This window comes from Campylobacter concisus (assembly GCF_902460705.1).
In the GTDB taxonomy this organism is placed as follows: domain Bacteria; phylum Campylobacterota; class Campylobacteria; order Campylobacterales; family Campylobacteraceae; genus Campylobacter_A; species Campylobacter_A concisus_Z.
Map to the genome: position 1 here is coordinate 127,173 of NZ_CABPUP010000003.1, position 57,671 is coordinate 184,843.

Annotated in this window: 50 protein-coding genes, 2 tRNA genes and 3 rRNA genes (1 of these 55 only partly in view); 25 read left to right on the plus strand and 30 right to left on the minus strand. The window is 39.2% G+C overall.

What is annotated here, in order from left to right; translation table 11 throughout:
* Positions 1–362 precede the first annotated feature (362 nt).
* From F3G75_RS05620 to F3G75_RS09625, 6 genes are all read left to right on the plus strand, one after another.
* Positions 363–1,873: ribosomal RNA gene (locus tag F3G75_RS05620) — 16S ribosomal RNA — on the plus strand.
* A gap of 94 nt (positions 1,874–1,967) precedes the next feature.
* Positions 1,968–2,044: transfer RNA gene (locus F3G75_RS05625), tRNA-Ile, on the plus strand.
* Positions 2,045–2,056: 12 nt separating this feature from the next.
* A tRNA-Ala gene (locus F3G75_RS05630) sits at positions 2,057–2,132 on the plus strand.
* Between the two features lie 327 nt (positions 2,133–2,459).
* Positions 2,460–5,363: ribosomal RNA gene (locus F3G75_RS05635) — 23S ribosomal RNA — on the plus strand.
* Between the two features lie 132 nt (positions 5,364–5,495).
* Positions 5,496–5,614, plus strand: a 5S ribosomal RNA gene (gene rrf / locus F3G75_RS05640).
* Together the 16S, 23S and 5S rRNA genes with 2 tRNA genes alongside form the textbook arrangement of a ribosomal RNA operon.
* Before the next feature lie 216 nt (positions 5,615–5,830).
* Positions 5,831–6,277, plus strand: a complete 447-nt coding sequence (locus tag F3G75_RS09625; protein ID WP_148798958.1) for a ComEA family DNA-binding protein — start codon at positions 5,831–5,833, stop codon at positions 6,275–6,277.
* A 147-nt stretch (positions 6,278–6,424) separates the two neighbouring features.
* On the opposite strand, the gene F3G75_RS09445 is transcribed toward F3G75_RS09625, so the two are convergent.
* Genes F3G75_RS09445 through glmU form a run of 8 tightly spaced genes read right to left on the minus strand, consistent with a single transcriptional unit; the run spans position 6,425 to position 13,081 of the window.
* Complete coding sequence (locus F3G75_RS09445; RefSeq protein WP_316350921.1) at positions 6,425–6,667, minus strand: Rrf2 family transcriptional regulator; 243 nt, start codon at positions 6,665–6,667, stop codon at positions 6,425–6,427.
* A 41-nt stretch (positions 6,668–6,708) separates the two neighbouring features.
* The gene (truA, locus tag F3G75_RS05655) at positions 6,709–7,440 is read right to left on the minus strand and encodes a tRNA pseudouridine(38-40) synthase TruA (protein WP_149716877.1); all 732 of its coding nucleotides are present in this window, start codon (positions 7,438–7,440) and stop codon (positions 6,709–6,711) included.
* Positions 7,440–8,468 (minus strand): LptF/LptG family permease, encoded by a 1,029-nt coding sequence (locus F3G75_RS05660; RefSeq protein WP_149716878.1) that lies wholly within the window; start codon positions 8,466–8,468, stop codon positions 7,440–7,442. The genes truA and F3G75_RS05660 overlap by 1 nt, the downstream gene beginning before the upstream one ends.
* Positions 8,461–9,249, minus strand: coding sequence for a prepilin peptidase (locus tag F3G75_RS05665; protein ID WP_149716953.1), 789 nt, complete (start codon positions 9,247–9,249; stop codon positions 8,461–8,463). Before F3G75_RS05665 ends, F3G75_RS05660 begins: the two co-directional genes overlap by 8 nt.
* A 7-nt stretch (positions 9,250–9,256) precedes the next feature.
* Entirely contained in the window at positions 9,257–9,928 is a 672-nt protein-coding gene (gene uppS / locus F3G75_RS05670; protein ID WP_149716879.1) for a polyprenyl diphosphate synthase, read from the minus strand.
* 3 nt (positions 9,929–9,931) lie between these two features.
* Positions 9,932–10,618 (minus strand): hypothetical protein, encoded by a 687-nt coding sequence (locus tag F3G75_RS05675; RefSeq protein ID WP_149716880.1) that lies wholly within the window; start codon positions 10,616–10,618, stop codon positions 9,932–9,934.
* Positions 10,615–11,787 (minus strand): bifunctional phosphopantothenoylcysteine decarboxylase/phosphopantothenate--cysteine ligase CoaBC, encoded by a 1,173-nt coding sequence (gene coaBC / locus F3G75_RS05680; RefSeq protein WP_149716954.1) that lies wholly within the window; start codon positions 11,785–11,787, stop codon positions 10,615–10,617. The genes F3G75_RS05675 and coaBC overlap by 4 nt, the downstream gene beginning before the upstream one ends.
* Positions 11,774–13,081, minus strand: a complete 1,308-nt coding sequence (gene glmU, locus F3G75_RS05685) for a bifunctional UDP-N-acetylglucosamine diphosphorylase/glucosamine-1-phosphate N-acetyltransferase GlmU (protein ID WP_149716881.1) — start codon at positions 13,079–13,081, stop codon at positions 11,774–11,776. Before glmU ends, coaBC begins: the two co-directional genes overlap by 14 nt.
* A gap of 136 nt (positions 13,082–13,217) precedes the next feature.
* On the opposite strand from glmU, the gene F3G75_RS05690 reads away from it, so the two are divergent.
* Genes F3G75_RS05690 through F3G75_RS05725 form a run of 8 tightly spaced genes read left to right on the plus strand, consistent with a single transcriptional unit; the run spans position 13,218 to position 22,614 of the window.
* Positions 13,218–13,985 carry a motility protein A gene (locus tag F3G75_RS05690; RefSeq protein WP_149716882.1) on the plus strand — a complete coding sequence of 256 codons (768 nt, stop codon included), beginning with the start codon at positions 13,218–13,220 and terminating at the stop codon, positions 13,983–13,985.
* Positions 13,985–14,764 carry an OmpA/MotB family protein gene (locus tag F3G75_RS05695; RefSeq protein WP_035167452.1) on the plus strand — a complete coding sequence of 260 codons (780 nt, stop codon included), beginning with the start codon at positions 13,985–13,987 and terminating at the stop codon, positions 14,762–14,764. The genes F3G75_RS05690 and F3G75_RS05695 overlap by 1 nt, the downstream gene beginning before the upstream one ends.
* 11 nt (positions 14,765–14,775) lie before the next feature.
* Positions 14,776–15,498 carry a flagellar type III secretion system pore protein FliP gene (gene fliP / locus F3G75_RS05700; RefSeq protein ID WP_374048483.1) on the plus strand — a complete coding sequence of 241 codons (723 nt, stop codon included), beginning with the start codon at positions 14,776–14,778 and terminating at the stop codon, positions 15,496–15,498.
* Positions 15,498–16,763 (plus strand): TolC family protein, encoded by a 1,266-nt coding sequence (locus F3G75_RS05705; RefSeq protein WP_149716883.1) that lies wholly within the window; start codon positions 15,498–15,500, stop codon positions 16,761–16,763. The genes fliP and F3G75_RS05705 overlap by 1 nt, the downstream gene beginning before the upstream one ends.
* Positions 16,760–17,503: an efflux RND transporter periplasmic adaptor subunit gene (locus tag F3G75_RS05710; protein ID WP_149716884.1), complete on the plus strand. Its 744-nt coding sequence runs from the start codon at positions 16,760–16,762 to the stop codon at positions 17,501–17,503. Before F3G75_RS05705 ends, F3G75_RS05710 begins: the two co-directional genes overlap by 4 nt.
* Positions 17,500–20,526 (plus strand): efflux RND transporter permease subunit, encoded by a 3,027-nt coding sequence (locus F3G75_RS05715; RefSeq protein ID WP_149716885.1) that lies wholly within the window; start codon positions 17,500–17,502, stop codon positions 20,524–20,526. The genes F3G75_RS05710 and F3G75_RS05715 overlap by 4 nt, the downstream gene beginning before the upstream one ends.
* Positions 20,523–21,758: a TolC family protein gene (locus F3G75_RS05720; protein ID WP_149716886.1), complete on the plus strand. Its 1,236-nt coding sequence runs from the start codon at positions 20,523–20,525 to the stop codon at positions 21,756–21,758. The genes F3G75_RS05715 and F3G75_RS05720 overlap by 4 nt, the downstream gene beginning before the upstream one ends.
* The gene (locus F3G75_RS05725) at positions 21,751–22,614 is read left to right on the plus strand and encodes an EamA family transporter (RefSeq protein ID WP_149716887.1); all 864 of its coding nucleotides are present in this window, start codon (positions 21,751–21,753) and stop codon (positions 22,612–22,614) included. Before F3G75_RS05720 ends, F3G75_RS05725 begins: the two co-directional genes overlap by 8 nt.
* Here the strand turns inward: F3G75_RS05725 and F3G75_RS05730 are convergent.
* The 7 genes from F3G75_RS05730 to F3G75_RS05760 all read right to left on the minus strand — a co-directional run bounded on the left by F3G75_RS05730 (position 22,611) and on the right by F3G75_RS05760 (position 29,356).
* Positions 22,611–23,774, minus strand: a complete 1,164-nt coding sequence (locus tag F3G75_RS05730) for a ComEC/Rec2 family competence protein (protein WP_223154441.1) — start codon at positions 23,772–23,774, stop codon at positions 22,611–22,613. The genes F3G75_RS05725 and F3G75_RS05730 overlap by 4 nt on opposite strands.
* Positions 23,775–23,884: 110 nt before the next feature.
* Positions 23,885–25,297 (minus strand): replicative DNA helicase, encoded by a 1,413-nt coding sequence (locus F3G75_RS05735; protein WP_072594392.1) that lies wholly within the window; start codon positions 25,295–25,297, stop codon positions 23,885–23,887.
* A 10-nt stretch (positions 25,298–25,307) separates the two neighbouring features.
* The gene (ispG, locus tag F3G75_RS05740) at positions 25,308–26,366 is read right to left on the minus strand and encodes a flavodoxin-dependent (E)-4-hydroxy-3-methylbut-2-enyl-diphosphate synthase (protein ID WP_103641210.1); all 1,059 of its coding nucleotides are present in this window, start codon (positions 26,364–26,366) and stop codon (positions 25,308–25,310) included.
* A gap of 240 nt (positions 26,367–26,606) precedes the next feature.
* Entirely contained in the window at positions 26,607–28,460 is a 1,854-nt protein-coding gene (locus tag F3G75_RS05745) for a primosomal protein N' (protein ID WP_149716889.1), read from the minus strand.
* Positions 28,460–28,876, minus strand: a complete 417-nt coding sequence (locus F3G75_RS05750) for a type II secretion system protein (protein ID WP_084042158.1) — start codon at positions 28,874–28,876, stop codon at positions 28,460–28,462. Before F3G75_RS05750 ends, F3G75_RS05745 begins: the two co-directional genes overlap by 1 nt.
* Positions 28,873–29,109 (minus strand): hypothetical protein, encoded by a 237-nt coding sequence (locus F3G75_RS05755; RefSeq protein WP_054196819.1) that lies wholly within the window; start codon positions 29,107–29,109, stop codon positions 28,873–28,875. The genes F3G75_RS05750 and F3G75_RS05755 overlap by 4 nt, the downstream gene beginning before the upstream one ends.
* A gap of 13 nt (positions 29,110–29,122) precedes the next feature.
* A complete protein-coding gene (locus F3G75_RS05760; RefSeq protein ID WP_149716890.1) occupies positions 29,123–29,356 on the minus strand; it encodes a hypothetical protein in 234 nt (77 codons plus the stop codon).
* Positions 29,357–29,481: 125 nt separating this feature from the next.
* Between F3G75_RS05760 and uvrB the strand changes: the two genes are divergently transcribed.
* Positions 29,482–31,458, plus strand: a complete 1,977-nt coding sequence (gene uvrB, locus F3G75_RS05765) for an excinuclease ABC subunit UvrB (protein WP_149716891.1) — start codon at positions 29,482–29,484, stop codon at positions 31,456–31,458.
* A gap of 231 nt (positions 31,459–31,689) precedes the next feature.
* Here uvrB and F3G75_RS05770 read toward each other — a convergent pair whose 3' ends face one another.
* The 4 genes from F3G75_RS05770 to F3G75_RS05780 all read right to left on the minus strand — a co-directional run bounded on the left by F3G75_RS05770 (position 31,690) and on the right by F3G75_RS05780 (position 36,384).
* The gene (locus tag F3G75_RS05770) at positions 31,690–33,057 is read right to left on the minus strand and encodes a hypothetical protein (protein ID WP_149716892.1); all 1,368 of its coding nucleotides are present in this window, start codon (positions 33,055–33,057) and stop codon (positions 31,690–31,692) included.
* Between the two features lie 98 nt (positions 33,058–33,155).
* Positions 33,156–33,311, minus strand: coding sequence for a hypothetical protein (locus F3G75_RS09310; RefSeq protein WP_188115395.1), 156 nt, complete (start codon positions 33,309–33,311; stop codon positions 33,156–33,158).
* Positions 33,298–33,840 (minus strand): MFS transporter, encoded by a 543-nt coding sequence (locus F3G75_RS05775; protein ID WP_188115396.1) that lies wholly within the window; start codon positions 33,838–33,840, stop codon positions 33,298–33,300. Before F3G75_RS05775 ends, F3G75_RS09310 begins: the two co-directional genes overlap by 14 nt.
* Positions 33,841–36,384: a translocation/assembly module TamB domain-containing protein gene (locus F3G75_RS05780; protein ID WP_149716893.1), complete on the minus strand. Its 2,544-nt coding sequence runs from the start codon at positions 36,382–36,384 to the stop codon at positions 33,841–33,843. It lies immediately after the preceding gene.
* 167 nt (positions 36,385–36,551) lie between these two features.
* On the opposite strand from F3G75_RS05780, the gene groES reads away from it, so the two are divergent.
* The 3 genes from groES to F3G75_RS05795 all read left to right on the plus strand — a co-directional run bounded on the left by groES (position 36,552) and on the right by F3G75_RS05795 (position 39,965).
* A complete protein-coding gene (gene groES / locus F3G75_RS05785; protein WP_021091238.1) occupies positions 36,552–36,812 on the plus strand; it encodes a co-chaperone GroES in 261 nt (86 codons plus the stop codon).
* 17 nt (positions 36,813–36,829) lie between these two features.
* Positions 36,830–38,464: a chaperonin GroEL gene (gene groL, locus F3G75_RS05790; protein WP_149716894.1), complete on the plus strand. Its 1,635-nt coding sequence runs from the start codon at positions 36,830–36,832 to the stop codon at positions 38,462–38,464.
* 133 nt (positions 38,465–38,597) lie between these two features.
* Complete coding sequence (locus F3G75_RS05795; protein ID WP_149716895.1) at positions 38,598–39,965, plus strand: phosphomannomutase/phosphoglucomutase; 1,368 nt, start codon at positions 38,598–38,600, stop codon at positions 39,963–39,965.
* Between the two features lie 430 nt (positions 39,966–40,395).
* Here the strand turns inward: F3G75_RS05795 and F3G75_RS05800 are convergent, their stop codons facing one another.
* From F3G75_RS05800 to F3G75_RS05815, 4 genes are all read right to left on the minus strand, one after another.
* The gene (locus F3G75_RS05800; RefSeq protein WP_149716896.1) at positions 40,396–41,256 is read right to left on the minus strand and encodes a cysteine ABC transporter substrate-binding protein; all 861 of its coding nucleotides are present in this window, start codon (positions 41,254–41,256) and stop codon (positions 40,396–40,398) included.
* A 94-nt stretch (positions 41,257–41,350) separates the two neighbouring features.
* Positions 41,351–42,088, minus strand: coding sequence for an amino acid ABC transporter ATP-binding protein (locus F3G75_RS05805; RefSeq protein ID WP_021091230.1), 738 nt, complete (start codon positions 42,086–42,088; stop codon positions 41,351–41,353).
* A gap of 1 nt (position 42,089) precedes the next feature.
* A complete protein-coding gene (locus F3G75_RS05810; RefSeq protein WP_149716897.1) occupies positions 42,090–42,758 on the minus strand; it encodes an amino acid ABC transporter permease in 669 nt (222 codons plus the stop codon).
* A complete protein-coding gene (locus tag F3G75_RS05815; protein WP_149716898.1) occupies positions 42,745–43,398 on the minus strand; it encodes an amino acid ABC transporter permease in 654 nt (217 codons plus the stop codon). Before F3G75_RS05815 ends, F3G75_RS05810 begins: the two co-directional genes overlap by 14 nt.
* A gap of 110 nt (positions 43,399–43,508) precedes the next feature.
* Here F3G75_RS05815 and F3G75_RS05820 point away from each other — a divergent pair, with 110 nt between their 5' ends.
* Genes F3G75_RS05820 through F3G75_RS05835 form a run of 4 tightly spaced genes read left to right on the plus strand, consistent with a single transcriptional unit; the run spans position 43,509 to position 46,522 of the window.
* Positions 43,509–43,754: a CBU_0592 family membrane protein gene (locus tag F3G75_RS05820; RefSeq protein WP_087579327.1), complete on the plus strand. Its 246-nt coding sequence runs from the start codon at positions 43,509–43,511 to the stop codon at positions 43,752–43,754.
* Positions 43,751–44,719, plus strand: a complete 969-nt coding sequence (locus F3G75_RS05825; protein ID WP_149716899.1) for an agmatine deiminase family protein — start codon at positions 43,751–43,753, stop codon at positions 44,717–44,719. Before F3G75_RS05820 ends, F3G75_RS05825 begins: the two co-directional genes overlap by 4 nt.
* A 2-nt stretch (positions 44,720–44,721) precedes the next feature.
* Positions 44,722–45,648, plus strand: a complete 927-nt coding sequence (locus F3G75_RS05830) for a cation diffusion facilitator family transporter (protein ID WP_103559229.1) — start codon at positions 44,722–44,724, stop codon at positions 45,646–45,648.
* Between the two features lies 1 nt (position 45,649).
* On the plus strand, positions 45,650–46,522 hold the full coding sequence (locus tag F3G75_RS05835) for a carbon-nitrogen hydrolase (RefSeq protein ID WP_103613923.1): 873 nt from the start codon (positions 45,650–45,652) through the stop codon (positions 46,520–46,522).
* Between the two features lie 26 nt (positions 46,523–46,548).
* On the opposite strand, the gene F3G75_RS05840 is transcribed toward F3G75_RS05835, so the two are convergent.
* Genes F3G75_RS05840 through F3G75_RS05855 form a run of 4 tightly spaced genes read right to left on the minus strand, consistent with a single transcriptional unit; the run spans position 46,549 to position 49,760 of the window.
* Entirely contained in the window at positions 46,549–47,214 is a 666-nt protein-coding gene (locus tag F3G75_RS05840; protein WP_149716900.1) for a phosphate ABC transporter ATP-binding protein, read from the minus strand.
* Positions 47,183–48,040 carry a PstA family ABC transporter permease gene (locus F3G75_RS05845; protein WP_149716901.1) on the minus strand — a complete coding sequence of 286 codons (858 nt, stop codon included), beginning with the start codon at positions 48,038–48,040 and terminating at the stop codon, positions 47,183–47,185. Before F3G75_RS05845 ends, F3G75_RS05840 begins: the two co-directional genes overlap by 32 nt.
* Positions 48,027–48,884: a phosphate ABC transporter permease subunit PstC gene (gene pstC, locus F3G75_RS05850; RefSeq protein WP_149716902.1), complete on the minus strand. Its 858-nt coding sequence runs from the start codon at positions 48,882–48,884 to the stop codon at positions 48,027–48,029. Before pstC ends, F3G75_RS05845 begins: the two co-directional genes overlap by 14 nt.
* A gap of 3 nt (positions 48,885–48,887) precedes the next feature.
* A complete protein-coding gene (locus F3G75_RS05855; RefSeq protein WP_149716903.1) occupies positions 48,888–49,760 on the minus strand; it encodes a phosphate ABC transporter substrate-binding protein in 873 nt (290 codons plus the stop codon).
* Positions 49,761–50,072: 312 nt separating this feature from the next.
* Here F3G75_RS05855 and F3G75_RS05860 point away from each other — a divergent pair, with 312 nt between their 5' ends.
* Together F3G75_RS05860 and F3G75_RS05865 are read left to right on the plus strand one after the other, a co-directional pair.
* The gene (locus tag F3G75_RS05860) at positions 50,073–51,014 is read left to right on the plus strand and encodes a TAXI family TRAP transporter solute-binding subunit (protein ID WP_107916622.1); all 942 of its coding nucleotides are present in this window, start codon (positions 50,073–50,075) and stop codon (positions 51,012–51,014) included.
* A gap of 86 nt (positions 51,015–51,100) precedes the next feature.
* On the plus strand, positions 51,101–53,167 hold the full coding sequence (locus F3G75_RS05865) for a TRAP transporter permease (protein WP_149716904.1): 2,067 nt from the start codon (positions 51,101–51,103) through the stop codon (positions 53,165–53,167).
* Positions 53,168–53,307: 140 nt separating this feature from the next.
* Here the strand turns inward: F3G75_RS05865 and F3G75_RS05870 are convergent, their stop codons facing one another.
* The 3 genes from F3G75_RS05870 to F3G75_RS05880 form a co-directional block, all read right to left on the minus strand.
* Positions 53,308–53,793 carry a tetratricopeptide repeat protein gene (locus tag F3G75_RS05870; protein WP_087585286.1) on the minus strand — a complete coding sequence of 162 codons (486 nt, stop codon included), beginning with the start codon at positions 53,791–53,793 and terminating at the stop codon, positions 53,308–53,310.
* A 73-nt stretch (positions 53,794–53,866) separates the two neighbouring features.
* On the minus strand, positions 53,867–54,550 hold the full coding sequence (locus tag F3G75_RS05875; RefSeq protein WP_149716955.1) for a M48 family metallopeptidase: 684 nt from the start codon (positions 54,548–54,550) through the stop codon (positions 53,867–53,869).
* A complete protein-coding gene (locus tag F3G75_RS05880; RefSeq protein ID WP_103576362.1) occupies positions 54,505–55,824 on the minus strand; it encodes an MATE family efflux transporter in 1,320 nt (439 codons plus the stop codon). The genes F3G75_RS05875 and F3G75_RS05880 overlap by 46 nt, the downstream gene beginning before the upstream one ends.
* 102 nt (positions 55,825–55,926) lie before the next feature.
* Between F3G75_RS05880 and abc-f the strand changes: the two genes are divergently transcribed.
* A protein-coding gene (abc-f, locus tag F3G75_RS05885) for a ribosomal protection-like ABC-F family protein (protein WP_149716905.1) crosses the window boundary here: on the plus strand, positions 55,927–57,671 show its 5' portion. 187 nt of this gene lie beyond the right edge of the window; only the first 1,745 of its 1,932 coding nucleotides appear in the window; the start codon lies at positions 55,927–55,929; the stop codon falls past the right edge of the window.

Genomic DNA, 57,671 nt, shown 5'->3' on the forward strand with positions numbered 1-57,671 from the left:
TAAACTAAACCCTATAAACCTATAATAGAAATACATGCTTTAAAATTTTAAAGCGCCTAATAAAATTTTCTCAAATTCCCTAAATATTTCAACTATCTTTAAGTATTGCTCGTATATAATTCCAGCTCACGAAACGAGAAACCACCTTTAACTTCATTGGTTAATAAAGCCTTTTCTTTTTATCGTTGTTCTTTTAACTTACAATTGTTAAACTATTAGTCAATCTTTGAAATCTAAACAAGTGATCGATTGAGCCAGTCTATTATGATTAAATAATAGATTAGACAAACTAAATATAAAAACTAAAAGTTTTTTTGATTAAAAACTTCATAATAAAAATCCTATCTATTAGATAGGTAATTAATATGGAGAGTTTGATCCTGGCTCAGAGTGAACGCTGGCGGCGTGCCTAATACATGCAAGTCGAACGGACAAGTAAGAGCTTGCTCTTATGAGTTAGTGGCGCACGGGTGAGTAATGTATAGCTAATCTGCCCTACACTAGAGGACAACAGTTGGAAACGGCTGCTAATACTCTATACTCCTATCTTACATAAGTTAGATAGGGAAAGTTTTTCGGTGTAGGATGAGGCTATATTGTATCAGCTAGTTGGTGAGGTAATGGCTCACCAAGGCTATGACGCATAACTGGTCTGAGAGGATGATCAGTCACACTGGAACTGAGACACGGTCCAGACTCCTACGGGAGGCAGCAGTAGGGAATATTGCTCAATGGGGGAAACCCTGAAGCAGCAACGCCGCGTGGAGGATGACACTTTTCGGAGCGTAAACTCCTTTTGTTAGGGAAGAATAATGACGGTACCTAACGAATAAGCACCGGCTAACTCCGTGCCAGCAGCCGCGGTAATACGGAGGGTGCAAGCGTTACTCGGAATCACTGGGCGTAAAGGACGCGTAGGCGGATTATCAAGTCTCTTGTGAAATCCTATGGCTTAACCATAGAACTGCTTGAGAAACTGGTAATCTAGAGTGAGGGAGAGGCAGATGGAATTGGTGGTGTAGGGGTAAAATCCGTAGAGATCACCAGGAATACCCATTGCGAAGGCGATCTGCTGGAACTCAACTGACGCTAATGCGTGAAAGCGTGGGGAGCAAACAGGATTAGATACCCTGGTAGTCCACGCCCTAAACGATGTATACTAGTTGTTGCTAAGCTAGTCTTGGCAGTAATGCACCTAACGGATTAAGTATACCGCCTGGGGAGTACGGTCGCAAGATTAAAACTCAAAGGAATAGACGGGGACCCGCACAAGCGGTGGAGCATGTGGTTTAATTCGAAGATACGCGAAGAACCTTACCCGGACTTGATATCTAACAAATCATCTAGAGATAGAAGAGTGTCTGCTTGCAGAAATGTTAAGACAGGTGCTGCACGGCTGTCGTCAGCTCGTGTCGTGAGATGTTGGGTTAAGTCCCGCAACGAGCGCAACCCACGTCATTAGTTGCTAACAGTTCGGCTGAGCACTCTAATGAGACTGCCTTCGTAAGGAGGAGGAAGGTGTGGACGACGTCAAGTCATCATGGCCCTTATGTCCGGGGCGACACACGTGCTACAATGGCATATACAATGAGAAGCAATATCGCGAGATGGAGCAAATCTATAAAATATGTCCCAGTTCGGATTGGAGTCTGCAACTCGACTCCATGAAGCCGGAATCGCTAGTAATCGTAGATCAGCCATGCTACGGTGAATACGTTCCCGGGTCTTGTACTCACCGCCCGTCACACCATGGGAGTTGATTTCACTCGAAGCCGGAATACTAAATTAGTTACCGTCCACAGTGGAATCAGCGACTGGGGTGAAGTCGTAACAAGGTAACCGTAGGAGAACCTGCGGTTGGATCACCTCCTTTCTAGAGTACATATAGATATTCTCTCACAAGATATCTATAAGAAAGATATTCTCAATCATCCTTGTTTAGTTTTGAAAGATTGATAGACCTATAGGGGCCTATAGCTCAGCTGGTTAGAGTGCACCCCTGATAAGGGTGAGGTCACAAGTTCAAGTCTTGTTAGGCCCACCAGAGAATTTAATTGGGGAATTAGCTCAGCTGGGAGAGCGCCTGCTTTGCACGCAGGAGGTCAGCGGTTCGATCCCGCTATTCTCCACCATAAAATAGTTTAACTATATTAAGTCTAATTAGAGAGCTTAAAAATTTAAACTTTCTAATTAGACTTTTGTCTAAATGTTCTTTTAATTAATATTGTTAATAGTCACAAGCAAGTTTTAAAAACAATTTTACAGGACTTGTTAAAGATTTAAATTTCTATTCTCTTTGCATTTAATGCAAAAGTTTGATATCACAATCTATTTAGGATTTAAAACTTATCTAAATAGTAGTCAATGCTTTCCGTCTTGAGAGCTAGAATTTAAATATAGTAACATGAAGTTATCTTTAACAAGGAAGTGATGCGAATTAGAATAATCTAATATAGAAAAGGTAAGCTACAAAGAGCAAGTGGTGGATGCCTTGGCTAGTAGAGGCGATGAAAGACGTGCCAGGCTGCGATAAGTCTCGGGGAGCCGTCAAGGGGCTTTGATCCGGGAATTTCTGAATGGGGCAACCCAGTTAAGCGCGAGCTTAACTACCTAATATGGAGCGAACGAGGGGAATTGAAACATCTTAGTACCCTCAGGAAAAGAAATCAAAAGAGATTACGCTAGTAGCGGCGAGCGAACGCGTAAGAGGGCAAACCGTTAGTTTACTAACGGGGTTGTAGGACTGTGATATAGACTAAACTTAGCTAATAGAATAATCTGGAAAGATTAAGCATAGAGGGTGATACTCCCGTATATGAAAGCTTTGTTTTACTTAGCAGTATCCTGAGTAGGGCGGAACACGTGATATTCTGTCTGAAGCTGGGTAGACCACTATCCAACCCTAAATACTACTACTAGACCGATAGTGCACAAGTACCGTGAGGGAAAGGTGAAAAGAACTGAGGTGATCAGAGTGAAATAGAACCTGAAACCATTTGCTTACAATCATTCAGAGCCCTATGATTTATCAGGGTGATGGACTGCCTTTTGCATAATGAGCCTGCGAGTTGTGATGTCTGGCAAGGTTAAGGAAACCCGGAGCCGTAGCGAAAGCGAGTCTTAATAGGGCGTTTAGTCAGACGTTGCAGACCCGAAACGATGTGATCTATCCATGAGCAGGTTGAAACCGGTGTAAGAGCCGGTGGAGGACCGAACCCGCTAGCGTTGAAAAGCTATGGGATGACTTGTGGATAGGGGTGAAAGGCCAATCAAACATCGTGATAGCTGGTTCTCTCCGAAATATATTTAGGTATAGCGTCATGTAGTAACACTAGGGGGTAGAGCACTGAATGGGCTAGGGCATACACCAATGTACCAAACCCTATCAAACTCCGAATACCTAGTGTGTAATCATGGCAGTCAGGCGGCGAGTGATAAAATCCGTCGTCGAGAGGGGAACAACCCAGACTAACAGCTAAGGTCCCTAAATCTCATTTAAGTGGAAAACGATGTGGAGTTACTTAAACAACCAGGAGGTTGGCTTAGAAGCAGCCATCCTTTAAAGAAAGCGTAATAGCTCACTGGTCTAGTGATTCTGCGCGGAAAATATAACGGGGCTAAAATGAGTACCGAAGCTTTAGACTTAGTTTTACTAAGTGGTAGGAGAGCGTTGTATTTGCGTTGAAGGTATACCGGTAAGGAGTGCTGGAGCGAATACAAGTGAGCATGCAGGCATGAGTAGCGATAATTGGGGTGAGAATCCCCAACGCCGTAAACCCAAGGTTTCCTACGCGATGCTCGTCATCGTAGGGTTAGCCGGGTCCTAAGCAAAGTCCGAAAGGGGTATGCGATGGAAAATTGGTTAATATTCCAATGCCAACTATAATGTGCGATGGAAGGACGCTTAGAGTTAAGCAAGCTAGCGGATGGTAGTGCTAGTCGAAAGGTGTAGGTTAAGATCCAGGCAAATCCGGATCTTTTTAAGCCGAGACCCCACAGGCGTTTGAAGTTCTTCGGAATGGATAGCGAATTGCCGATACTGTCGAGCCAAGAAAAGTTTCTAAGTTTAGTTATAGTTGCCCGTACCGTAAACCGACACAGGTGGGTGGGATGAGTATTCTAAGGCGCGTGGAAGAACTCTCTTCAAGGAACTCTGCAAAATAGCACCGTATCTTCGGTATAAGGTGTGCCTAACTTTGTGAAGGATTTACTCCGTAAGCATTGAAGGTTACAACAAAGAGTCCCTCCCGACTGTTTACCAAAAACACAGCACTCTGCTAACTCGTAAGAGGATGTATAGGGTGTGACGCCTGCCCGGTGCTCGAAGGTTAATTGATGACGTTAGCTCTGCGAAGCGTTTGATCGAAGCCCGAGTAAACGGCGGCCGTAACTATAACGGTCCTAAGGTAGCGAAATTCCTTGTCGATTAAATATCGACCTGCATGAATGGCGTAACGAGATGGGAGCTGTCTCGAAGAGGGATCCAGTGAAATTGTAGTGGAGGTGAAAATTCCTCCTACCCGCGGCAAGACGGAAAGACCCCGTGGACCTTTACTACAGCTTGACACTGCTATTGGGATAAAAATGTGCAGGATAGGTGGGAGGCTTTGATCCATAGACGCCAGTTTATGGTGAGCCATTGTTGAGATACCACTCTTTTTTATTCTGATAGCTAACTAGCTTGAGTTATCCTCAAGTAGGACAATGTCTGGTGGGTAGTTTGACTGGGGCGGTCGCCTCCCAAAATGTAACGGAGGCTTACAAAGGTTGGCTCAGAACGGTTGGAAATCGTTCGTAGAGTATAAAGGCATAAGCCAGCTTAACTGCGAGACATACACGTCAAGCAGAGACGAAAGTCGGTCTTAGTGATCCGGTGGTTCTGTGTGGAAGGGCCATCGCTCAAAGGATAAAAGGTACCCCGGGGATAACAGGCTGATCTCCCCCAAGAGCTCACATCGACGGGGAGGTTTGGCACCTCGATGTCGGCTCATCGCATCCTGGGGCTGGAGCAGGTCCCAAGGGTATGGCTGTTCGCCATTTAAAGCGGTACGCGAGCTGGGTTCAGAACGTCGTGAGACAGTTCGGTCCCTATCTGCCGTGGGCGTAAGAAGATTGAGGAGAGTTGACCCTAGTACGAGAGGACCGGGTCGAACCAACCACTGGTGTACGAGTTGTTCTGCCAAGAGCACCGCTCGGTAGCTATGTTGGGATGTGATAACTGCTGAAAGCATCTAAGCAGGAAGCCAACTCCAAGATGAATCTTCTTTTAAGAGCTCATATAGACTATGTGTTTGATAGGCTGGGTGTGTAATGGATGAAAGTCCTTTAGCTGACCAGTACTAATAGCTCGTCTGCTTATCTTTTAATAAGCATCACTTCCTTGTTAAGGATAAAAACTTAATAAGATATGTTTTTATAAAACTTTGTTTATGACTTTTAACTTTACACGTAGTGTTAAATAAGAGATTTATCTAATGTATCTTTTATTTAACACTGCCCGTGACTATACAGACGAGGAAACGCCTTGCTCCATCTCGAACCAAGAAGCTAAGCTCGTCCTGGCTGATGATACTCTCCCTTACTGGGATGTTGGAAAAGTAGGTCGTTGCGGGCTTTGTTAATTTTTAATCTTCTTTATCTAAACAATCAACTTCTAATATTATTTCTTAATTTATAACAAAATATCAAATCTTAAATTTATTTATGTTTTTAAATAATTAGATATCTTTACATTTATAAATATCTTTTAGTCTATGCTTTTATACGAGTGTTGACTAAAAACACCAAATATGATAGACTCCAAACCCAAATTTACCTAAAAAGGACAAAAATGAAAAAGATTATATTCTCACTATTAGTAGCAGCTTCTACATTACTAGCAGCCATAAATTTAAACACCGCCACAAAAGAAGAGTTAATGAGTTTAGATGGCATAGGATCTTCAAAGGCAGATGCAATAATAGAGTATAGAAAAGCAAATAAATTTAACTCAATAGAAGACATAAAAAATGTAAATGGTATAGGTGATAAGACATTTGAAAATTTAAAATCAGATATATCAGTATCAGGTGCTACAAAGATAGATGACACAAAATCAAAAATAAAATCTAAAAAAGATGAGATAAAAGAAAAAGCAAGTAAAAAGAGTGATGAAGTAAAAGAGAAAAAAGATAGTGCTAAAGGTGATAGTATAAAAGAGATAAAAGATAAGAAAGAAAGCCTAAAAGATAAAGCAGAGAAAAAGAGTAAAGCTAAAAAAGAGAAGAGTAAAGAGTAATAAAAGCTAGAAATTTATAAAAATTCTTATATAAAGTACATAAAAATAGTTAGGAGCGCATAGCGTTCCTAATAAATAAAATAGATTGGTTTTTATATATCTGCCTACTTTTTAATTCTATAACCTAGTTTACCTACTTTTTAAATTTTATAAATTAATAAGCTCATCTAATAGATCTTGTAAAGTAATGCTTCTTAGTTCACTTTCTAAAGCTTCTTGTGCTTTTAGGAGGTGACCAGTTAAAAGTCCCTCGATCTTGCTACCAAGTGGGCAGGCCTTAGGTGAGTCAGAGTGGATCTTAAAAAGTTTTTCTTTATCATTTACTGCGTTAAAAATTTGAAGGAGGGTTAGGTGTTGGGGGAGTATTGCTGGCTTGATAAGATTCTTTATTTAATATTTTAAGTAAGCTTACTATTGAATATTCTAAAAACCTAATTAAATTTATAAAAAACTCTATTTAGATAAAGTCCTTCAGCTGGAGCTGGGATACGAGTTAAGGCAAGGTCTCCATTAAGCGAAGCATTGATGAGCTCACTACCATTTTTTATGCTTAAAGCTTTAAGTAGATTTGCAACCATAAGTCGCACTTGAGCGCGTAAAAAACCATTTGCTTTAAAAACGATGATAGTTTGGTTTTTGTGTTCATAACAAAATGCCTTAAAAATTTCTCGCACTGGACTTTTTGTATCACTTCCTGTTTTCATATAGGAGCTAAAATCATGCTCTCCAACAAAATTAGATAAAATTTCATTTGCTTTTTTGATATCAAATTTTGGCAAAAAGACTTTATAATTTGAGCTAAAAACATCAAATTCTCTATGATCTATAATGTATCTGTAAGACCTTGCTACTGCGTCAAATCTTGCTTGAAAATTTTCATCAACTAAATTTATACGTTTTATATGAATATTTGGATGAGCATGGCGGTTGATTAGCTCTTTTAGATGCTCTAAATTTTTAAAATGATCGCCACAAATTACGCTCGAGCTTTGATTTATCGCATGGACGTTTTTGTCTGTACGTGAGCTAGAGACTATTTTTTCAAATATTCCAACGTGAGCTAGAGCACGCGAAAGCTCATCTTCTACGCCATTTTCATGCGGCTGAGTTTGTGAGCCTTGAAATTTGGAGCCATCGTAGCTATAAATTAGTTGGATTTTCATTAGTATCTTCGCATGATTTTGGCTTTAAAAAGCAAAATTCCTGCCAATAAAAAGACAAAAAATATGAGCGGAATTGCAAAAGCTGGCTTTGATGAAAATAGCATTATGAGCGTAAAATACCCAAATAAAACGCCAAATGTACCAACATAAACCATGCCCTTTTCATATCTGTAAGTAACGATGCCAAAGCTTATGGCAAAAAGTGTACTGGCAAGTGGAAATAGCGCAACAAGCACATATGTGCTAAGATCTTTTTTTCTTTTTTCACTACTATTTGCCTCAGCCCAGTACTCTTTTATACTGCCTATACCGCTTATCTCTTCACTTTGTGCAGTCCTTATCTTCATAGATTTGAAGTTGCTTTGATGATAAATTTCATCTTTTATGTCATACATTTTTCCATCTACTAAAGAGAGCTCAATGCTTTGATTTGTATTAGTGATCTTTGCATTTTTAGCGGTTATTAGGCGCTGTGAGTCTTTGACAAAGGGATTAAACATCACGATATCTTTATAAGTAGTGCCGTTGTTATCTTGCATTTCACTACCCACATAGACCATCCAGTCAGAGAATTTTTGTCCAAACTGAGTTGGCTTTAAATTTAGCTTTGCAACAGTCTTTTTATAATCAATAAAATTTGCATTTAGCTGTGCGGCTATTGGTATCATGACGATGGCAACTACCAGCAAAGCGGCACTTAAAAGGGCTGAAAATGCTAAAAAAAATCTTGCTATTTTATTTGGCGATCCACCAAGCGTAAAGATAACGATACTTTCATTCTCTTTTGATAATCTAAAAAGAGTCATCGCAAGTGATACAAAAAATGCGATAGGCACGACAAAAAGTAGCACGCGTGGAAGCATAAATGAGTAGAGTTTAAAGAGCTCGCCAAAGCTGATCTCGATGTAAGAAGTGATGCGCGCGATCTGGATGAAAAATACGATCGACATGATCAAAAAAAGCGTACTAAATAGCGATGCAAAAGTCCCTAGGAAGTTAAACAAAAGATATCTATTCACTCTATTCATAAATAAACCTTAAAATTTCTAAAATTTGCTCTTTAAAAGCGTATGTAATAAGTAAGCCAAGACTTAAAAACGGCACAAAAGCCAGCTCATAGCCCTTTTTGCGAACGAGCGCATAGACTGGAAGCGTAAAAAGCGCTGCAAGATAGATCGCCACTAGAGCCAGTTTGACTGGCAAGATAGCTCCGATGATCGCTGCTATAAAGATATCTGCACTACCCATCGCTTCTTTTTTTATGGCAAAGCTTACGATAAATCTAAGCGCCCAAAAGATAAATGCAAAAAGGAATAAATTTAAAATCTGGGCAAAATTTCCTTTAAATATAAAAAGCATCAAAGCGTAGATAAAAGCGAAAAATAGCGCCGCTAAAAGAAGCGGATCTGGCACAGCTTTATATCTTATGTCTATGGCGCTAAGAGCTAGCAGCATTATAAAGCAAAGCCCTAAAAATAGCGCGTAAAGCAATGTTTCTACACTTAAAATTTCGCTGCATTCTTTAAAAAAACAGATCAAAAAAAGTATCCCAGAAATTAGTTCTATTACTGGATAGATGAGGCTTATTTTTTGCTTACAAAAGGCACATTTGCCACCTAAAAATATCCACGAAAAAATTGGAATATTGTGATAAAAATTTAGCTTATGATCGCAGTTTGGGCAATGAGAAGCTGGAAAATTTATGCTTTCATTTCTTGGTAGGCGGTAGATCAGCACATTTGAAAATGAGCCCACGCAAATACCCAAAACAAAAGCAAAAACGGCAAAAAAGATGACTAAATTATCCATTATCTCGCTAAACTCCGCCAAATCTTCGCTCTATATTTTTAAATTTGCTAACGATGCTTGTAAGCTCATTCTTGCTAAAGTCAGGCCAAAGTGTTGGCGTAAAAAATAGCTCCGCGTAGCTTGCCTGCCAGAGCATGAAATTTGAGAGTCTACTTTCGCCACCAGTTCTAATGAGAAGATCCACCGGCTCACTCTCATCAAGTGCTGCATTTAGGCTTGTTTCGTTTATCTCTGTGCCTTTTAAATTTAGCTTTCTCACAGCTCTAATGATCTCGTCTTTTGAGCCGTAGTTTATCGCTAAATTTAATAATAAATTTTTATTCTCTCTTGTAGCGTTTTTGGTGATCTCTATCTCGTTTTTTAGCTCATCGCTAAATGGCGAAATATCGCCGATTGTGTTAAATTTAATCCCATTTTTTATAAAGTCAGCACGTTTTAAAATGAGAAATTTCTTAAGCAAATTCATTAAAAACTCAACCTCTTTTTGTGGCCTTTTCCAGTTTTCAGTACTAAATGCGTAAAGACTTAAAATTTTCACGCCATTATCGATACAAAATTCGCACATATCGCTTACTACATTTGCTCCGGCTTCGTGCCCATTTGTCCGTAAAAATCCACGTTTTTTAGCCCAGCGTCCATTTCCATCCATGATAATAGCAAGGTGGTTTAATTCATTCAATCTTTAACCTTTTATATCAATAATTTGTTCTTTTTTGCTCCAAAGAGCACTTACATTTTGCACTGTTATGTTGGCGCTAAATTCACTTTTTAACAAGCTAGCTACATTATTAAATGGAGTGGCGATCTCGTATAAAACTTCATCTTTAAATTTAAAAATAAGTGGAGCAAAATTTGAAAATATTAAAAAAATTTTCATATCATTCTCCTCTTTTTTTAGCTGAAAAACGCCGTTTATGTCATTATAAATAAATGGTATATGCACGACATTTTCTTGCAGAGCAAAGAGCATTTTCGCTAGCACTTTCATCTCGTCTTTTGTCTTAGCTTCACTTAAACTTTTAAATAAATGGTCATAAAACCACGATAAATTCTCATTTTCTATCAAATTTTCGATAAGATTTAGCCCATCAGCCAAGACATCTTCGTCTAAAATTCTTGGCTTTTCGTATAAATTTTTTATGACGATATTTTCGCCCTGGCTTTGCACCTCGCCCCAGTATCTCGAGCCTACGTTTAGCTCTTTTGCGCTTTTTGTGTTTAAATTTCTATTTGCAAAATTTAAAATGTATCTGTTAAAACCGATCTTTTGGCTTACTAAGATACTAAGCGGAAGTGACGAATTTATAGCTACTAACGGCGAATTTGCATTTTTTGCTATTTTTTGAATGCGAGAAATTTTCTCTATCATAAATTTGCCGCTAGCTCCACGATATGTCTTGCGATCTCGTCTTTTGCGGCAAGCGGCAGCAAAGTTTCACTATTTTTCGTGATGAAATTTACCTCATTTTGCTCGCTTGCAAAGCCATTTTTCTCACCCAAGATATTTAGACAAACTGCGTCAAGCCCCTTTTGCTCTAGCATTGCTCTAGCGTTTTTGTGTGCGCTCTCGCTTGAGATTTCAAGCTTAAAGCCGATCTTTTTACAGCTAAACTCTTTTAAGCTTTGCAAAATATCGACATTTCTCTTTAGACTTAAGCTTAAAATTTCGCCGACGTCCTCTTTTTTTATCTTGCCATCAATTTTTGTCGGAACAAAATCGCTTACTGCAGCACACATCACAAGTAAATTTGCGCTCTCACACTCGCTCTTGCAAAGCTCTAAAAGTTTGCTACTTGAGCTAAATTTTAAAATCTCAAATGGCTCGTTTGCGGTTTCAAAGCTAGCAAGTAGCGTAACATCAGCACCAGCGTAGTAAAAAGCCCTTGCAATCGCCATCGCCATCTTACCGCTTGAGAAATTTGTAATGGCTCTAACGTCATCTATCTTTTCTGTCGTTGCGCCACCAGTGATCACTACTTTTTTGCCTACAAAAAGAGGCTTGCTAAGCTTTTTTATCGCCGCTTCAACTATCACTTCAGGGCTTGCAAGACCGCCCTTGCCAATATCTCCGCAAGCTAGAGTTTTTAAAACCGGCTCAACTATTAAAGCGTCGTTTTTCTTTAAAATTTCAAGCGAATTTTGCGTCGCGAAGTGCTCTATCATATTGTTATTTGCAGCTAGTGCTACGACCAAAGGTACGTGCGAGGCGGCGATTAGCGTTTGCATAAAGACATTGTCACAGATGCCAGCTGCTAGCTTATTTATCGTATTTACCGAGGCTGGCGCTATTAGGACTAGGTCCATTTTAGAGTAGGAAATATGGTTTACACCATCTTGCCAGTTTTGCGTTTGTGAGCTTAAAATTTTATGCTCGCTTAGCGCCTCAAAGCCGCTTACACTGCAAAAATCAAGCGCTCCGTCACTTAAAGCCACATAAACATCAGCGCCTTTCTTTTTAAGCAGCGATAAAATTTCAAAAGCCTTGTAAAAGGCGATACTACCGCAAACGGCAAGTAAAATTTTCTTATTTTTTAACATCGTCTTTGCCAAAGAATTTCTCAAAAAAGCCGCTTTTGTTCTCTTGACGACCTCTGCTGATAGCTAATGCACCGCTTTCAACGTCTTTTGTGATAGTGCTTCCTGCTGCGATGATAACGTTATCAGCGATATTTACAGGAGCAACCAGCTGTGTATCTGAGCCAACAAAGACGTTTTTGCCGATTTTAGTTTTGTATTTTGCCTTGCCGTCGTAGTTGCATGTGATCGTGCCACAACCGATGTTTGTGCCACTTTCTATCTCGCAGTCGCCAAGATAGCTCAAGTGTCCAGCTTTTACGCCGCTCAAAACACCTTTTTTAACTTCGACAAAATTTCCTATGTGTGTGTCAGAAATTTCAGAATTTGGCCTTATGTGAGCTAGTGGGCCGATGTCTGAGTTTTTGATGATGCTACTTTCTATCACTGATGAGCTTTTGATGATGCTCTCAGAGATAACGCACTCGCCAAGGATACTTACGTTTTCTTCGAGCACGCACTCACCTTCAAATTTAGCCCTACTGTCTATGAAAATGCTCTCAGGCATGCGCATCAAAACGCCAGCTTTCATTAAATTTTGTTTGATCTCATCTTGCATGATTTTTTCTGCAATGCTAAGTTGAAATTTATCGTTTATGCCCATGAAATTTTGCTCATTTACATTAACCGCAACGCACTTTAAACCCTTTTCATTTGCTATTTTTATGGCGTCAGTTAGGTAGTACTCTTTTTGTGCGTTTTGGTTGCTTATGAGCGGTAAAATTTGCTCTAGCGCCTCGCGTTTAAAGCAGTAGCAGCCAGCATTTACGCTTTTTATGGCAAGCTGCGCTTCACTAGCATCTTTTTGCTCGACGATGCCTTCAACTTTGCCGTTTTTTATGATGACTCTACCGTAGCCAAAAGGATTTGCCGCTTCAAATGAGCTCATAACCACGTCCGCTTCAGCGTTTGCTAGACGCATTAGATCGGTTGATTTTACAAGAGGCATATCGCCACAAGTTACAAGCACCTTTTCGCCACTTAAATTTACGCTCTTTATCGCACCAGCAGTGCCTGGGAAATTTGCTAGATCTTGCTCAAAAATTTTAGTTTGAGGGAAAATTTCTTTTATCTTTTTGCTAATTAACTCTTTTTCATAGTGAAGCACGACGCTAACGTCATTTGTTATCGCATAAGCTTGCTTCAAGATGTGAATAATCATCGGCTCACCGCAAAGTTCAAATAGGACTTTTGGACGTTTTGATTTCATTCTGGTGCCAAGACCAGCTGCTAAAATTATGATTGAAGTATTGTTCATTTTTAAGCCTTTTAACGTTAAAAATTTCGCAGATTGTAGCAAAAAATGCCAAACATTTTTTTTAATTTAACGATTGTTTCAACAAAAAGCTAATAAAATAGCAATTCTTAAGAATTTATAAATAAAGTGAGCTTAAATGGATTTAGGAACCGTCGTCGGCTGGGTTTTGACCCTGGTGCTTTTGTTTGGATCAATGGCGATAGGCGTTGGTATAGGACCATACATCGATATCCCTTCTGTGATGATCGTTTTTGGTGGTACTATCGGCGTTATGATGGTTGGCTTCAAGATGGAGACGCTTAAAGGAATTGGTAAATTTTATGGCATTGCTGTTAAGCCATCAGTCGTAGTAAATTTACCTGAGACTATAAAAAAAATAGTTGATTATTCAACTAAAGCTAGACGTGATGGCATCTTATCGCTCGAAAGCGAATTAAATAATGAGACAAATCAGTTTTTAAAAAGAGGCCTTTCAATGGCAGTTGATGGCAATGAGCCAGATGCGATCAGAGCACTTTTGGAGATCGATATCGATCAAACTAGCACAAGACATTCAAAAAACATTAAAATTTTTGAGCAAGTAGGCGGTTTTGCGGGTGCTATGGGTATGATAGGAACGCTCATTGGTCTTGTTGCGATGCTTCTTAACATGTCAGATCCTAGTGCGATTGGTCCATCAATGGCGGTTGCCTTGCTTACGACGCTTTATGGTGCGATGATAGGTAACATCATAGGTGCGCCTGTGGCAAACATCCTCTCTATTCGCGATGCTGATGAAGCACTTGAAAAACAAGTCGTACTTGAGGGAATCATGTCGATACAAGCAGGCGATAATCCAAGAACGCTTGAAGCTAAACTCTTAGCATTTTTACCACCAAAAGATAGAAAAAGTCAGTTTGAATAATGGGTAAGTTAATAAAACCAGAAGAGTGTCCAAAATGTATGCCTGAGTGGCTAGCTGCTTTTGGCGACCTCATGTCACTTTTGCTTTGTTTTTTCGTTTTATTACTTTCTATGGCGACAATGGATGCTAAAAAGATGGAGGCTGCTGTTGGCTCACTAGCTGGTGCTTTGAGTGTGCTTGAAGGTGGTGCTAGACCTGAAAATCAGATAGAAAAAGAGACGGATCCAGAAAATACTCGTGCAAAAAAGATAAGCAAGCAAAAGGGCTCACAAAGTGAGCTAAATATGAATGTTAAAAAGATAAATGAATTACTAGCTGCTAGTGGGGCACCTGAGATCACTATGGAAGAGAGCGAAGATGGCTTTATCGTAAGGCTTCCAGCGGCTATGCTTTTTGATAAGGATAGTGCTGAAATTTCTGGTGAAGATGCGAAGCTATTTTTAAAACGAATAGGCATGATTGTGGCAAAAATGCCTAATGATGTAAAAGCCGATATTATCGGCCATACAGATAATATAGAACCAAGCAAAGACTCAGCCTATAAAAATAACTGGCAGCTCTCAACTGCAAGGGCTTTAAGCGTGGTTGAAGAGCTAATCAACGATGGCGTACCACAAAATAGAATAATAGCTTCTGGCAAAGCTTCGTTTGATCCGATCGCTAGTAACAGCACAGAAGATGGTAGAGCTAAGAATAATAGAGTAGAAATTCATTTCATATCGCTTGAGCCAAAAAATAAAGAGGCTACTAAGAAAAGTATCCTTGATATGAGGAATTAGTCGTGAAAGCACTGCTTGCTTTAGCGGTTTTACTTTGCACGGTTTTTGGGGCTGATCCTGCGCTACCAACTATAAATTTAAGTCTAAATTCTCCAACAAATGCCGAGCAGCTTGTAAATTCTCTAAATGTTTTACTAATCCTCACTGCACTTGCACTTGCTCCTTCGCTCATTTTTATGATGACAAGTTTTTTAAGGCTTGTTATCGTATTTTCATTTTTACGCCAAGCGATGGGTACGCAACAAGTCCCACCTTCAACAGTGCTCATCTCGCTTGCGATGGTTCTTACATTTTTTATCATGGAGCCAGTTGGGCAAAAGAGCTATAACGATGGCATAAAGCCTTATATAGCTGAGCAAATAGGCTATGAAGAGATGCTTGATAAAAGCTTAAAGCCTTTTAAAGAATTTATGGTAAAAAATACAAGAGAAAAAGACCTTGCACTTTTCTTTAGGATTAGAAATTTACAAAATCCAGCAAATATTGAAGAGATACCGCTAAGTATTGCAATGTCGGCTTTCATGATAAGTGAGCTAAAGACATCTTTTGAGATAGCATTTTTGCTCTATTTGCCATTTCTTGTCATCGACATGGTCGTAAGCTCAGTGCTAATGGCCATGGGTATGATGATGCTTCCTCCTGTAATGATCTCACTGCCATTTAAACTGCTCATATTCGTGCTTGTTGATGGCTGGAATTTACTAATAGGAAATCTTGTAAAAAGCTTTCACTAATGAAAAAATTTTTATTCATTTTTTTGCCGGTATTTTTGCTTGGTTCAAATTTAAGCGTTATCGCAAACAAGGCAACGCAAAATGAAATTTCAAAGATCAAAGAGCTTGAGCTAAAAAGAGCAAATTTGAGCGATGAGGCTACTGTTAGCGCCTATTTACCAAGCCTTAGCCTTGAGGGCTCATACGGCAAAAATGCAAGCACTTTTCCAAGTGTAGTTGCTAAAGAGTCAACCGGTGTGCTAGCTAGAATTGATTTTTTACTATATGATGGCGGGGCTAGAGAGGCTAGGCTAAAGATGAGCCAGCTTTTAAAAAACAAAGCCGTGATCGCTAGTGATGAAGCTAAAAACTACCTTGCATTTAAGGCTATAAATTTATACTTTAACGCAGCTGCGCTTGAAAATATAATCGCAGCCAAACAGGCTCAGGCAAATTTTTTAAAAGGCGTTTTAGATAAGCTTGAAAAGGCAAACATTGCAGGCCTTGCCCCAAAAGATGAGCTTGAAAATTTGCGGGCAAAATATCACCTAGCAAATAGCACGCAGCTTGAATACAAAAACAAAATGGAGCAAATCTTAAATGAGATAAATTTGCTAACTGGTGAGAAAATTTTACCAGTAGCCGGAGCAAAGATGGCTGATATTAGCTCAAATTTAGCTTCAAAAAATGCCGAGCTTGATAGACTAAGCCAAGATATATTTTTAGGCGAGGCCAAGCTTAGCGAGGCAAAGGCTGGTTTTTTGCCTCAAATAATTCTTTATGACACATATGGATTTTATAAAAATAATTACGACATTGACCTTGGTAGGCTTAGTTCTTACCGCTCATACGTGGATAAATACTTAAAAGAAGATACTCACGGCAATAAATTTGGTATCGCTTTTAAATGGAAAATTTTTGATTTTTTCGCTACTAGTAAGATGAGTCAGGCTCAAAAGATCGCTCTTGATGAGGCAAGGCTAAATTTAGAGTATAAAAGGCGTGAAAACGAGACAAAGCTTAAAAATTTGCAAAGTGAAATCGTGGTGCTTACTTCAAAAATTGCTTCACTAAACGAATATGTAAGAGCAAGCGATTTGGCATTAAAAGCTAGCTATGAGAAGTATAACTCTGGGCTTTTGGGATATAGCGACCTACTTGAGGCGCTTTCTCAGAAATTTGATGCCATTAGCCTTTTTGAAGGGGCGAAAGATGAGCTAGAGATAAAAAAAGCGGAGTATTTTTTTGAAAGTGGGGAGAGCATTTTAGAGAGGATTAGGGATTGAAAAAGCTGATAATTTTAATGATATTTTGCATTTTTTCATTTGCAGCAGAAGAAATTTTTGCTGATTTTGAAGTCTATGCTAAGCAAAGCTCAAAGCTTGCATTTGAGAGCAGCGGCAAGGTGGATAAAATTTTTGTAGATGTCTCAAGTCACGTTAAAAAAGGCGACGTTTTAGCTAGCCTTGATCAAACGAGCCTTGAGATCGCTCTAAAAAAGGCAAAAAACGACCTAGCGCTTGCCAAAAATGCCAAAGAATTTGCTAAAAGCACCTTTAATAAATTTAGCCAAGTAAAGGATGTCACTTCAAAGCAAGAATTTGATGAGGTAAAGTATAAATTTGACGAGGCAGCTCTAAGAGTTCAAGCAGCTGAGATTGCCATTTTAAATGCAGATGATCATCTTAAAAAGGCCATTTTAAAAGCTCCGTTTGATGGCGTCATAGCTAGTAAAAATGTCGAGCTTGGCGAGAGTGCTTCGCCGCTTCAGCCAGCCTTTGTTCTAAACTCCGAGGAGGCTAAAATTTTAATAGCGATCGATGAAAAATATGCAAATTTAGTAAAAGTTGGCGATACGTTTAAATTTAAGCTTGACGCAACAAGCGAGGAAAAAGAGGTTAAAATCGCGCTAATTTACCCAGAGATAAAAAGAGAGACTAGGAAATTTTACGCCGAGGCTTATGACAGCGGGCTAAAGCCAGGTATGTTTGGTCAAGGAAAAGTGATAATCGGCGAAAATAAATGATAAAAACAGCCATCAACCGTCCCATAACTACGCTTATGATATTTTTAAGCCTCGTTGTCTTTGGCACCTACTCGCTAAAGACGATGAATGTAAATTTATACCCGCAAGTAAATATCCCAATCGTTAAGATCACGACCTACGCAAACGGCGATATGAACTACATCAAGACAAAGATCACGCAAAAGATCGAGGACGAGGTCTCAAGCATCGAGGGGATAAAAAAGCTTTACTCAACCAGCTTTGATAACCTAAGCGTGGTAAGCATCGAATTTGAGCTAAATAAAGATCTAGAGAGCGCTACAAACGACGTTCGCGACAAGATGCAAAAGGCACGTCTAAATGCAAACTACGAGATAGAAAAGCTAAATGGCCTCTCATCTTCTGTCTTTAGTCTCTTTATCAAAAGGCTTGATGGCAATGAAGCTAAGCTAATGCAAGAGATCGATGACGTGGCAAAGCCGTTTTTGGAGCGCATTAGCGGCGTTTCAAAGGTCAAGACAAATGGCTTTTTAGAGCCAGCGGTGAAAATTTTACTAGATAGATTTAAGCTTGATAAAAACGCTCTTAGCGCAAATGAAGTGGCAAATTTGATAAAGGTTGAAAATTTAAAAGCGCCGCTTGGCAAGATAGAAAATGAAAAAATCCAAATGGCTATCAAGTCAAATTTCAGCGCCAAAAGCATAGATGAGATAAGAAATTTAACGATCAAACAAGGGGTCTTTTTAAAAGATATCGCGAGCATTGAGCTCTCTTACAAAGACGCAAACGAAGCAGCGATAATGGATAAAAAAAGTGGCGTCTTGCTTGGTCTTGAGCTAGCCCCAGACGCAAACGCTCTAACAGTGATCGCTCTAGCTAAGTCAAAGCTAGATCAGTTTAGAAGCCTGCTTGGCAATGAGTATGAGGTAAAAATAGCCTACGATAAGAGCGAAGTGATACAAAAGCACATCGATCAAACCGCCTTTGATATGATCCTTGGCGTCTTGCTAACCATCGTAATCGTCTATCTATTTTTAAGAAATTTCTCGATCACCATCATCTCAGTCGTAGCGATCCCAACTAGCATCGTGGCGACATTTTTCATCATAAATGCCCTAGGCTACGACATAAACCGCCTAAGTCTCATAGCGCTGACCCTTGGCATCGGAATTTTCATCGACGATGCGATAGTTGTCACTGAAAATATCGCTAGCAAGCTAAAAGATGAGCCAAATGCCCTAAAAGCAAGCTTTGCAGGCATAAAAGAGATAGCATTTAGCGTCTTTGCGATCTCGCTCGTGCTGCTTTGCGTCTTCGTGCCAATAGCCTTTATGAGCGGTATCGTTGGCAAGTACTTTAACTCCTTTGCGATGAGTGTGGCAGCTGGTATCGTCATCTCGTTTTTTGTTAGTATCTTTCTCGTGCCAACGCTTAGTGCTAGGTTTGTAGATGCCAAAGAAAGCAGCTTTTTTCTAAAGAGTGAGCCATTTTTTGAGGCGCTTGAAAATGGCTATGAGAAGCTTTTAGCCTTGGCGCTTAAATTTAAGCTCATATTTTTAGCTATAACGATTGCGGTCGTTGTTTGCTCGTTTGGACTGGCTAAATTTGTAGGCGGTGACTTCATGCCAAGCGAGGATAACTCGGAGTTTAACATCTACTTTAAGCTTGATCCTTCACTTAGCCTGCAAGCTAGCAAAGAGAGACTAAAAGATAAAATTTCACTCATAAACGCCGATCCTCAGGTCGCTTACGCCTACTTCATCCTTGGCTACACAGATGCCAAGCAGCCTTATCTTGTAAAGGCTTACGTTAGGCTAAAGGAGCTAAAAGATAGAGCTAATCACGAGCGGCAAAACGCCATCATGCAAAGTTTTCGTGACAAGCTAAAGAGCGATGATATGAGCGTCATTGTAGCTGACTTGCCAGTGGTTGAAGGTGGCGATGTGCAGCCAGTAAAGCTTACTATCACATCTGAAAATGGCAAGGAACTAGAGAAATTTGTGCCAAAGATCAGCAAAATGCTAAAAGAGATAAACGACGCAACGGATGTAAATTCGCCCGAAGAAGATCTGCTAAAGCGCGTGCAAATTTCTATTGATGAAGATAAGGCTAAAAGGCTAAATTTAGATAAAGCCAGCATCGCAAGTGCTGTTTATAGCGCATTTAGCCAGAACGAGGTCTCTGTTTTTGAAAACGAAAATGGCAAAGAGTATGAGCTTTATATGCGTCTTGATGATAAATTTAGAAGCGATACAAATGATATTTTAAAGACCAAGATAAGAAGCAAGGAGGGCTTTTTTGTCACACTTGGCGATGTAGCGACGATTAGTTTTGAGCAAAAGCCAGCTAGTATTTCAAGGTTTAATAGAGCTGATGAGATAAAATTTTTAGCAAATACCAAAAACAACGCTCCGCTAAATAGCGTGGCAAATGAAATTTCAAAGAAGCTTGATGAAATTTTGCCTGCAAATTTCAAGTATAAATTTCTAGGATTTGTTGAGCTCATGGATGATACGAACGCTTCTTTTATCTTTACAGTAAGTGCGAGCGCTGTGCTTATTTACATGGTGCTTGCTGCACTTTATGAGAGCTTTTTGTTGCCATTTCTCATCATGCTTGCCATGCCGCTTGCATTTTGTGGTGTCGTGATAGGTCTTTTTATAAGTGGCAATCCTTTTAGCCTATTTGTCATGGTTGGCGTCATCTTGCTCTTTGGCATGGTCGGTAAAAACGCCATTTTGGTGGTTGATTTTGCAAACCACTTTGCAAATAGCGGCATGGAGGCGAACGAAGCTGTGAAAATGGCTGCTAAGAAGCGACTAAGAGCTGTTTTGATGACCACTTTTGCGATGATATTTGCCATGCTGCCACTTGCTCTTAGCAGGGGTGCTGGCTATGAGGCCAACTCACCTATGGCTACAAGTATCATCTTTGGGCTCATTAGCTCGACTTTGCTAAGCTTGCTTGTCGTGCCAGTGCTTTTTGCATGGGTCTATAATCTTGATAAATTTATAAGAAAATTTTATGAAAGGGAGAGAATTTGAAGAAAATTTTAGCTGTTTTGCTCTTTGCTTTGCCTCTTTGGGCTGGAAATTTACTAGAGATCATCGCTCTAGCGCAAAGTGCAAGGCTTGAAAGCTTGAAAGAATTTAATAAAAATGAATATATAAATAAAAATAAGAGTAAAAAGCTAAATTTATCCCTTGATGGCAGATATACTTTTATCCCTGATGAGATAAAGGGCGGATATATGACAAAGGCTGGATCAATCACGGCAAAGGTTGAGTATCTTATCTTTGATGGCGGTGCGAGCGAGGCTGCTGATAAAATTTTAGACCACAAGGGCGTGGAGAAAATTTACAAAGATGAAGAGCTGATGAATCTCACTGCTTTTCAGGTCGCAAAGGTCTATTTTAATGCCGTTGCACTAAATTCGCTTATAAATTTAGAGACAAAATTTGTGGATAGTTTTGCAAAAGCTGCGGCTGAAAATGAGTTTTGGTTTGAGTATGGCGAGATAAATAAAGCTGAGTTTGATGCGATAAATTTCACGTTAAATAAAAAAAGAGCTGAGCTTGACGAGCTTGGGCTTAAGCTAGCCGAGCTAAACTCAAGGATAAATTTGCTCTCAAACGGCGAGATCGGCTTTAATGCTGGCTCAAAGATAATGATGCCAGATTTTAGTAAAGATGATATAAGCGCAAAACTTGGGGCGATGGAGCAAGAAAAATTTATAAAAGAGCAAGAAAATGAGAAGCAAAAGAGCAAATTTGCTCCAAAAATTTACTTAAAAGATACGCAAAGTGTGAATAATAACAGCTTTAAAAAAGGTGAGAGGACGACTTCGCAGATGATAGGCGCTTACGCTGATGCGAACAAGCCTAGAGTGGAGTTTGAGTGGAAGCTGCCTGATAGCTTAAGTCTTAGTAAACAAAGTCAAGCTAAACGCATTGAAGAGCAAAAGGCGGCACTTGATCTAAGCGATGAAGAAAATAGGATAATCACTCGCCTAAAAGAGCTAGAAAGCACGATCAAAGGCTTAAATGCAAAGTTAAATTTGCAAGATTTGAAGCAAGATAAGCTTGATAGTGATTTTATTGATTTGTTAAATGGCTATCTTGATGGTGAGATAAAATATGAAGAATTTTTGTTTGTGAGTGAGAAAAATTTTAGCGATAGGGCAAATTTCATACTTGATAGCGATTTACTTGAGTTAAACAAGCTTGAGTATTTTTTTGAATGTGCAAGAAAAATAAACGAGGTGATAATTGAATAAACTGATCTTTGTAACCATTTTGTGGGCGTTTAGCTTTAGTTTGATAGGTGAGTTTTTAGCTGGCAAGGTTGATAGCTATTTGGCTGTTTTTATTCGGGTTGCGCTTGCGAGCTTAGTCTTTTTACCATTTACAAAATTTCGTGGCATTAGCCCAAAGCTAGCATTTGGCATCATGGCGATCGGAGCGGTGCAAATAGGACTTATGTATCTATTTTATTACAATTCATTTTTGTATCTAAGTGTGCCAGAAGTCGCACTTTTTACCATTTTTACGCCGTTTTACGTTACGCTCATCTATGACGCATTTAGCTTTAAATTTAGGCCACTTTATCTATTTAGCGTTGGCGTTGCGGTTTTTGGAGCTTTGGTTATAAAATACGGCGCTATAAACGATGGTGTATTAAAGGGCTTTTTGCTAGTGCAAGCGGCAAATATCTGCTTTGGAGCAGGGCAGAGTGCATATAAAGCACTTTTAGAAAAATTTGACGTCGATCAAAAAAATGTCTTTGGCTACTTTCACTTTGGTGCATTTTTAGTAGCTGTCGTTGCACTTCTTGCTCTTGGCAATCCAGCCAAATTTTCACTTACTTCAACACAAATTTTAGTGCTTCTCTGGCTTGGAGTGGTCGCTAGTGGGCTAGGGTATTTTATGTGGAACAAAGGTGCTTGCGAGGTCGATAGCGGCGTGCTTGCCATCATGAATAACGCTCTCATTCCAGCTGCTATCATTGTAAATTTAGTCTTTTGGCAAAAGGATACAAACTTAACTAGGCTAATTTTAGGCGCTGTTATAATGTATATATCTTTGATAATTCATAACAAGATAATGAAATTTTATGGTATGAAGATCGCTTAGGCGTAAATTTTATAGCTAGCAATAGCGAAGCATAAAAGCCCAAGTAGTGGCAAGATGTAGAATATGGATCTAAATTTTATAGCTAGAAGTGAAGCGATATTATAAAAGATAAAAATAATAGCTGGCACGAAAATTTTAGTCGAGCTTAGTCTAAAATTTAAAATATTATTTAGCAAGCCATCAAAAATGTCGCCATACGAAGCGATATGAAGTGCAGCACTTAATGGATAAAAAACGCTAAAGATGTAGTTGATAGCAAGGACGCTAAGCTGCTGTAAGCTAATGAGTGGAAAGAAATAAAGCACGCAAATTTCCATTGCAAAGCAAACATATAAATTTAAAAGAATAAGATGAATGAAGGGCGAAAATTTATCTTTTAGGTGTTTAAAATATAAAAATATGTAAAAGACGCCCATGAGTGAAAAGTAAAAACCTACGCTAAAAAGTAGCTGTGGAAAGAGCGATATGCTAACAAGTGCCACTATAAAAAGTGTTTTGAAGTTTAAAATTTTGACGCCTTTTAACATGCAATAAAATCCTAAAATGCTCATTAAAAATGCTCGCAAAAAGCTTGGTATAAAGCCTATTATAAAAAAGTAAAATGACAAGACTATAAAAACGACAATGGCTAGATCAAAGTTGTAGTTTCTAAAAGGTAAAAACCTCGCATATAAAAATTTTAAAAGTGGCCTAAATACAAAAAATATAACTGCGCTTATGAAACCTAAATGATAGCCACTTATGGCTATAAGATGCGCTATACCAAGGTGCGAGACATCATCTCTTAACTCTGCGTCAATACTTGTGCCTAAAAATAGAGCCGAGTAGAGCTGTGAAATTTTACTATTTTCATGCTGGGCGTAGATTAGTGATTGTAATTTTTGATTGATATTTAGCGTGGCTTTTTGTGGTAGTTTTTCGCGTGAAAAGCTAGGCATATAAAAGGAGGAAGCAAGATAGTCTTTAAAACTAACGTCTAAATTTATGACGCTTAGAAATATATTATCTCCAGCTTTAAAGTCATCTGTTTTAGCTCCAAGTGTATAAAATGAAAACTCATCAGTCTTAAGCTTTAAAATTTGCCTTTTCTTGCCGTCATCTCCAAGCTTTTCATAGCTAGAAATCACGGTTGCTGTTAGCTCTTGTTCGCCTTTGTCCATAAAAATTTGATATTTATGATAGCTAATAGCTAAATTTATAGAAAAAATGCAAAGGCAAAACAGGCAAAATATAGTAAAAATTTCTCTATTTTTTAAAGCTTTAAAACGCATCAGCCTTCAAATGAAACATCAGATACTGGCATTGCAGACATATCTTCAAATCTTGAGTGTTGCTTTTGAAAGAGCACATCAACTGAGCCAGTTTCGCCATTTCTATTTTTGCCAACTATGATCTCAGCCTTTTCTTGAAGCTTATTAAAGACATGATTGCTCTTGTACTCTTTGCCCTCGGCACTTGCGCGTTTTTCTTTCTCTTTTTCTTCTTGTTCTAGATAAAACTCATCTCTATAAACAAAAAGAATGATGTCAGCATCTTGCTCGATCGCTCCTGACTCTCTTAGATCGCTTAGCATAGGGCGTTTGTTTGCGCGAGATTCGAGGCTTCTGTTTAGCTGAGAAAGTGCGATGATTGGCATATCTAGCTCACGTGCCAAAAGCTTTAATCCACGAGAAATTTCAGCTATTTGGACGTGACGATCAGCGTAGTTATTTGTACTCATCATAAGACCGATGTAGTCAATCACGCAAAGTGAAATTTCAGGATGCATAGCCTTTAGTTTTCGCATTTGCGTTCTTACTTGATGGATATTTACATAGCCGCTATCATGTACAAAAAGCTTGCTAGCAGCAAACTCTTCGCAAGCATCGCTAAATCTAGCCAACGCTTCATCATCCATCTTTGCAGTCATTATGTCTTGAAGCGGGATAGAGGTCTTGCTTGCTAGCATTCTCATCATTATCTGCTCAGCTGGCATCTCGAGCGAGAAGAAAACAACTCCAGCATTATTTTTTAGAACCTGACTCATAAAATTTAAACAAAGTGTCGTTTTTCCCATGCCTGGACGAGCTGCGACGATGATGAGGTCACCATTTTTAAAGCCCTTTATCATCTCATTTAGCTTTTTAAATCCAGTGTCAAGTCCAACGATATCTTTTTCGCCAAGTAAAGCTTGAGCATTAATATGATCCATCATTTTCATGATGATCTCTTTGCCTTCTTTTATAACTCCAGTGCTTCCACCTTCTATCAAAGAGTAAAATTCCTGGCTAAGATCATCAACCATATCACGGCTTGGTTTGTCTTCATTTACTTTGCTTGGTATATTGTGAGCGATCTTTACAAGACTTCTTTTTATGGATTTTTCTCTTAGTTCGTTTGCGTATTTTTGAATGTCTATTAGGGAATTTGTGCCCAAAATATCTAGTATTAGCTCTTCGTCGTATTTTTCGCCAAGTCTATTTTTTAAAAATGGCATAGTTATAGGATCATCGCTATTTAGGCAAGCTACCATTGCATCGTATATTTGCGAATGCCCTTTTAGATAAAAATCCTTTGCCTTAACAATATCAAAAATTTCACCTAAAATATCGTTGTTTTGCAAAATGGAGCTTAGTATAGCTCGCTCCATATCAATGTCGTAAAGGTTGGTAAATTCTATCTCGTTAACTCTTTGCTTTGCCACAACTTTTCCTTTAGTCTCTACTTTTTATCTCATCATCGATCTCTTGTAAAAATCTATCTACAAGCTCGCTTTCAGGCAGTCTTGCGACCACTTCGCCGTGACGCATTATCATGCCATTTCCTTTGCCAAATGCTATGGCAACATCTGCGCCTTTTGCCTCGCCGATAGCATTTACCACGCAGCCCATCACTGAGACATTTAGCGGCTCTTTTATCCCTTTTGTCTTTTCTTCTACGAGCTTTACTGCAGCCATGAGATCAGCTTGCAAACGCCCGCAAGTTGGGCATGAGATGATATTTAGTCCCTCTTTTTGTCGGCCGCTATCTTTTAAGATCGCCTTTGCGACTTTGATCTCTTCTTCAAGCTCGCCTGTAATGCTAACTCTCATCGTGTCGCCGATGCCCTCCAGTAGCAGTCCGCCTAGCGCGATAGCGGACTTGATAGTCGCGTGAAAAGTGGTACCTGCCTCAGTAACGCCAAGGTGAAATGGATAATTTGTCTTTGGGCGAAGCGCTCTATAAGCTTGCATCGTGCGTTCAACGTCGCTTGATTTAAGTGAAATTTTGATATCTGTAAAGTCAAAATCCTCAAGAAGTTTGATGTTATACATAGCACTCTCCACCATCGCCTCCACAGTGCGGCCGTAGCGGTCCTCAAACTGCTTTTCAAGCGAACCAGAATTTACACCTATTCGGATAGGTAAATTTCGCTGTTTGCAGGCATCAACGACCGCTTTTATATTTTTGGCTGAGCCGATGTTGCCGGGATTTATGCGGATAGCATCGACAAATTCGCTAACGATGAGCGCATAGGTGTGATTAAAATGAATGTCTGCAACGACTGGTATTGGGGAGCTTGCAACGATCTGTTTTAGCGCGCTGGCGTCTTCTTTATCAAAAACTGCGCAACGCACGATATCACAGCCCGCAAAATAAAGCCGCTGTATCTGTTCTAACGTGCCTTTTACGTCTTTCGTCTTTGAAAAGGTCATCGACTGCACGGATATTGGTGCGTCACCGCCTATTAAAACATTGCGAATTTTTATCTGTTTTGTTGGGTATCGTTGCAAAATTTTGCCTTTAAATTTTTATTGGGGATTATAAAGAAAAATGGCTTTTAAAAGGCTTGAAAATTTATTTTTAATAGTTTATAAAAATTAGTATTTTTATTGGATGTAGTTTCTAAAATTTTACTTACTCTTTATAGCCAACTTATCAAATTTCATAATGCTTTCATAAGCCTTAGGTTTCTCTATTATCTATTTTAAAATTTACCATGTCTTTGTTGGATAGTTTTTAGGCTAGCATTTTTAACTAAAATTGACTGGGTCTATATCAATATCACTAAGCTCGCTTTTGCAGAGATTTGCAGCTTTTAAAAGAGGTATATGAGAGTTTGAGCGGAGTAAAATTTCATATCTAAATTTGCTTCCAAGATACTCTATCTGGCACTTTCCGTATCCTATGATCTCAAGCTCATCGCTTCTTAAAGGTTCTATTCTTTGCACAAATTCATTCATTGTATTTTTTACTATGTTTTCATCTTTATGCGAGATGATAATGCGAAGAAGCCTGGTAAATGGCGGATAAAGCCCCTCGCGGTAGCCAATCTCTTCTTTTAGAAATGCGTCATAATCGCTGATGTAGCTCTCAAAAAATTCTCTTTGTTTGCTTTGAATGATAACTCTACCAGCCCCGTTTCTACCAGCTCTTCCGGCTACTTGCATGGCAAGAGCGAGCGTTCGCTCTCTGGCCTTATAATCAGGAAAATTTAAAAGCTCGTCAAATCCCATGATGACAGCAAGCTCTACGTTGTGGTAATCATGCCCTTTGCTTAGCATTTGCGTACCAAGTAAGATGTCTATTTTACCGTCGTTAAATTCCTTCAAAGCCTTTACGAGCTTATTTTGCGTCGTGATCTCGTCTCTATCAAATTTAGCGATCCTAGCGTTTGCAAACTCAGCTTGCAGCCTCTCAAGAAGCTCGCTAGTGCCGATCTTTTTAGCCTCTATCATCTCGCTGCCGCACTGGTGGCAGGTCTTTGGTACGGCCATTTTATGCTCGCAGTATTGACACTTTAGCACGTTTTGTTTTTTGTAGTAGCTCATACCGATGCTACAAAAAGGACACTTTAGCGTTTCACCGCAGTTTTTACAGACTAGATATTTAAAATTTGCCCTTGTTGGCAGGCAGATGACAGCTTGCTTTTTATTTGCGAGTGTTTTTGAAATTTCATCTTTTAAAATTTCACTAATTCCAGTCTCGCTCTCATCGAAAATGTAATTTTTTTGCGAATCAAAATATGTCCCTTTTAAGCGAAAATGCTCCTGCTTGTAAAAGCTAGTAAGGCTTGGCGTGGCACTTCCAAGCACCACTTGTAGATCAAATTTGTTAGTTAGAAAGAGGGCAAGGTCTCTTGCATTGTAGTGTGGTTTTGAACCTGTATTTTTGTAGCTATCGTCGTGTTCTTCGTCGATGATGATGAGTTTTAGCCTCTCAAGTGGTAAAAATAAAGCAGATCTTGCACCTGCAATGAGCCTAACTTTGCCACTTTTTATATCTTGTAAAATTTTCTCTTTTTTCTTTGGCGTGATTTTTGAGTGCCAGACTGCTATTGCCTCGCCAAAAAAGCCCTCAAGACGCTTTTGCATCTGTGGTGTAAGTGAAATTTCAGGCATCAAAAATAGTGCTTGACCGCCTGCGTTTAAAATTTCTCTGATCTTAGCGATGTAAATCTCGCTTTTTCCGCTTCCAGTGTCGCCAAAGATGAGTGAAATTTTACGCTTATTTATAAATTCCAAAGCCTCTTGCTGTTTTTCACTTAGTTTGGGTGCTACATTAAAATTTTGATTTTCATAAATTTGATCTGTTGCAATAGTGTCATTTGGTTCAAATAAATTTAGGCTGACACCAAGCTCGCATGTGTAATATTTTGAGATAAATATTGCCAATTCACTTTGCATTGAAGTTAGATTAATCGGTAGAATTTCTAAAATTTTACTTGTTTTAAACTCTGGTTCGCCAGTCTCTTTTAGGACAAAGGCAGTAAGAATTTTGCCTCTTAAAGAAGCCTTTACGCCTTGAAATTTTTCTAGTTTTTGATCGCTTTCATAAGTGAGTGGGGCTAAATTTAGCCCATAAAATGCGAGTATGTAATAATGCATTACTGAAGTGATTTGCAAATTTCATTTTCATCACTGCAACCAAAATCACCAGTATTTTTGTCGTATTTGAAATTTGCTACTTTGCCATCTAGCCTAAATGTGTATTTGTCATCGCTTATTCTGTGCCAGCCATTTTTGCTGCCGCTATCTTTTATCGGTATATTTATAACATTTTTAAAGAGTTTACTTGGATCGCCATCGTCTAGTTTTTGTGGAAATTCTGGCTTTGCTTGCAAGATATTGTCATTGTATTTTAGTGAAATTCCACTTCTTATAGCGGCAAGTTGAGTTTTTGCATTTGAGATGGTAGCATCGCTTCTAGAAAAAAATAGTCTAGGTATAGCGACTGTGCTTAAAATGCCTAGTATAACTACTATAAATATCAGCTCAAGCAAGGTGTAAGCTCGTCTTTTCATCTCTCTTCTCGCTTTAATATCTCATCAACGTTGCCAGTTAAATTTTTTACCGCCTTTATCACAGCATAATTTTCATAACATTTTTCTATAAAGGCGTTTAAAAGCTCTTTTGGCTCGATAAATTGGCGTCCGCCCATTAAATTTTGCCAGTCATCTTCAAAGAATTTAGCAAAATCATCATCAAGCGTGATCGTGTAGTCGCGAGATGATATCGTGAGCGTGATTTTTTTCATATTTTAGCCAAGCTTATCTGCCAAGGACAGCTTCGATTTTTCTCATTACATCGTCAGCTTCGGTATTTTTCTTGTCAAGATCCTCTTCTAAACGCATGATTTGATTGCTTTTTGCCTCATTTTGTGCTTTTAAAGTTACGATCTCGTTGCGTAACTCTTCGTTTATTTTGCAAAGTTCGTCATATTTTGTGATCAGGTCATTTACTTTATCGCTTAGTGTGGTTAAGATCGCATTATCTTCAAACATAAAAGTTCCTTTAAAATAATAATTAGGCTCGTATTCTAACACGCAGAGGCTAAATTCTTATTAAAATTCTCATTTGACAAAGCACTATCTTTGCTATAAAATTCGCTCAAATTTAAAGGCAATCAATGAGTAAATTTGAAATTTCATCTAAATTTAGCCCAAGCAGCGACCAAGCAAGAGCGATAAAAGAGATAGTAAAAAGCATAAATTCAGGCAATAAATACCAAACTCTTCTAGGTGTAACAGGGTCCGGCAAAACTTTCACCATGGCAAACGTAATACGTGAGCTAAATATGCCAACTCTTATAATGACGCATAACAAATCCCTTGCCGCGCAGCTTTATAGCGAATTTAAGGGCTTTTTCCCAAAAAATCATGTCGAGTACTTCATAAGTTACTATGACTACTACCAGCCAGAGGCCTACATCCCAAGAAGCGACCTATATATAGAAAAGGATAGCTCAGTAAATGAGGAGCTTGAACGCCTGCGTCTCTCTGCGACGGCTAGCTTGCTAAGCTTTGATGACGTCGTCTGCGTAGCCTCAGTCTCTGCAAACTACGGACTTGGTAATCCAAGCGAGTATAAAGGGATGGTCGCCTACCTAAATGTTGGACAGAAATTTAGCCAAAGAAAGCTTTTAGAGCAGCTTGTCGATATGGGCTACAAGCGAAATGATAACTACTTTGACAGGGGTGACTTTCGTGTAAATGGCGATGTGGTGGATATTTACCCAGCTTACTACAATGATGAAGCCCTAAGGGTCGAGTTTTTTGGCGATGAGATCGATGCGATGTATCATTTTGACGTGCTTGATAACAAGAGGCTAAAGGACATCTCTAAATTTACACTTTACGCCACCAGTCAGTTCATCGTGGGTGCTGATAGGCTAAAGATCGCTATGAAGGAGATCGAAGAGGAGCTTGACGTGCGCTTGAAAGAATTTAACGAGCAGGGCAAGCTAGTTGAGGCGCAGAGACTAAAGCAAAGGGTGGAATTTGACCTTGAGATGATGGCAAGCACGGGCATGTGTAAAGGTATCGAAAACTACGCGCGCCACTTAACCGGACAAAAGCCCGGAGAGACGCCGTACTCGATGTTTGACTACTTTGAGATAAGTGGCGAGGACTATTTGGTCATCGTCGATGAGAGCCACGTGAGTTTGCCGCAGTTTAGGGGCATGTATGCGGGTGATAGGAGCCGTAAAGAGGTGCTTGTCGAGTATGGATTTCGCTTGCCTTCAGCGCTTGATAACAGGCCGCTTAAATTTGATGAGTTTGTAAGCAAAAAGGCGAAATTTCTCTTTGTCTCAGCCACGCCAAACGAATACGAGCTTGGTATCAGCCAGGGGCACGTCTATGAGCAAATTTTGCGTCCTACGGGGCTGCTTGATCCGATCATCGAGATAAAAGATAGTGACAATCAAGTTGAAGCGCTATTTGACGAGGCAAAGGCGGTCATCGCTAGAGGTGAGCGAGTGTTAGTTACGGTGCTAACTAAAAAGATGGCCGAGGAGCTAAGCCGCTACTACATCGAGCTTGGCGTCAAGGTCAAATATATGCACTCAGACATCGACGCGATCGAGCGAAACGAGATCATTAGGGGGCTTAGAAGTGGCGAATTTGACATGCTAATAGGCATAAATTTGCTCCGTGAGGGGCTGGACCTGCCTGAAGTGAGCCTGATAGCCATAATGGATGCCGATAAAGAGGGCTTTTTGCGCTCGACAACGAGCCTTATACAGACGATGGGGCGTGCGGCTAGAAATGTAAATGGCAAGGTGCTAATGTTTGCCAAAAAGATAACAAAATCAATGAAAGAGGCGATCGATACGACGACTGCTAGGCGTAAATTTCAAGATGAATACAACAAAGCTCACGGCATAACGCCGCACTCTGCAAGCAGAAATATCGAAGAGAGCTTGCATGTCGAAGATGATGGTGAAATTTACAAGCGTGGTAAAAATTTAGAGAAGATGCCAGCTAGCGAGCGAGCTGCGATCGTAAAAGAACTAAGAAAGCAGATGCTTGAAGCGGCTGCACAGCTGGAGTTTGAGAAGGCGGTGGCACTACGTGATGAAATAGCGAAGATGAGAAAAATATAAGCGTTGTCTTTTTGTGTATCTTTAAATGAGCTTGCTAAATTTTGCTCGACAGACTATATGTCTAGTCTACGCAAATTTTAAACCGTACAACATTTAAATCTATCACAAAATATTACCGCTTTTGAGCCCATTCGTATCGTAAATTTCGCCTCGTCTCCTCATAGCGAAGCTAAAGACAAAATCATCTTATCTTTAGCTGTTTAAACTATAAATTTATCGCAAAATGCCGTTTTATGATCTATCCTGCTCTCTTGTGTCTTTTTTTACGCTATACCAAGCAATTAATAAAAAGAAAAGCTCTGCTATATTAAAAAGGTCTATGTTTTTAGCTAAAAGGCCTATAAAGTTTGGTCTACCTGGAAATAGTAGTACTAAAAGTACGACTGAACTTACCACAAACAATATAAAATTTATCCAAAATAGCCTACTTTTAGTTGCGCTCACTAATCTTGTTGTAAATAAAAATAAAAATACTGTAGCTAACAAATGAGCAAATACTCCAATGTATAAGATTGTATTGGCACTAGAAACTAAAGATTTAATTGAGGCATTGTGCGTACCAAAGATATTTAAAAAATTATAATCGTAAGCATATATATACATGTAGTCAGTTGTTGCTTTTGCTATTGTAAATATCACAAAAAGGATAGAGAAAAATAAGAAATTTGTATGCAGTCTTATCTCATTTAACGTACGTGCTATCTGCTTAATGGCAGAGCAAATAACCGCTAATATTATCGCGTAAGCAAGAGGCTTTATAAATATTATTGGTCGAAGTGACATTCTTTCTTGATGTGCTAACAAATATTCAAAAAATATATAGTAAAAAAATGTTGCAACAAGGCCAACTAAACAGGCTTTCACGGCTAATTGGCTTGGAGATTTGATAGTAGTCACGTTTAAAATCCCATCTTCGATAGTTACTTGAATTTCGTCACTACTTGCTTGTGTCTTTAGTCGCCACCATGCGATTAAAGCAAGAAAGAAAGCTCCAATATCAATATAATTATAAATTTTGTGATCAATTTTAATAAAGTAGCTTGCTATGTGAGATGCGCCAAATAACGCATAAGCCCAAAACATTTTTTCTTTTGTTATTTTTCCTAATTTTGCGATAGATATAAATAAAAATAGTGATGCTGTTACGAATAATACTCTCAATAAATAGCTACGATAAATAAATAGCTGTTTAAACAGGTCATGATTATACATGATCTCTTCGTCGCTATAAAAATAATTCAATATCGTAAAGATAAAATCATCATGGTTAAAATTTCTTTCTCCTAGATACATAACAATTTTAAAAGTCAAAAGAGTTAAAATGACATATATCAAAATGAAAATAGTAAAAATTTTAAAATATGTTCTTAGTTTTGAGGAATTATAAATAGAGCATATCAATGAAATAGCAAAAAATAAAAGTAGCCAACTGATAGAGTCGCAGCATGCTTTGAGGATAAGACTGAAATCACGATCAAGGGTTTTGTAAAGCCCTGAAACGAAAACTAGATACTTAAATATCGCCACAATACAAGATATAATCCCCAACTCTCTGGCACTTTTTAACGTATATTTTTTTTCTTGTTGTAACGGTTCCAAATTTACTCCTTAAATTAAATTAGTTATTTTATTGTAATTAGTCTAAAAAATATTTAAATATTTTAAATCAGGTTAATTTATTTTAATTTGGTATTTATTTATCTCGTGACTGGCCTTAAAAAGTAGCTAGAAACCGCGCATATAAGCGATACTACTGCGATAAAGTAAAATGAGTGTATAAGGCTAAAGATGTCAGCGATCTTGCCGATGACTGTTGCGAATATGTCGCCGATTGTGATACTAAGGCCAAGCATTACGCCGGAGGCTAGGCCGATTTGATTTGGCTATAAAGACTAGCATCCCTTTTAGGCCAAAATTTCCCACAAAAATGGCGACTAAAATGGGCCCAACTGCAAATCCGACATTGCCACCAAATGAAAATATACTTATGCTTTTGGCTCTATTTTTGGTGTTTGAGGCGTAGTTTACGATCCTTGCAGTACTTGGGTGAAAGAGCGCGGCGCCGATACCGCTTATCATCACGCAGACCAAGATGAGGTAGTAGTTTGTAACAAAGCCAGTTAGGCTCATGCTCTCGCCAGCAAGTAGTAGCCCAAGCGGGATGACGTATGGCAGCTCTTTTTTGTCGCTTAAGCGGCCGATCAGCGATTGGATGAGCGAGCTTGCTAAATTTGTGGCGGTCACGAGCGAGGCGGCTGTGGCGTAGTCGTAGTGGTAGCTTGCGATGAAAAATGGCAGCATCGCGCCAAGGGCACTTTGGTTTATGTCGCTACAAAAGTGCCCAAGCCCCATTAGATACTTTAAATTTTCCGCCTTTTTCATCTAAAATAGCCCTTTTAAAAGCCTCTTTAAATTTTGCTTTTCGCCGTTTGCGCCTTCATCATCTTTGCCCAGCTTTTTATCTAAAAATCTACCTATCTCTTTTTTGACCTTATTTTCAAGATATTGCGATCTGACGTCGTATTTTAGATTATCTGTCGTGCCTGATATCTGCACGTTTAGATCGGTCTTTTCAAGCCTGCAAAAAAGCGGTGCATTAAGCATTTTTGTAGCGGTGTTATAAGTGCCGCCTGTAACCTTTATATCGCTCTTTGGCGAGCTTAAATTTACGTTAAAAATGACATTGTCGCCCTTTATATCGCCGTAAATTTTGCCGTCTTTGTAAATTTCTTTTGTGATGTCCTTGCCGGTGAAGGTTTTTATATTGTTTGTGAGATTTGTGCTGGCTAGGTGACCCTCTTTTAGCAAGATGTCAAATTTGCCGAGCTTTTGCTTTGTCTCGTAGTCAAATTTAGCATCGCCGTTGCCATCATAGAGATGATCAAGAGCTAGGGTCTGCGTTAGCCCCTTTACCTCAAAGTTTTTTAGCACCGCATCAAGCGTGCCGCCTTTGTAGTTCGCCTCTAACTTGCCCCTAAATAGATCATCTGAAGTGGCTTTTACACTTAGGTCATCCAATTTGCCCTCTGCCGTTACGAGGGCTGCAAATTTACCGTGAAGCTCGCGGCCAGCTAAAAATGCAAGCTTATTTAGCTCTGAAACTACCGCTTGAAGCTTTAAGCTTAGCGTGCTTTTGCTCACGTCAAAGCTGCCATCTATGCCCTTTATATCAGCTAGCGAGCTAAGAAAGTCCCCACTAAATTTTGCTATGTCGCCTTTGTAGTTTAGACTCAAATTTGAGCTAAATTTCTCGTTTTCTGGGAATTTTTTATCAAGCATTTTACTAAGCGCTGCGGCGTTAAATTTGCCTTCATTTAGAGTGATCGTTGCGGCGATACTTGGGCTTTTGCTAAAGATATTTTGCCCCTTTGCCTGGACATTTGCCTTAGCGTTTGCCAGCCTATCGTTGCCGCTAAGCGACAAGATCTCTCCTAGCTGCGCCTCTTTTAGGCTAAGATCGAGATTTTCATTTTTTATGGTGGCGTTTAGCTTGCCAGCAAAGGCATCGCCGCCCAAATTTAGCTCATCTATCTTGCTCTCTTTGACCTTTATATCGCCCTCAAGCGCCATTTTTGAGCCAACCTCAAAGCCGCTAACTGCTTTAAATTTCTCAGGGTCGCTAATGAGCAGGGCAAATTTGCTAAAAATTTGGCTGTTTTTTAGGTCATAAACGCCCTTGACATCCTTTAGCTCGCCAAGGTCGCTAAGCATATTTGCGTCAAAATTTACAAGCTCACCTTTTGCGATAGCGACGCCTTTTAGCTCAAATTTAGCCGCATTTTTAAGCTTTGCAAAATCTTTGTTTATAATGCCATTTTTTATCTCAAATTTAGCCTCTCCTGCAAGTTTTTTTAGCTCGTCAAAGCCGCTAAAATTTGCGTTTAAATTTATCTGCCCGTCTGCGTAGCTAGGCTGCAAGGCAAGCGCTAGAAGCTCTTTTAGCTTGATATTTGCTGCATTTATGACTAAATTTTTACTATCAAAATTTGCATTTATTTTGCCGCCAAGGCCGTTTATGCCAGCCTTTAGGTTTTTAAGAGTATTTTCTTGCATCGTAATTTCACCATTTGCGTCAACGGCGCCACTTAGTTGCTCGCCTAAAAGCTTACCAAGAAGGGCAAGATCAGGAACGTTTAGCAAAAAGTCGCTCTTTAAATTTTTGCTACTTAGATCATAAGTCGTCTCATTTGCTTTTAAAGTGGCTTCAGGCGCAATGATAAGGGTTTTTGCCACTACTTTTTCATTTGCAAATTTAGCATTTATGCCGCCTTTAAAGCTTATATCTTTTGCCAAATTTAGCCCAAATTCGTTTTTAAGAATTTCTTTATTTATTACGCCATCACTTGCTAAAATTTGAGCATTAATGATGGGCTCATTTTTATCATCAACCCCTTGCATATTGCTCGTTAGATCGAGCTTGCCACTAGCTAAATTTGGCTTTTGCGCAAGGGCTGAGATCTCAGAAAGCTCGATATTTTTAGCGTCAAGATTTAGAGCCTTTGGCAGGTAGTCTTTTAAATTTACGTTTAAATTTATATTTGAGCCAAGCACCATGCCAGTTGCCACTAGCTTAAAGTCGCTAAATTTACCAGCGACGTTTGCTTTAGGCGCGATATCTTTTTTTAACCCAAGCTCGCTAGCCTTTGCCTTGTCAGCGTTCATATCTATGTTTAAATTCATGCTTTGAGTAAACAAGGAGAGGTAGCCATTTGCCTTTAAATTTATGGCATTCATCACGGTTGCTTCTAAATTTAGCGTGCTAAATCCTAGGCTAAAATCTTTAAATTTAACATCAATACCACGAGCGAGTGCCTCTTTTTCGATCTTGCCAGCGATAAATTTACTCCCAAATGGGCTAAATATAAAACCAAAGATGCAAGCTATTATGAGCACAAGCGCGCTAACTATGTAAGCTACTTTTTTCATAAAATTCCTTTATATTAGTTTTATACATCACGAAACTTTAGTGTAAGTGACTAAAGTTTTAATAAATTTTAGTATAAATTATTGACTTTTTTAGAAAAAAATGCTAGGATCTCATCACTCAAAAATAAAGAGTGCTAAAAAAGACAATTAAACTAAAAGGATGAACAATGAATTTTCAACCATTAGGCAAGCGTGTTCTAGTCGAACGTGTAGAAGAGACAAAGACCACAGCTTCAGGCATTATTATACCTGATAACGCAAAAGAAAAACCTTTAAGCGGTGAGGTAAAAGCGGTTGGTGCTGAAGTAGAGGGCGTAAAAGTTGGTGATAAAGTTGTATTTGCAAAATACGGTGGCACTGAGATAAATTTAGATGATAAAACATATCTTGTTTTAAACATAGACGATGTTTTAGGTGTGATTAAATAATTTAAAAAGGAAAAACAATGGCAAAAGAAATTTTTTACTCTGATGATGCAAGAAATCGCCTATATGAGGGCGTGAAAAAACTAAATGACGCTGTGAAAGTGACAATGGGACCAAGAGGCAGAAATGTCCTTATCCAAAAGAGCTTTGGCGCTCCAAACATCACAAAAGATGGCGTTAGCGTGGCTAAAGAGGTTGAGCTAAAAGATACTATCGAAAACATGGGTGCAAGCCTAGTTAGAGAAGTGGCAAGTAAGACGAATGACCAAGCAGGTGACGGCACTACAACAGCAACCGTGCTAGCTCACGCGATATTTAAAGAGGGTCTTAGAAACGTAACTGCTGGCGCAAATCCTATCGAAGTAAAACGCGGCATGGATAAAGAAGTAGCAGCGCTTATAGATGCACTAAAAAATATCTCTAAAAAAGTCTCTGGCTCAAAGGAGATCGCTCAGATCGCTACTATCTCTGCAAACTCAGACGAGAGCATCGGCAAACTTATCGCTGATGCGATGGAAAAAGTCGGTAAAGATGGCGTCATAACAGTAGAAGAGGCAAAGTCTATCCAAGACGAGCTAAGCGTTGTTGAGGGTATGCAGTTTGATCGCGGATATCTAAGCCCATACTTCATCACAAACCCTGAAAAGATGCAAGTTGAGCTAAGCAATCCATTTATATTGTTATTTGACAAGAAGATCACAAATTTAAAAGATCTACTTCCGGTGCTTGAGCAAGTACAAAAGAGTGGCAAACCACTTCTAATCATCGCTGAAGATATCGAGGGTGAGGCACTTGCAACGCTTGTTGTAAATAAACTTCGTGGCGTGCTAAACATCTCGGCTGTAAAAGCTCCTGGCTTTGGCGACAGAAGAAAAGCGATGCTTGAAGATATCGCTATTTTAACAGGTGGCGAAGTTATCAGCGAAGAGCTAGGCAGAACACTAGAAAGCGCTACTATAAACGACCTTGGTCAAGCTTCAAGCGTAGTTATCGACAAAGATAACACAACTATCGTAAATGGCGCAGGCGAGAAGTCAGCGATAGACGCTAGAATAACTCAGATCAAAGCGCAAATCGCTGAGACTACAAGCGACTATGACAAAGAAAAACTTCAAGAGCGCCTTGCAAAACTAAGTGGCGGCGTGGCAGTTATTAAAGTAGGTGCTGCGACTGAAACTGAGATGAAAGAGAAAAAAGACCGCGTTGATGATGCTCTAAGCGCTACTCGTGCAGCTGTTGAAGAGGGTATCGTAGTAGGTGGCGGTTCAGCTCTTATCCTTGCTTCAAAGAGTGTAAATTTAAATTTACAAGGTGATGAGGCAATCGGCGCTGAGATCGTTAGAAGAGCGCTTCGTGCTCCACTTCGCCAAATCGCTGAAAACGCTGGCTTTGACGCAGGCGTAGTAGCAAATGCAGTTGAGACAAGCAAAGATGCAAATTTTGGCTTTAATGCTGCAACTGGCGAATATGTAAATATGTTTGAAGCTGGTATCATCGACCCAGTTAAAGTTGAGAGAGTCGCGCTACAAAACGCTGTTAGCGTGGCTAGCTTGCTACTAACAACTGAGGCAACTATCAGCGAGATAAAAGAAGAAAAAGCAATGTCTGCAATGCCTGACATGGGCGGAATGGGTGGTATGGGTGGCATGATGTAGCAGCCCTTTTCGAGCTAGAGCCTTCTAGCTCGAATTTATATTTAAACTTTAACCTCACTAAATTTATAAAATTATTTACTCCTTTTTAAATTTATTCTTGTATCATTTTGCTTTCTTTTAGGGAGAATTTACAATGAAATATGATGAAATTTTTAGAGAATACGACATCCGCGGCATTTTTGAGAAAGACTTGACAGAAGATAGCGTCAAGGCTATAGGGCTTGCTTTGGGTAAGAAATTTAATGAATTTGGCGTAAAAACTTTAAGCGTTGGCTTTGACGCAAGGCTAAGTGCTAGCACGCTTTTTAGGTATCTGCTAAGTGGCCTAAACAAGGCTGGTGGCTTTAAAATTTATAGCATCGGCTTACTTCCAACTCCTGTTGGCTACTTTAGCGTTTATACTGATTATTTCGACGCAAATATCATGATCACTGGCTCTCACAACCCAAAAGAGTACAACGGCTTTAAGATCACCATTAAAAAAGATAGTTTCTTTGGCAAAGATCTGCAAATTTTAAAAGATAAAGTTAATGAAATAATCGCCTCAAATTTAGAGATCGCAGACGATGAGAGCTGTGAGAAATTTAATATCTTAGAAAAATATGTCGAGTTTTTTGTAAAAGAATTTAGCGAGCTTAAAAATTTCAAAAAGCCTTTTGTTATCGACTGCGCAAACGGTGCTGTTGGCGTGAGCTTGGTGCCGATCGTTAAGGCTCTTGGGCTAAATGCAAAAATTTTATATGAAGATCCAGACGGAAATTTCCCAAATCACCACCCAGACCCAAGCGAAAAAGAGAATTTAAAAGAGCTGTTTTCACTCATTAAAAAGAAGGAATTTAACCTTGGATTTGGCTTTGACGGAGATGGCGACAGGATTGCGGTTATAACGCCAAAAAGAGATATAAAAGGCGATGAACTAGCCTATCTTTATGCACTAAATATGAAACATCCAAAGGTGCTTGGTGAGGTAAAATGCTCGCAAAATATGTATGATGAGATCGCCAAGATCGGCGAAGTTTTCATGGGCAAGACTGGGCATAGCAACATCAAAAAAATGATGAAAGAGTTAAACGTAGATCTAGCAGCCGAAGTGAGCGGTCATATCTTTTTTAAAGAGCGCTATTTTGGCTTTGACGATGCGCTTTACGCGATGATGAGGGTGCTTGAGCTAGTTCACAAGGGCTTTGACCTTGATGGCGAGCTTGATAAGATGCCACTTGTCTTTAGCACCGATGAGATCAAGGTAAAGACGACTGATGAGGCTAAATTTAAGATAGTTGCTAAGTTAAAAGAGTGCGTGAAAAACGAGAGTTGCGATCTACCAAAGATAAAAAATATCATCGACATTGATGGCATAAGAATTCAGTTTGAAAATGGCTGGGCGCTGGTACGCGCGTCAAATACAACGCCAGTTATTGTTACTAGATTTGAGGCAAAGAGCAAGGAATTTTTAGAAGAGATCGAGCAAAAAGTAACAAATCTACTAAAGAGCTTAATGTAGCTTGCAAAGGCATTTTGGGCTAAATTTACTCTAAAATGCCTTTTAGAATTTTATTTAAATATTTAAAAACTAAGTTGTATCTTTCTCGCCTAGCTTTCGTGGATTTTTTTGGAAACTTTGCATACATACCATCTAGAAGCTTATAACAAGTACCTGTCTTTAAATTTATCAAAAACATGCGCCTTAGCTTTTTTGAACTTTCATGTGGATAATGCAATTTAAATCCGCAAGTAGTCTATCTAATGCCGGTATTCTTTTTATAAAATAGCTTATTATTGTAAGGCTCGTCTACTAGCTTGCTACTCAGGTATGTAAGATATCCGCCCTTTATGGATTTTATGCAATGTAATCTACTGGTAAAAATTTTTACAAACGTATTTGTTAAATTTAAAAAAAAGAGAGATGGCGTAAAAATTTACGCCATTAAATTTTAGAGTTTGCCGCCTTCAACGACAAGTGATTCAGGATTTACGCTATCGCCATAGATCGGTTTTAGTGTTGCGTCATAGTCTTTGTGGAAGAAATTTTCTTTTCCAAGCTCGATGATCTCGTTATTTAGCCACTCAAGTAATACTTTGTTGCCCTTTTTGACAGCTGGAGCTATCACATCCACGTCACCAAGTGCTTCAACGCCTACAACAAAGCCTGGAGTCTCTTTCGCCCAGGCAAAAAGTAGGGCGTTATCATGCGCTAGAGCAGCACCCCTTTTATCAACCAAAGCCGCGAAAGTTTCGGTGTTTTGATCATACTTTAAAAGCTTGATATCAGGATAATTTTTCGTAAAAAATGCGTCCGCGGTTGTGCCTTTATTGACGATCAAGGTTTTATCTTTTAGCTCATCGATGCTCTTTATCACTGCACCTTCAGGGCTTACGATGCCAAGCGAAACCTTCATGTATGGAAGGGCAAAATCAACAACTTGTGCACGCTCAGGTGTTTTTGTAAAATTTGCAAGCGTGATATCTACTTTATCAGCTACTAAAACTTCAACTCTACCAGCAGCCTCAACTAGCTCAAATTTTATCTTGCTCTCATCGCCTAGTAGGTCTTTTGCGATACGTTTTGCAAAGTAAATATCATAGCCTTGGTTTTTGCCGTCTTTATCGACATAGCCAAATGGTGGTTTGTCGCTGAAAACGCCAATTCTTACATATCCGCGCTCTTTGATCTTTGCGATCGCATCAGCTTCGTTTGAAGCAGCTTTTGCCGTGTCGGCACCTTTGTCATTACCACAACCCGTTAGAAAGACGGTAGCGATTAATGCTAATAAGAAAAATTTTAATTTTCTCACTCTTTCTCCTTGTAAAAAAAGTTAAATAAATAAGAGCGTTAAATTTTCGCTCTAAACGCATTTTGAAAAAACGGCAAATTATCTCTTATTTTTTCTAAAACGAGAATAAATTTAGAAATTTCTTCGCGCGATCGCTCTTTGGGTTGGTAAAAAATTCCTCTGGTTCGCTGATCTCCACGATCGCTCCAGCGTCCATAAATACGATCTTATTTGCAACCGCCCTTGCAAAGCTCATCTCGTGAGTGACTATTAGCATCGTCATTCCATCTTTGGCTAAATTTAGTATCACATCAAGCACTTCTCTAACGATCTCTGGATCAAGTGCTGCCGTAACCTCATCAAATAGCATGATCTCAGGGTTTAAACAAAGGCTTCTTACTATTGCTATGCGCTGTTTTTGACCGCCACTTAGCTCCTTTGGATAGGCAAATTTCTTATCAAGCAGCCCAACCTTGCTTAACCACATATCAGCCGTTTTTTCAGCCTCAGCTCTATCTCTTTTTTGCACCTTTAAAGGCCCAAGAAGGACGTTATCTATGACGTTCATATGATCAAATAGCTCGTAGCTTTGAAAGACCATGCCGACCTTTTGGCGGATCCTTTGCCAATCATTAAATTTAGCGTCTATCACTTCGCCATCTATGATAATCTCGCCGCTTGCGATACTCTCAAGGCCGTTTATGCACCTAAGAGTTGTGCTCTTGCCACAGCCTGATGGTCCAAGGAGCACGACTACTTCGCCACTTTTAACCTCTAAATTTATATCCTTTAAAGCGTGAAGCTCTCCATAAAATTTATTTATTTTTTTAAGTTCTAATATGTTTTCGCTCATTTTAGCTCCATTTTTCTTCTAGTTTTTTTGATAGTTTTGAGACTGGATAGCAGATCGCAAAATATAAAAAGAATATGAGCGTGTATATCCAAAATGGCGCCATAGGATTTGTAAATACATTTTGCTCGATGATCTGCTGACCGACTTTGACCACCTCTACAACGCCGATTAGTACGACGATAGAGGTTGTTTTTATCATACGGCTTAGTAAATTTACAGCTCCAGGCACTAGCCTTCTTGTGGCAAGTGGGATAATGACGTGAGAGTAAATTTGAAATTTACTAAGTCCAAGCGATGCGGCTGATTCAAATTGATGTTTTGGTATTGATGTTATTGCGCCACGCACGATGTCCATCATTTCAAAAATTCCCCACAAGCTAAAGACGATGAGTGAGGCTGTAAATGCTGAAATGTGAATATCAAACGCCTTACTGACACCAAAATAAAATAAAAATAGCCAAACGATCTGAGGCATTATGCGAACGATTTCTAGGCAAATTTTTAAAATAAAATAGATAAATTTGTTTTTCATGCTCATAAGCACGCCAAGCACTAAGCCGCCGATTATAGAGATAAAAATAGAGATAAATGAAATTTCTGTGCTAATGACTAGACCTTCAAAGAGCCTTAGTAAATTTTGTGTATCAAATAATATACTAACTCCTTGCATTTCTCACCCTTTTTTCGACATAGCTAAGCACCAGCGAGACTGGCAAGATGATGATGAGATAGCTAATTACTAGCATAAAAAGCGCTTCGTCTGTTTTGTAATAAAGCCCAATGAGATCCTTTGCGACGTAAACTAGATCAGCAAGAGCTACGATACTAACGATACTTGTCTCTTTTAGTAAAAAGATAATATTTGCACTAATGCTTGGCACCGCTACACTAAATGCTTGAGGCAAGATAACATATCTTAGGAGCTGATTTTTACTAAGTGCGATGCTAAGTCCTGCTTCTATCTGCGACTTTCTAACCGCCTCAAAACCAAGTCTAAAGCTCTCACTCATATAACTACCACCAAGAAAGCTAAGTCCCGCAACCGCACAGGTAAAGCCGCTCATCGACACTCCAAGCTTTGGCAAGCCGTAGTATAAAAAGAAAAGCTGTATAAGAAGTGGCGTATTTCTTGAGAGTTCGACGTAGCAGTCAATCACTTTTGATAGAAATTTTAGCTTGTAAAATTTCACGGCCATACAAAAAATACCGATCAAAATAGAAAAAACGATCCCTAAAAAGGCGATCTCACAGGTAAGCACTCCGGCCTTAACATAAAGCGGATAAAATTTCTCAATAAACTCAAAATCCATAAAACTTTAATCCAATCTGAAAAATGGAGTTATTTTATCTTATAATCATAAATTTAAAACTAATTAGATATGATCTTGCTTTAAATTTAAGCTTGCAAAAAGGATAAAATTTGATCGATCTTTTTCAGATCATTGGCTTTTTAGGGATGATTTGCATCGTGATGGGCTACTTTTTACTTCAGATCGGCCGCCTAAATAGCCGCGATCTAGCCTATCAGATAATAAATTTAGTAGGTGCGGTGTTACTTATCATCTCGCTTTTTGTGCACTTTAACCTCGGTTCATTTTTGATAGAGGTCTTTTGGATATTCATTACGATTTATGGAATTTATAAAATTTATAAGGAGAGAGCGTGAGAGCTTACGCAGAGTGGGAAGAGCAGGAGCTTTTGTTTTTATCGCTGCCACATAGTAAGAGCGACTGGGCACCTTATTTGGAGGAAATTTTAGCTAGTTATGAGGAGCTTGTGGCTGCTATTACGCCCTATCAGAAGGTAGTACTCATTTGCCCAGATGAGGCAAATTTTGCTAGATTTAAGAAATTTAAAAATGTTGAGTTTGTTAAACTTGAGACTGATGATACTTGGATCAGAGACTACGGTATGATCGACGTTTGCGATGGCTCTGGCGTAAAGAGTTACGACTTTAAATTTAACGCTTGGGGTGGTAAATTTAAGAGCTCAAAAGATGATGCCCTAAATTTGGAGCTAGCTAAAATTTACAAGACTAAGCTTGAGCCAGTTGATATGATACTAGAGGGTGGGAGTGTTGAATTTAACGGAGATGGCGTGCTTTTAACCACCTCAAAATGCTTACTAAATGAAAATAGAAACAAAGCACTTAGCAAAGAGCAGATCGAAGAAAAACTAAAAAATTTATTTGGCTTAAAACGTATCATCTGGCTTGAAAATGGCTTTATAAGAGGCGATGATACAGATAGTCACATCGACACTTTAGCGCGTTTTATCACGCCTGATACGATAGCTTACGCATCTTGCGAAGACAAGAGTGATGAGCACTTTGATGAGCTTAAAAAGATGGAGGATGAGCTTAAAAAAACTGGCTTTAAGCTGTTTGCTCTGCCGCTTCCTAAGCCTAAATTTTATGAGCGCAAAAGGCTTGGCTGCACCTATGCAAATTTCATCTTTATAAATGGTGCCTTGATCGTGCCAACATATAACGACGAAAACGATGAAAAGGTGCTAAATTTACTAGCCAAGGCGCTGCCAGATAGAAAGATCATCGGTGTAAATTCGCTAGTTTTTGTGCGTCAAAATGGCTCGCTTCACTGCTCAAGCCAAAATAGATACAAAAGGGCTTAGCCTTGTCAAGTCCGTTTGATTATGAGTTTAACCGCATAAATAAGCAGGAGTGCACGCAGGGCGAAAATAAGGCAGTTATCGCAGCCGGAGCTTGCGCCTTTTTGCTCGCACTTGTGAAATTTACAGCTGGGCTTTTTAGCGGCTCGGTCGCTGTGCTTGGCTCGGCGATTGACTCGATGCTTGATTTTATAGTCTCACTTTTAAATTTATTTGCGCTTAGAAAGTCAAGAAAGCAAGCTGATGAGAGATTTAACTTTGGCTATACAAAGTTAGAGGCCTTGGCGGCGCTATTTGAGTGCGTCATCATCGTGGTGGCTGCTGGATATATATTTTATGAGAGTATTAAAAAATTTAGTGAGCCAAATTTAGAGATAGACCTTGGCTTAAGCCTTGGTGTGATGGTTTTTTCGGTAGTTGTGACGTTATGTTTGGTGCTATTTTTAAACCAAATTTCTAAAAAAAGCGGAAACCTTATCATAAAAGCAGACGCGCTGCACTATAAGATCGACCTTTTTAGCAACCTTGCAGTCATCATCTCACTACTTATCATTAAATTTAGCGGCTTTGTGATGATAGATGCGATCTTTGGTATCGTGATAAGTGGCTACATCGCTCAAAGCGCTATAAGTCTTGGCAAAGACGCCTTTGGTGTCTTGCTAGATCACGCAGCAAGCCCTGAGGTCACAGAGGAGATCATCAAGATGATAAAGGCAAAGCAGAGGATTTCAGACTTTCACTACCTAAACACAAGGCAGAGCACAAATACCATATTTTTAACGCTGCATTTAGTTTTTGACAAAGATATCTCGCTTTACGACGCGCACGAAGTAGCTGACTCGCTTGAAGCTGAGATAAGAGAGAAATTTAGGGATTATTCGTGGCAGATAACCACGCATTTAGACCCATACAATGACAAAGAAGGGAAATGAGATGAAAGTAGCACTACTTCAACAAGAATTTAAAGGGACAAAAGAGGCGACTATCGCAAAGACGCTTGAGCTAATAGCTGAGGCAAAAAAAGGCGGTGCCGATCTAGTCGTCTGTCAAGAGCTTCACCAGACGCAATACTTTTGCCAAAGCGAGGATACAAATTTCTTTGATCATGCAAACGAGTGGCAAGAAGATGTCGCTTTTTGGGGCAGGGTTGCAAAAGAAAATGGCGTGGTTTTGGTCACTTCGCTTTTTGAAAAGAGGGCTGACGGACTTTATCACAACACCGCCTTTGTCTTTGAGCGTGACGGCAGCGTGGCTGGCAAATACAGAAAAATGCACATCCCTGATGACCCTGGATTTTACGAGAAATTTTACTTCACGCCTGGCGATATAGGCTTTGAGCCTATTGAAACTAGCCTTGGTAAGCTTGGTGTTTTGGTCTGCTGGGATCAGTGGTACCCAGAGGCTGCAAGGCTAATGGCACTAAAAGGGGCGAAAATTCTCATCTATCCAACTGCTATTGGCTGGTTTGAGGGCGATAGTGATGATGAAAAGTCAAGACAGCTTGAAGCGTGGGTGGCGGTGCAAAGAGGTCACAGCGTGGCAAACGGCCTGCCAGTTGTTGCAGTAAATCGTGTGGGCTTTGAAAAAGATGATAGCGGCGTGATGGATGGGATTAAGTTTTGGGGAAATAGCTTTGTCTTTGGCCCACAAGGCGAGCAACTTTTCCGTGCAAATAGCACAGATGAGCTTTGCAAGATCGTTGAAATAGATATGAAAAGAAGCGAAGAAGTGCGCAGAATTTGGCCATTTTTAAGAGACCGCAGGATCGATGCCTACGCAAATATCACAAAAAGATTTATCGACTAAATTTAGAGCTAGAATTTCTAGCTCTTTTAAAATGTAAATTTCTTATCCACTATGCGAACTATCCTACCGCCAAGCCTTTTTGCCTGCTCTTCGTTATGCGTGGTGATGATGATGGTGTATCTTTGTGACAAGCTTTTTAAAAGCTCCTCTATAATCAAGACATTTTTCATATCAAGCGATGAGCAAGGCTCATCAAGCATGAGCACTTCAGGCTTTGTAGTTAGCATCCTTGCGATGCAAAGTCTTTGCTTTTGACCGCCAGAGAGCTTGCTAGCTGGCATATCTAGGTCGTTTATTTCGCCCAGTAAATTTACGCTTTTAAGCAGTTCTTCTACTCTTTTTTGCTTATCTTTTATGCTGCCCTCGTAAAATTCCATCGCATAGGTCAAATTTCTCTCAACGCTAAAAGGAAAGAGCGTGGCGTCTTGAAAGAGTATGGCTAGCTTTCGTCTTAGCCAAATTTCGCCCTTATTTTTGATATTTTCGCCTTTAAATAGGATCTCTCCGCTATATCTGCCGCCTTTTTGCTCCAAAAAGCCATTTAGCGCTGAAAGAAATGTCGATTTGCCACATCCTGAGCTGCCCATTAGGCAGATGATCTCATTTTGGGCGACGTTTAAATTTAGATCTTTTAAAATTTCATTATCTTGATAAAAAATACTAAGATCTTTTATGTTTAAAATATCTGGCAATTTTCTCTCCTATATCAAATAAAACTACGGCTGAAAGCAGGTGCAAAATGATCAATATAAAAATAAGTACAAGTGCCGTGGCATAGGCATTTTGCGTTGCGACTGACTGGCTTAGGAGCATGTGCAGGTGAAAAGGAAGTGCCATGACTGGCGAGAGCAGGCCTTCTGCCTTTGCCATGAAGACGACTCCAGTTAAAAGTAGCGGCGCAGTTGCCCCTATGGCGTAGCTGCCAGCAAGTATCAAGATCGATATGATATTTTTTCTAATAGTTGGCAAAACCAGTTTTCTAGCCATAAAATTTTTATCAACGCCAAGTGCGAAGCTATCTCTTAACATCTTTTCATCGATCTGCGAGATCACCTTTTCAACGCTTACTTCAACAAATGGAAAGACCATCAAAGCAAGCGTAATGCTAGCTGTTAGCAGGCTTTTTGGGATATCAAGGCTAACGATAAAAAGTCCATAAACAAACATTCCAAGCAAGATAGAAGGTATCGAAGCCATCGTTTGGATGATAAATTTAAGCCCAAGCTTTATCGTGCTAGAGGCGCAGTAAATTTGCCTATAAATGGCGCAGCTAACGCCAAGAAGTGCTGAAAATATCATCGAGAGCGTCATCAGCAAAAATGACCCCACAATCGCGTTTCTTATGCCGCCGCTCTCACCTAAATTTAAACCTTGCGGGTTTTTGGTTAGAAAGTCTAAATTTATCTGAGAGATGCCATTTGCAAAGATGAAATAAAATATCCAAAATATCACCGCAACCACTATAAATACGCAAAGATAAGCATAAAATTTAACTAGATGATCTTTAAAAGCGTTCATTATTTTTCTCAAATTTAAAGATAAAAATATTTAGCATAAATATAAAAACAAGCAGGACAAATCCGCTTGCAATAAGAGCGTGATAGTGCAAGCTGCCAGCCTCGCTCATGCCCATTTCAAGGGCTATTAGTGATGGTATAGTTTGAGCTTTTGAGAGCAGGTGCGGAAAAAGCGGGGTGTTGCCTATGACCATCATCACAGCCATAGTCTCGCCAGCTGCCCTTGAAAATGCGAGTATAAAGCCTGAGATACTAGCTTTTATCGATTTTCTTAAAATGACCTTACGTATAAAATATCCAGTGCTTACGCCAAGAGCGTCTGAGTTTATTTTGAAATTTTGCTTTAGCAGCTCGACACTTTGAAGCAGGTGTGATGTAAAAAATGGCAGTATCATTACGCTAAGGATCAGACTTGCTGCTAGAACTGACTCTCCAGCGGACATTTTTAACCCTGACTCTAAAATTTTTACAACCGTGTAAAGTGCGAAAAATCCGTAGATGATCGAGGGTATACCAGCTAAAATTCTTATCATCCAGTCCAGCACGTACCTAAGCCAGGCGTTCGCAAAAAAGCATATAAAAATGGTAACTCCAAGCGAGATGAAAAATGAAAATATACAAGCTAAAAACGCAACTGCGAAATTTGCGACTAGGATATTAAACAGCCCAAAGCTAAATGGCTCCGTGCTAACGTCCCAGTCGCCATTTAGTAAGAAGTCAAAGAGACTTACTTCTGTAAAAAAACTCGTGGAATTTAGTAGTAAAAACCCCACGAGTAAAAGCAAAAGCATGGCGGATAAAAGTGTAAAAACATATACTCCGCCTCTAAAAATTTGCCCTGTCATTGGCTATTTTACTGGTATAAATCCCATTTTTTCGATAGTCTTTTGACCTTCGGCTGAATTTAGCACGTCAACAAAAATTTGCTCGCTCTTGCTTAGATCGCCACTTTTTACGATGATGAGCGGGCGAGAGATGTAGTATTTGCCATCAACTATGTTTTTAACAGTTGGCTCCACGCCGTCAACGTTTAGCGGTATTAGCTTGCCTTTGTTTTGGTTTGTGATACCAAAAGATGCGTAGCCAATAGCGTTTTTATTTTCGATGATCTTTGAGACAAGTGCGCCCATTGAAGGTGACTGGATGACGTTTTTGCTAACTTTTACATCTTTCATGATCTTTTTTTGAAATACCTCGTGAGCGCCGCCTCCTAGATCTCTTGTAACTACGACTATTTCGTCATTTGGTAGGGACTTGTCAAGATCGCTCCACTTTTTGTACTCGCCTGAGAAAATTTTGACGATCTCATCTTTGCTTAAATTTCCGCCCTTTAGCTTTATCACCTCATTTTCTGGGTTTACAGCCACGCAAAGTGCGTCTATGCCAAGCGTATAGGCTTTCATATCTTTGATCTTTGCTTTTTCGCTATCTTTTACGTCGCGGGCTAGCATGCCAAAGTCAGCGACATGATCAAGCACAGCTTTTACACCAGCACCAGAGCCACCAGCTGAGACAAAGATGGTGATATTTTTGTTTGGCAATGCGCTATCTACTTTATCCCAAGTCTCGTACTTTTCGATAAAGTCGGTTGAAATTTTAGCAATGACTGGAGCTAGAGTAGATGAGCCACTAAAGCTAACTTGCGTTTTTTCGTCCGCACCAGAAGCGAAATTTAGAGATAAAAGCAGCATTGAAGCGGCCAACATAAGTGATTTTTTCATAAAAACCTCCAAAATTTGATTGTTATTAACATTTGTAAAAGATATTGGTTAGTTGTAAATTTGCAACAGTTTTTCTAAAACTTAGAACTTTGCCGTCATTATACAATAAAAATAATATTTAAGTTGTGATCTAATTAAAATCAAATCGCCCTATAAAGAAATATAAATTTATTCTTAAGAAAATATTTTTTTAAGTCTTGATTGTGTAGAATGGTTGCAACTTTACAAAAATGGCATAAAATATCATAAGAAAAAGATACAAAGCTAAATTTATAGAATAAAATAGCCTTAAATTTTTTGAAAGGATTTTAGATGAAAACTACTTCTTTAGCACTTGCTGGCTTGCTTTTAGCAACAACTCTTTCTGCAAAAGAATTTATCAGTATCGGCACTGGCGGTATGACAGGCACGTACTATCCAATAGGTGGAGCGATCTGCCGTTTGGCAAATAAAAACACTGATGTAAAATGCTCAGTCCAATCAACTGGCGGCTCTGTTTATAACGTAAATAACGTCCTTAAAAAAGAGCTTACATTTGGCTTTGTTCAAAGCGACGTCGTCTATGATAAATATAACGGCACTGGCAAATTTGATGGAGCAAAAGATGAAAATTTACGCTCAGTAGTAGCTATCTATCCTGAGCTTCTTGCATTTGTCGTGGCAAAAGATAGCGGCCTAACAAGCGATATCCAGTCGTTTGCAGGAAAAAAATACAATGTCGGCAACCCAGGCAGCGGCAACGAAGTGAGCACACTTGAAGTCTTTAAAGCAAAAGGCTTTGACGTCTCAAAATTAGGCTACCGTGGCGTTTTAACAGTTGGCGAATGCCCACACGCACTAAAAGATAAAAAAATAGACGGATATAGCTTTGTCGTCGGTCATCCAACCGCAAACATCACTGACGCTGCGACATCTTTGCCTATTGATATCCTAAACATCGAAGGTAGCGAGATCGACAAACTTCTTGCAGAGAAGCCATACTTTGCAAAAGGTGTGATCCCAAAAGGCTCATATGATGGCGTCGATCACGACGTAAACACTATCGGCGTAAAAGCTGTTTTGGTAACTAATAAAGACACAAAAGATGAGGCTGTAAAAGCTGTAATAAAAGCTATTTTAGATAACTTTGATGAGTATAAAACTCTTCACCCAGCGCTAAAATCAGTAAACAAAGAAGATCTCGTCCAAGGTCTTTCAGCTCCGCTTCACCCAGCTGCAGAGGCTGCATTTAAAGAGGCTGGTATATTAAAATAATCCATTTTCAGAGGCTTTTGCCTCTGGATAAAATTTAAATATACAAATTCTTTTGAATTTATATATTTAAATTTTAAAGGAGAGAGATGAACGAAGTCAAAGACAACGAAGAACAATTTGTCGAAGTAAAGACAAGGGAGATAAATAGCAATTTTTACAACTATTTCATTGCGATCGTATGCTTTTCTTGGTCAGTTTTTCAGCTTTATATAGCTTATTTTCCGCTAAATACAAACATTTCGCGCTCGATACACTTAGCCTTTGCGGTTGGGCTTGTATTTTTGCTTTATCCAGTCACTTTTCATAAAAAGGCACATTCTAGTTTGCCATTTTACGATCTGGTCTTTTGTGTGGTAGGCGTTGTTGCCGTACTTTATCCGGCGGTTTATTTTTATGAACTAGCTGATAGGACAGGGGACTACATCACGCAAGATATCGTCATATCATTTTTGGCGATCATTGTCTTGCTTGAGGCTGGCAGGCGTGTCATGGGGCCAGCACTTCCAATTATTTGTATATTATTTTTGGTATATGATCACTTTGGCCCTTATATGCCAGACATCATCGCTCATCAAGGTGCCAGCTTTGAAAAGATAGCAGGTCATATGTTTTTAACGACCGAGGGCGTCTTTGGTGTGCCTATCGGAGTTAGCGTTAGTTTTATCTACCTTTTTGTACTTTTTGGCTCGTTGCTTGAGAGGGCAGGTGCTGGGCAATACTTTATAAATTTGGCCTTCTCGCTTCTTGGTAAATATAGGGGCGGCCCAGCCAAAGCCTCAGTCATCGCAAGTGGCCTAACAGGCATGGTTTCAGGCAGCTCAACAGCAAATGTTGTAACAGTTGGTACATTTACCATACCACTTATGAAAAAAGCCGGTCTCTCACGCACAAAAGCTGGAGCCATCGAGGTTGCTGCTGGCGTAAATGGACAGCTTATGCCTCCGATCATGGGCGCAGCTGCCTTTATCATCGCTGAGTTTTTGGGCATGACATATACAAATGTTATGATGGCAGCGGTAATTCCAGCTTTTGCTTGCTATTTGTCACTATTTTTTATCGTTCATTTGGAGAGCGTCAAGCTTGGCTTAAAAGGTATAAATCAAAGCGAATTTCACTCAAGATTTAAAATTTTTGTAAGCGGATTTCACTATATAACTCCGATTTTGATTTTGCTTTATACGCTATTAATCGCAAAAGAGTCAGCCATCGCTGCAGCATTTAATGCTATTGGATTTTTATTTTTAATAATGATCTTTCAAGAGCCAGTTAAAAAACTAGCAAGTGGCGAAAAAGTTGGAATAAATGATGTGTTAATAGGCTTTGAAGATATATTTTGGGCGATGATTGCAGCTGCAAAAAGTATGACAACGATCGCTATAGCAACCGCGCTTGCAGGCATCATCGTGGGTTCTATCTCTCTAACTGGCCTTGGCCAAGTGCTTTCAGACCTAGTTGAGCTACTTGCTGGCGATAATATAGTTATGATATTGCTTCTTACTGCGATGATGTCACTTATACTAGGAATGGGCCTTCCAACAACAGCAAACTACATCGTAGTTTCAAGCCTTGTGGCACCTGTCATTTTATTTTTAGCATATAAAAATGGCTTCTTAATCCCTGCCATTGCTGTGCATCTTTTTGTATTTTACTTTGGAATTTTAGCTGATGATACGCCACCAGTTGGTATCGCGGCTTATGCGGCAGCTGGTATTGCTAAAGCAAATCCTATAACCGTTGGCGTTCAAGGATTCTTTTATGATCTAAGAACGGCGATCTTGCCATTTGCCTTTTTCTTTAATAACAAACTTATGCTAATAGAAAGCGTAAATGAGGGCGATCCGCTTGATTCAAAAGGAATAGTCTGGATGAGCAATCCACTTGAAATTTTACTTGTCTTTGGTATGGCAATCGTGGGAATGTTTGCTTTTTCAAGCTTACTTCAAGGCTACTATGTCACAAAGCTTAGAATTTGGGAGCGTATTCTTTTGATTCCAGTTGTGCCACTGGCTCTTGTACCAAATATATGTGCGAAATTTAATCTTATACCAAACGAATACACTGCTTATATCGTAGCTGCTGTACTTTATGGATTTGTTTTTATGACTCAATGGGGCATTAAAGACAAACCACTTGATCAAATAAAAATAATCTAATCTTAGGCAAGAGTACTCTTGCCTAAATTTCTAATATAAATTTTTAGAGCCACCTTTATACTTTGAGTAATTTTTATTTAAAATAAGTGTTTTTTTGGATTTTTTGTTTTAAGAAATTTTTAGGCTCGTAAGCCTAAAAATTATAGTTGTTTTGAGCGCCTTAGATCGCCTGCAAATTCGCAAGACATCTTATCACCTAATTCGCAGCCTTTTACTAAAAATTCATAAGCTTTTTTAAATTCTTTAGCCTCTATCAAGATAGAACCTACCATCTCGCAAGAATATCCATCATTCTTATCACAAGCTTTATTAAAAAGTTCTCTTGCTTTTTGTGGCTCAGTATTTAGATAAAGTCCACCAGCTGCCGAGCAACCCTCTTTTTCACCGCTTTGGCAAGCTTTATTATAATACTCTAAAGCCTTGTCTAGATCCGGTGTCGCTGTTTTGCCTAGCTGATAAATGGCGCCAGTTTTTACACATGATTTTGCATCATTTTCTGCACATCCTGCTTCAAATTTAGCTAAAGCTTCTTTGAAATTCGAGCTCCCATATGCCTTTAGTCCATCTTCAAAGTTACCTGCAAAAGCACAAGCAGCTAAGATTGAGATAAAAATCATTTTTTTCATTGAAATTCCCTTTTTTGTGAATTAACATGCAATTTTAGCATATTAATTTTTACACTTACTTGATGAAAAATAATTACGCTTTTAAAATTTGCTCTTGTTTTTTATAATCAGGCATGATTTTTTCTATAAAATCGTAAAAACTTTTTTGATGATGTGGATAGAGCATGTGTGTTAGTTCGTGAAGAACGACGTAGCGCACGGCTGAGAGAGGCTTTTCTATGAGTCTTAGACTTAGGTTTATATAGCCTTTTTTATGATTGCAGCTGCCCCAGCGAGTTTTGCTATTTCGTATGACGATGCGCTTGATTGGTTTGTTTATAAAAGGCTGAAAATGGCTTACAAGCTCTAAAAATAGCTCTTTTGCTCTTACTTTTTTAAAACACTCAAGGCTTTTTAAATTTGGCGTAAAGACAAACTCGCCATCAAAAAATGGCTCTTTAAAATTTTCATCAAATTTTATCTTATAAACTTCTCCAAGAAATCTCATCTCATCATCTTTTGGCAAATTTACAAGAGCTTTTTTGTAAGTATTTTCAAGCCAAATTTTATGCATCTCAAGAAAGCTAAGAGCCATCTTTTGTGTGCTGTAAAATGGCATAGATAGCGTTATCTTAGCGTCCTTACCAACTCTTAAACGCATGGATTTTACATTTGTTTTAAAATTTATTAAAATGCTTAGCCCATAAAAGTCTAAATTTATGCTCTTTTGCTTTAAACTAGGCGTTTTTCTTGCCATTTTTTGCTTCTCCAACGCCATGTATTTGCAAGGCCTCTTAGCCATTCATCAGCACAAAACCCTATCCAAACGCCGATAATTCCCCAGCCAAGATAGATGCCTAAGAAATATCCAAGTGGCAGCGAAAGCCCCCACATAAAGATAAGGCCAGTCGCAAGAGGAAATTTTGCATCACCGCTTGCACGAAGGGCATTTACGATGACTATGTTAAAGGTTCTGCCCGCTTCAAGAAATATCGAAAGTGTAAAAAGTGGTAGCATGATCGCACGTAAATTTTCGTTTAAATTTAGTGCGTCCATGATCTGATACTTTAGCGCATAAGCTATAAGCACGACTACAAGCGTTATAAAAACTCCAAGTCTTAACGCCCTAAATGTCCTTGTGTAGGCCTCGTTAAACTCGCTTGCTCCAACTAAATGTCCTACAATGACCTCGTTTGCCACGCTAATGCTTGCTCCACAAAGCAAGATAAGAAGCGTGATCTGAAAGTAAATGGTCTGTACGCTAAGGCTAGCCTCACCCATACTTGCCACAAAGCCAAAAGCGACCATGTATTGCGCCATCCAGAGTAAATTTTCGCCTGCGCTTGGAAGGCCGATTGAGAGGATTTTCTTTAAAATTTCAAATGGTACGACAAGTAGCTTTTTAAAATAAATTTTAACTTTTGCCTTTTGACTCAGCATATAAGCTAGCACAAAAATGCCTACTAATCTGCCAACAAGTGTCGAGATAGCGACTCCTTGTAGGCCTAAATTTGGCAGATTAAACCAGCCAAAAAGGGAGATAGCATTGCCTAAAATCGTAATTACGTTCATTAAAACCGAAGTTAGCATAACAGCAGTTGCTAGGTTATAAACACGAAGCACAGCAGCTAGCACCATACCGATACCATCAAAAAGTAGGGCAAAGCCAAGGATATGAAGATATAAGAAGCTATCATTTATAAGCTCTTTTGGCACGTTTAGTAAATTTAAGATGTTGTAGCCAAAGACGTAGATAATGATAGCTGAGAAGATACCAAAGAGCGTATTTGACGTGATACTTGCGTGTATGACGTTTGAAGCAAGATCGTTCTTTTTAGCTCCCAGTGCTTGGGCTACTACTACCGAACAGCCAATGCTTAGAAAGTTAAAAATAGTCATAAAAAGATCCATCACTTGGTTGCCTGCACCCATGGCGCCAACTAGGTGCACGCTCACTTTCGTTACCATGTAGGTGTTGATGATAAGCGTAATGAAGTGTAAAAACATATCCAAAAATATCGGAACTACGAGTTTTCTCATAGATAAGTTCATTAAATTTTCCTTAATTATTTTAAAATTTTGGCGATTATAGCCAAAATTAGGTTTTAGCTCCCTTTTGATATAATCGCGAGAAATTTAAAAAATGAGAGAAAAATGGCATTAATCGACCTGATAGACGTAAGTAAAAAATTTGGTGCAAATGAGATTTTAAACGCTGTAAATTTTAGTGTAAATGAAAATGAAAAGATAGCGATCATCGGTAAAAATGGCAGCGGCAAAAGCACGCTTATGAAGATCATCTCTGGCGAAGTGACAGCTGATAGTGGCAGACGCGTAACCCAGAGCCTAATAAGTGTCGAAATGCTAGCACAAAATCCAAATTTTAACGCAACTTTTACCGTAAGGCAGGCACTAAATAACGAGCTAAAAGAGATATTTGATGCGATAAGCGAATATGAAAAGAGCGGTGTTTTATTAGCAAATGACCCAGAGAACAAAGAAATTTTAAAAGAGCAAGAGAGACTTATAAAATTTATAGAGGCAAAAGACGGCTGGAATATCGAGCACAAGATCGAGAGAATTTTGCAAGAGTTTAAGCTAAAAGAGTATGAAAATAGGCCCATTTGCTCACTAAGTGGCGGCGAGATCAGACGTGTGGCACTGGGTGCGCTCATCCTTAAAAAGCCAGATGTCTTGCTACTTGACGAGCCAACAAACCACCTTGATGTATATATGGTCAAATTTCTTGAAGATATGCTAAAGAGCTCAAATCAAAGCATAGTTTTCATAAGCCACGATAGGTATTTTATCGATGCGCTGGCAACTAGGTGCGTTGAGGTCGAGGAGGCTGGGCTTAGAAGCTTTGATGGTGGATATGCAAACTATCTAACCAAAAAAGAGGAAATTTTAGCAAGCCTTGCAAAGTCGCATGAGACGCTGCTAAAACAGCTAAAGGCCGAGGAAGAGTGGCTAAGGCGCGGCGTAAAAGCTAGGCTAAAGCGAAATGAAGGCAGAAAAGAGCGAGTATTCGCCATGCGTGAGGAAGCGAAGAAAAATCCAGGCGTGATAAGACGAGTGAGGCTAGAGCTTGAGCGCGCGAGTAAAAATTTCAACCAAACACAGAGCCAAAACCGCAAAAAAATGCTCTTTGAGTTTAAAAATTTAAGCAAAAGCATAGATGGTAAGGTGCTTTTTGAAAAATTTGACGCAAGGGTCTTGCAGGGCGAGAGGATCGCCATAGTCGGACGAAATGGCAGCGGCAAAAGTACGCTACTTAAAATTTTGTTAGGACTTGAAAAGCCAAGTAGTGGCGAAATAAAAAGAGGCGAGGTGAGTATCGGCTATTTTGATCAAGCTAGAAATGTCCTTGATGATGACAAGAGTCTTATTGAGACATTTTGTCCAAATGGTGGTGATCACGTGCTGGTTCGTGGGCGAAATATACATGTTTATGGCTATCTTAAAAATTTTCTCTTCCCAAAGGAATTTCTAGATAAAAAGATAGGCGTTCTAAGTGGCGGCGAGAAAAACCGCGTGGCACTTGCACTTCTTTTTACAAAAACCTATGACGTACTGGTGCTTGACGAGCCGACAAACGACCTAGATATCGCAACTATTAATATTTTAGAGGACTACTTGCAAAGCTTTGAGGGGGCGATCTTACTAGTAAGCCACGATAGATATTTCGTCGATAAGATGGCAAACAAGCTTTGGGCATTTGAGGGCACAAAGATAAATGTCTTGCATGAAGAGTATAGCGTCTATTTGGAGCTTGAAGATGAGATGAAAGAGCTTGATAAATTTGAAAAAGAGCTATCAAATAGTCAAAATGAAGCCAAGCGAAAGAGCAAAACAGGCGTAAAGCTGAGCTACAAACAAACGCAAATTTTAAACACATA

Bases quoted from the DNA above. Each gene is read 5' to 3' on its own strand.
- F3G75_RS09625 (WP_148798958.1), top strand. From the start codon at position 5,831: ATGAAAAAGATTATATTCTCACTATTAGTAGCAGCTTCTACATTACTA.
- truA (WP_149716877.1), bottom strand. From the start codon at position 7,440: ATGAAAATCCAACTAATTTATAGCTACGATGGCTCCAAATTTCAAGGC.
- F3G75_RS05660 (WP_149716878.1), bottom strand. From the start codon at position 8,468: ATGAATAGAGTGAATAGATATCTTTTGTTTAACTTCCTAGGGACTTTT.
- F3G75_RS05665 (WP_149716953.1), bottom strand. From the start codon at position 9,249: ATGGATAATTTAGTCATCTTTTTTGCCGTTTTTGCTTTTGTTTTGGGT.
- F3G75_RS05675 (WP_149716880.1), bottom strand. From the start codon at position 10,618: ATGATAGAGAAAATTTCTCGCATTCAAAAAATAGCAAAAAATGCAAAT.
- coaBC (WP_149716954.1), bottom strand. From the start codon at position 11,787: ATGTTAAAAAATAAGAAAATTTTACTTGCCGTTTGCGGTAGTATCGCC.
- glmU (WP_149716881.1), bottom strand. From the start codon at position 13,081: ATGAACAATACTTCAATCATAATTTTAGCAGCTGGTCTTGGCACCAGA.
- F3G75_RS05690 (WP_149716882.1), top strand. From the start codon at position 13,218: ATGGATTTAGGAACCGTCGTCGGCTGGGTTTTGACCCTGGTGCTTTTG.
- F3G75_RS05695 (WP_035167452.1), top strand. From the start codon at position 13,985: ATGGGTAAGTTAATAAAACCAGAAGAGTGTCCAAAATGTATGCCTGAG.
- F3G75_RS05705 (WP_149716883.1), top strand. From the start codon at position 15,498: ATGAAAAAATTTTTATTCATTTTTTTGCCGGTATTTTTGCTTGGTTCA.
- F3G75_RS05715 (WP_149716885.1), top strand. From the start codon at position 17,500: ATGATAAAAACAGCCATCAACCGTCCCATAACTACGCTTATGATATTT.
- F3G75_RS05730 (WP_223154441.1), bottom strand. From the start codon at position 23,774: ATGGACAAAGGCGAACAAGAGCTAACAGCAACCGTGATTTCTAGCTAT.
- F3G75_RS05745 (WP_149716889.1), bottom strand. From the start codon at position 28,460: ATGCATTATTACATACTCGCATTTTATGGGCTAAATTTAGCCCCACTC.
- F3G75_RS05750 (WP_084042158.1), bottom strand. From the start codon at position 28,876: ATGAAAAGACGAGCTTACACCTTGCTTGAGCTGATATTTATAGTAGTT.
- F3G75_RS05755 (WP_054196819.1), bottom strand. From the start codon at position 29,109: ATGAAAAAAATCACGCTCACGATATCATCTCGCGACTACACGATCACG.
- F3G75_RS05760 (WP_149716890.1), bottom strand. From the start codon at position 29,356: ATGTTTGAAGATAATGCGATCTTAACCACACTAAGCGATAAAGTAAAT.
- uvrB (WP_149716891.1), top strand. From the start codon at position 29,482: ATGAGTAAATTTGAAATTTCATCTAAATTTAGCCCAAGCAGCGACCAA.
- F3G75_RS09310 (WP_188115395.1), bottom strand. From the start codon at position 33,311: ATGCTTGGCCTTAGTATCACAATCGGCGACATATTCGCAACAGTCATC.
- F3G75_RS05775 (WP_188115396.1), bottom strand. From the start codon at position 33,840: ATGAAAAAGGCGGAAAATTTAAAGTATCTAATGGGGCTTGGGCACTTT.
- F3G75_RS05780 (WP_149716893.1), bottom strand. From the start codon at position 36,384: ATGAAAAAAGTAGCTTACATAGTTAGCGCGCTTGTGCTCATAATAGCT.
- groES (WP_021091238.1), top strand. From the start codon at position 36,552: ATGAATTTTCAACCATTAGGCAAGCGTGTTCTAGTCGAACGTGTAGAA.
- groL (WP_149716894.1), top strand. From the start codon at position 36,830: ATGGCAAAAGAAATTTTTTACTCTGATGATGCAAGAAATCGCCTATAT.
- F3G75_RS05795 (WP_149716895.1), top strand. From the start codon at position 38,598: ATGAAATATGATGAAATTTTTAGAGAATACGACATCCGCGGCATTTTT.
- F3G75_RS05805 (WP_021091230.1), bottom strand. From the start codon at position 42,088: ATGAGCGAAAACATATTAGAACTTAAAAAAATAAATAAATTTTATGGA.
- F3G75_RS05810 (WP_149716897.1), bottom strand. From the start codon at position 42,758: ATGCAAGGAGTTAGTATATTATTTGATACACAAAATTTACTAAGGCTC.
- F3G75_RS05815 (WP_149716898.1), bottom strand. From the start codon at position 43,398: ATGGATTTTGAGTTTATTGAGAAATTTTATCCGCTTTATGTTAAGGCC.
- F3G75_RS05835 (WP_103613923.1), top strand. From the start codon at position 45,650: ATGAAAGTAGCACTACTTCAACAAGAATTTAAAGGGACAAAAGAGGCG.
- F3G75_RS05845 (WP_149716901.1), bottom strand. From the start codon at position 48,040: ATGAACGCTTTTAAAGATCATCTAGTTAAATTTTATGCTTATCTTTGC.
- pstC (WP_149716902.1), bottom strand. From the start codon at position 48,884: ATGACAGGGCAAATTTTTAGAGGCGGAGTATATGTTTTTACACTTTTA.
- F3G75_RS05855 (WP_149716903.1), bottom strand. From the start codon at position 49,760: ATGAAAAAATCACTTATGTTGGCCGCTTCAATGCTGCTTTTATCTCTA.
- F3G75_RS05860 (WP_107916622.1), top strand. From the start codon at position 50,073: ATGAAAACTACTTCTTTAGCACTTGCTGGCTTGCTTTTAGCAACAACT.
- F3G75_RS05865 (WP_149716904.1), top strand. From the start codon at position 51,101: ATGAACGAAGTCAAAGACAACGAAGAACAATTTGTCGAAGTAAAGACA.
- F3G75_RS05870 (WP_087585286.1), bottom strand. From the start codon at position 53,793: ATGAAAAAAATGATTTTTATCTCAATCTTAGCTGCTTGTGCTTTTGCA.
- F3G75_RS05875 (WP_149716955.1), bottom strand. From the start codon at position 54,550: ATGGCGTTGGAGAAGCAAAAAATGGCAAGAAAAACGCCTAGTTTAAAG.
- F3G75_RS05880 (WP_103576362.1), bottom strand. From the start codon at position 55,824: ATGAACTTATCTATGAGAAAACTCGTAGTTCCGATATTTTTGGATATG.